The 57495-nt window shown below is 55.8% G+C and carries 50 protein-coding genes and 6 pseudogenes (1 of these 56 cut by a window edge); 25 read left to right on the top strand and 31 right to left on the bottom strand.

Translation table 11 applies throughout. The annotated features are described in order from the left end of the window. Positions 1–2 precede the first annotated feature (2 nt). From AC3ISI_RS07955 to AC3ISI_RS07945, 3 genes are all read right to left on the bottom strand, one after another. The gene (locus AC3ISI_RS07955) at positions 3–311 is read right to left on the bottom strand and encodes a class I SAM-dependent methyltransferase (protein ID WP_489336278.1); all 309 of its coding nucleotides are present in this window, start codon (positions 309–311) and stop codon (positions 3–5) included. 247 nt (positions 312–558) lie between these two features. Next, complete coding sequence (locus AC3ISI_RS07950) at positions 559–993, bottom strand: DoxX family protein (protein WP_489336276.1); 435 nt, start codon at positions 991–993, stop codon at positions 559–561. 103 nt (positions 994–1096) lie between these two features. Next, positions 1097–2518, bottom strand: coding sequence for an MltF family protein (locus tag AC3ISI_RS07945; protein ID WP_489336274.1), 1422 nt, complete (start codon positions 2516–2518; stop codon positions 1097–1099). 235 nt (positions 2519–2753) lie between these two features. Here AC3ISI_RS07945 and AC3ISI_RS07940 point away from each other — a divergent pair, with 235 nt between their 5' ends. Further along, complete coding sequence (locus AC3ISI_RS07940) at positions 2754–3563, top strand: TatD family hydrolase (protein ID WP_489336273.1); 810 nt, start codon at positions 2754–2756, stop codon at positions 3561–3563. A gap of 34 nt (positions 3564–3597) precedes the next feature. Here the strand turns inward: AC3ISI_RS07940 and AC3ISI_RS07935 are convergent, their stop codons facing one another. Then, positions 3598–4593: an IS110 family RNA-guided transposase gene (locus AC3ISI_RS07935; RefSeq protein ID WP_489336549.1), complete on the bottom strand. Its 996-nt coding sequence runs from the start codon at positions 4591–4593 to the stop codon at positions 3598–3600. Positions 4594–5054: 461 nt separating this feature from the next. Between AC3ISI_RS07935 and AC3ISI_RS07930 the strand changes: the two are divergent. The 3 genes and pseudogenes from AC3ISI_RS07930 to AC3ISI_RS07920 form a co-directional block, all read left to right on the top strand. Then, positions 5055–5618: pseudogene (locus tag AC3ISI_RS07930) on the top strand (methyl-accepting chemotaxis protein); the annotation flags it as partial. A gap of 33 nt (positions 5619–5651) precedes the next feature. Further along, a complete protein-coding gene (locus AC3ISI_RS07925) occupies positions 5652–6536 on the top strand; it encodes a methyl-accepting chemotaxis protein (RefSeq protein ID WP_489337661.1) in 885 nt (294 codons plus the stop codon). Positions 6537–6763: 227 nt separating this feature from the next. Beyond that, a complete protein-coding gene (locus AC3ISI_RS07920) occupies positions 6764–7129 on the top strand; it encodes a terminase (RefSeq protein ID WP_489336271.1) in 366 nt (121 codons plus the stop codon). Here AC3ISI_RS07920 and AC3ISI_RS07915 read toward each other — a convergent pair whose 3' ends face one another. From AC3ISI_RS07915 to AC3ISI_RS07905, 3 genes are all read right to left on the bottom strand, one after another. After that, positions 7130–7927: an acyl-CoA thioesterase gene (locus AC3ISI_RS07915; RefSeq protein WP_489336269.1), complete on the bottom strand. Its 798-nt coding sequence runs from the start codon at positions 7925–7927 to the stop codon at positions 7130–7132. Between the two features lie 250 nt (positions 7928–8177). Beyond that, positions 8178–8945, bottom strand: a complete 768-nt coding sequence (locus tag AC3ISI_RS07910; RefSeq protein ID WP_489336267.1) for a CHAD domain-containing protein — start codon at positions 8943–8945, stop codon at positions 8178–8180. A 44-nt stretch (positions 8946–8989) separates the two neighbouring features. After that, positions 8990–9268, bottom strand: coding sequence for a hypothetical protein (locus AC3ISI_RS07905; RefSeq protein WP_489336266.1), 279 nt, complete (start codon positions 9266–9268; stop codon positions 8990–8992). 225 nt (positions 9269–9493) lie between these two features. Here AC3ISI_RS07905 and AC3ISI_RS07900 point away from each other — a divergent pair, with 225 nt between their 5' ends. Beyond that, positions 9494–10534: a patatin-like phospholipase family protein gene (locus tag AC3ISI_RS07900; protein WP_489336265.1), complete on the top strand. Its 1041-nt coding sequence runs from the start codon at positions 9494–9496 to the stop codon at positions 10532–10534. A gap of 146 nt (positions 10535–10680) precedes the next feature. Here the strand turns inward: AC3ISI_RS07900 and AC3ISI_RS07895 are convergent, their stop codons facing one another. From AC3ISI_RS07895 to kdpF, 6 genes are all read right to left on the bottom strand, one after another. Further along, the gene (locus tag AC3ISI_RS07895; protein WP_489336263.1) at positions 10681–11379 is read right to left on the bottom strand and encodes a response regulator; all 699 of its coding nucleotides are present in this window, start codon (positions 11377–11379) and stop codon (positions 10681–10683) included. A 49-nt stretch (positions 11380–11428) separates the two neighbouring features. Then, positions 11429–14080 carry a DUF4118 domain-containing protein gene (locus tag AC3ISI_RS07890; RefSeq protein ID WP_489336262.1) on the bottom strand — a complete coding sequence of 884 codons (2652 nt, stop codon included), beginning with the start codon at positions 14078–14080 and terminating at the stop codon, positions 11429–11431. A 135-nt stretch (positions 14081–14215) separates the two neighbouring features. Then, entirely contained in the window at positions 14216–14761 is a 546-nt protein-coding gene (gene kdpC / locus AC3ISI_RS07885) for a potassium-transporting ATPase subunit KdpC (protein ID WP_489336260.1), read from the bottom strand. A gap of 131 nt (positions 14762–14892) precedes the next feature. Next, positions 14893–16950 carry a potassium-transporting ATPase subunit KdpB gene (gene kdpB, locus AC3ISI_RS07880; RefSeq protein ID WP_489337659.1) on the bottom strand — a complete coding sequence of 686 codons (2058 nt, stop codon included), beginning with the start codon at positions 16948–16950 and terminating at the stop codon, positions 14893–14895. 22 nt (positions 16951–16972) lie between these two features. Continuing rightward, a complete protein-coding gene (gene kdpA, locus AC3ISI_RS07875; RefSeq protein WP_489336259.1) occupies positions 16973–18670 on the bottom strand; it encodes a potassium-transporting ATPase subunit KdpA in 1698 nt (565 codons plus the stop codon). Between the two features lie 8 nt (positions 18671–18678). After that, positions 18679–18768, bottom strand: a complete 90-nt coding sequence (gene kdpF / locus AC3ISI_RS07870; protein WP_007899818.1) for a K(+)-transporting ATPase subunit F — start codon at positions 18766–18768, stop codon at positions 18679–18681. Positions 18769–19249: 481 nt separating this feature from the next. On the opposite strand from kdpF, the gene AC3ISI_RS07865 reads away from it, so the two are divergent. Together AC3ISI_RS07865 and AC3ISI_RS07860 are read left to right on the top strand one after the other, a co-directional pair. Next, positions 19250–19417, top strand: coding sequence for a DUF2897 family protein (locus tag AC3ISI_RS07865; RefSeq protein ID WP_489336258.1), 168 nt, complete (start codon positions 19250–19252; stop codon positions 19415–19417). 225 nt (positions 19418–19642) lie between these two features. Then, a complete protein-coding gene (locus AC3ISI_RS07860) occupies positions 19643–20215 on the top strand; it encodes a TetR/AcrR family transcriptional regulator (RefSeq protein ID WP_489336256.1) in 573 nt (190 codons plus the stop codon). Here the strand turns inward: AC3ISI_RS07860 and fabF are convergent. From fabF to gmd, 10 genes are all read right to left on the bottom strand, one after another. Next, positions 20196–21470 carry a beta-ketoacyl-ACP synthase II gene (fabF, locus tag AC3ISI_RS07855; protein ID WP_489336255.1) on the bottom strand — a complete coding sequence of 425 codons (1275 nt, stop codon included), beginning with the start codon at positions 21468–21470 and terminating at the stop codon, positions 20196–20198. The two genes, AC3ISI_RS07860 and fabF, sit on opposite strands and share 20 nt — an antisense overlap. A 32-nt stretch (positions 21471–21502) precedes the next feature. Next, positions 21503–22297, bottom strand: coding sequence for an SDR family NAD(P)-dependent oxidoreductase (locus AC3ISI_RS07850; protein WP_489336254.1), 795 nt, complete (start codon positions 22295–22297; stop codon positions 21503–21505). Positions 22298–22501: 204 nt separating this feature from the next. Continuing rightward, positions 22502–22837 (bottom strand): ComEA family DNA-binding protein, encoded by a 336-nt coding sequence (locus tag AC3ISI_RS07845; RefSeq protein WP_489336253.1) that lies wholly within the window; start codon positions 22835–22837, stop codon positions 22502–22504. Between the two features lie 112 nt (positions 22838–22949). Beyond that, on the bottom strand, positions 22950–24944 hold the full coding sequence (locus AC3ISI_RS07840) for a polysaccharide biosynthesis protein (RefSeq protein WP_489337656.1): 1995 nt from the start codon (positions 24942–24944) through the stop codon (positions 22950–22952). Between the two features lie 98 nt (positions 24945–25042). Further along, the gene (locus tag AC3ISI_RS07835) at positions 25043–26071 is read right to left on the bottom strand and encodes an MraY family glycosyltransferase (protein ID WP_489336252.1); all 1029 of its coding nucleotides are present in this window, start codon (positions 26069–26071) and stop codon (positions 25043–25045) included. Continuing rightward, the gene (locus AC3ISI_RS07830; RefSeq protein ID WP_489336251.1) at positions 26068–27039 is read right to left on the bottom strand and encodes a UDP-glucose 4-epimerase family protein; all 972 of its coding nucleotides are present in this window, start codon (positions 27037–27039) and stop codon (positions 26068–26070) included. The genes AC3ISI_RS07835 and AC3ISI_RS07830 overlap by 4 nt, the downstream gene beginning before the upstream one ends. A gap of 106 nt (positions 27040–27145) precedes the next feature. Next, the gene (locus AC3ISI_RS07825; RefSeq protein ID WP_489336250.1) at positions 27146–28255 is read right to left on the bottom strand and encodes a glycosyltransferase family 4 protein; all 1110 of its coding nucleotides are present in this window, start codon (positions 28253–28255) and stop codon (positions 27146–27148) included. Further along, a complete protein-coding gene (locus AC3ISI_RS07820; RefSeq protein ID WP_489336249.1) occupies positions 28252–29397 on the bottom strand; it encodes a glycosyltransferase family 4 protein in 1146 nt (381 codons plus the stop codon). The genes AC3ISI_RS07825 and AC3ISI_RS07820 overlap by 4 nt, the downstream gene beginning before the upstream one ends. Next, positions 29398–30294 (bottom strand): GDP-mannose 4,6-dehydratase, encoded by an 897-nt coding sequence (locus AC3ISI_RS07815; protein WP_489336248.1) that lies wholly within the window; start codon positions 30292–30294, stop codon positions 29398–29400. Further along, positions 30294–31325 carry a GDP-mannose 4,6-dehydratase gene (gene gmd / locus AC3ISI_RS07810; protein ID WP_489336246.1) on the bottom strand — a complete coding sequence of 344 codons (1032 nt, stop codon included), beginning with the start codon at positions 31323–31325 and terminating at the stop codon, positions 30294–30296. The genes AC3ISI_RS07815 and gmd overlap by 1 nt, the downstream gene beginning before the upstream one ends. Before the next feature lie 878 nt (positions 31326–32203). On the opposite strand from gmd, the gene AC3ISI_RS07805 reads away from it, so the two are divergent. From AC3ISI_RS07805 to AC3ISI_RS07760, 10 genes are all read left to right on the top strand, one after another. Next, the gene (locus AC3ISI_RS07805) at positions 32204–33214 is read left to right on the top strand and encodes a glycosyltransferase family 2 protein (protein ID WP_489336245.1); all 1011 of its coding nucleotides are present in this window, start codon (positions 32204–32206) and stop codon (positions 33212–33214) included. Then, positions 33211–33852, top strand: coding sequence for a class I SAM-dependent methyltransferase (locus AC3ISI_RS07800; protein ID WP_489336244.1), 642 nt, complete (start codon positions 33211–33213; stop codon positions 33850–33852). Before AC3ISI_RS07805 ends, AC3ISI_RS07800 begins: the two co-directional genes overlap by 4 nt. Then, positions 33819–34715, top strand: coding sequence for a hypothetical protein (locus AC3ISI_RS07795; RefSeq protein WP_489336243.1), 897 nt, complete (start codon positions 33819–33821; stop codon positions 34713–34715). The genes AC3ISI_RS07800 and AC3ISI_RS07795 overlap by 34 nt, the downstream gene beginning before the upstream one ends. 18 nt (positions 34716–34733) lie before the next feature. Continuing rightward, entirely contained in the window at positions 34734–37064 is a 2331-nt protein-coding gene (locus AC3ISI_RS07790) for a hypothetical protein (RefSeq protein ID WP_489336242.1), read from the top strand. Positions 37065–37489: 425 nt separating this feature from the next. Beyond that, entirely contained in the window at positions 37490–37849 is a 360-nt protein-coding gene (gene tnpB, locus AC3ISI_RS07785; protein WP_489332793.1) for an IS66 family insertion sequence element accessory protein TnpB, read from the top strand. A gap of 17 nt (positions 37850–37866) precedes the next feature. Next, positions 37867–39420: an IS66 family transposase gene (tnpC, locus tag AC3ISI_RS07780; protein ID WP_489332794.1), complete on the top strand. Its 1554-nt coding sequence runs from the start codon at positions 37867–37869 to the stop codon at positions 39418–39420. A gap of 520 nt (positions 39421–39940) precedes the next feature. After that, positions 39941–40318, top strand: coding sequence for an IS66-like element accessory protein TnpA (tnpA, locus tag AC3ISI_RS07775; protein WP_489336241.1), 378 nt, complete (start codon positions 39941–39943; stop codon positions 40316–40318). Further along, positions 40315–40659: an IS66 family insertion sequence element accessory protein TnpB gene (tnpB, locus tag AC3ISI_RS07770; RefSeq protein WP_020723502.1), complete on the top strand. Its 345-nt coding sequence runs from the start codon at positions 40315–40317 to the stop codon at positions 40657–40659. Before tnpA ends, tnpB (AC3ISI_RS07770) begins: the two co-directional genes overlap by 4 nt. A gap of 37 nt (positions 40660–40696) precedes the next feature. Continuing rightward, positions 40697–42202 carry an IS66 family transposase gene (gene tnpC, locus AC3ISI_RS07765; RefSeq protein WP_489336240.1) on the top strand — a complete coding sequence of 502 codons (1506 nt, stop codon included), beginning with the start codon at positions 40697–40699 and terminating at the stop codon, positions 42200–42202. A 3-nt stretch (positions 42203–42205) separates the two neighbouring features. Further along, positions 42206–42784, top strand: coding sequence for a plasmid pRiA4b ORF-3 family protein (locus tag AC3ISI_RS07760; protein ID WP_057978970.1), 579 nt, complete (start codon positions 42206–42208; stop codon positions 42782–42784). A 26-nt stretch (positions 42785–42810) separates the two neighbouring features. Here the strand turns inward: AC3ISI_RS07760 and AC3ISI_RS07755 are convergent, their stop codons facing one another. Both AC3ISI_RS07755 and AC3ISI_RS07750 read right to left on the bottom strand, forming a co-directional pair. Next, positions 42811–43023, bottom strand: a complete 213-nt coding sequence (locus AC3ISI_RS07755; protein WP_489336239.1) for a hypothetical protein — start codon at positions 43021–43023, stop codon at positions 42811–42813. Beyond that, entirely contained in the window at positions 43020–43451 is a 432-nt protein-coding gene (locus AC3ISI_RS07750; RefSeq protein ID WP_489336238.1) for a reverse transcriptase domain-containing protein, read from the bottom strand. Before AC3ISI_RS07750 ends, AC3ISI_RS07755 begins: the two co-directional genes overlap by 4 nt. A gap of 48 nt (positions 43452–43499) precedes the next feature. Between AC3ISI_RS07750 and AC3ISI_RS07745 the strand changes: the two are divergent. After that, positions 43500–43622: pseudogene (locus tag AC3ISI_RS07745) on the top strand (transposase domain-containing protein); the annotation flags it as partial. A gap of 329 nt (positions 43623–43951) precedes the next feature. On the opposite strand, the gene AC3ISI_RS07740 reads toward AC3ISI_RS07745, so the two are convergent. Beyond that, a protein-coding gene (locus AC3ISI_RS07740) for an IS3 family transposase (RefSeq protein WP_489336237.1) occupies positions 43952–45171 on the bottom strand; the annotation gives its coding sequence in 2 pieces (ribosomal slippage) (positions 43952–44826 and positions 44826–45171; 1221 coding nt in all). 230 nt (positions 45172–45401) lie between these two features. Between AC3ISI_RS07740 and AC3ISI_RS07735 the strand changes: the two are divergent. Beyond that, positions 45402–45609, top strand: a pseudogene (locus tag AC3ISI_RS07735) (hypothetical protein). A 303-nt stretch (positions 45610–45912) separates the two neighbouring features. Continuing rightward, positions 45913–46755: a class I SAM-dependent methyltransferase gene (locus AC3ISI_RS07730; protein WP_489336236.1), complete on the top strand. Its 843-nt coding sequence runs from the start codon at positions 45913–45915 to the stop codon at positions 46753–46755. Between the two features lie 431 nt (positions 46756–47186). Here AC3ISI_RS07730 and AC3ISI_RS07725 read toward each other — a convergent pair. From AC3ISI_RS07725 to AC3ISI_RS07710, 4 genes and pseudogenes are all read right to left on the bottom strand, one after another. Continuing rightward, positions 47187–47390 (bottom strand): annotated as a pseudogene (locus tag AC3ISI_RS07725) (transposase domain-containing protein); the annotation flags it as partial. Between the two features lie 111 nt (positions 47391–47501). Further along, positions 47502–48512, bottom strand: coding sequence for a tyrosine-type recombinase/integrase (locus tag AC3ISI_RS07720; RefSeq protein ID WP_489336235.1), 1011 nt, complete (start codon positions 48510–48512; stop codon positions 47502–47504). After that, the gene (locus AC3ISI_RS07715) at positions 48509–49456 is read right to left on the bottom strand and encodes a tyrosine-type recombinase/integrase (protein ID WP_489336234.1); all 948 of its coding nucleotides are present in this window, start codon (positions 49454–49456) and stop codon (positions 48509–48511) included. The genes AC3ISI_RS07720 and AC3ISI_RS07715 overlap by 4 nt, the downstream gene beginning before the upstream one ends. Continuing rightward, a complete protein-coding gene (locus tag AC3ISI_RS07710) occupies positions 49453–50706 on the bottom strand; it encodes a site-specific integrase (protein ID WP_489336233.1) in 1254 nt (417 codons plus the stop codon). The genes AC3ISI_RS07715 and AC3ISI_RS07710 overlap by 4 nt, the downstream gene beginning before the upstream one ends. A 179-nt stretch (positions 50707–50885) precedes the next feature. Here AC3ISI_RS07710 and AC3ISI_RS07705 point away from each other — a divergent pair. The 5 genes and pseudogenes from AC3ISI_RS07705 to AC3ISI_RS07685 form a co-directional block, all read left to right on the top strand. Then, positions 50886–51089: pseudogene (locus AC3ISI_RS07705) on the top strand (transposase domain-containing protein); the annotation flags it as partial. A gap of 69 nt (positions 51090–51158) precedes the next feature. After that, positions 51159–51419 (top strand): DUF6429 family protein, encoded by a 261-nt coding sequence (locus tag AC3ISI_RS07700; RefSeq protein ID WP_489336232.1) that lies wholly within the window; start codon positions 51159–51161, stop codon positions 51417–51419. 471 nt (positions 51420–51890) lie between these two features. After that, the gene (gene tnpB, locus AC3ISI_RS07695) at positions 51891–52250 is read left to right on the top strand and encodes an IS66 family insertion sequence element accessory protein TnpB (RefSeq protein WP_236466554.1); all 360 of its coding nucleotides are present in this window, start codon (positions 51891–51893) and stop codon (positions 52248–52250) included. Positions 52251–52267: 17 nt separating this feature from the next. After that, positions 52268–53812, top strand: a complete 1545-nt coding sequence (gene tnpC, locus AC3ISI_RS07690) for an IS66 family transposase (RefSeq protein WP_489336231.1) — start codon at positions 52268–52270, stop codon at positions 53810–53812. A gap of 395 nt (positions 53813–54207) precedes the next feature. After that, a pseudogene (locus AC3ISI_RS07685) lies at positions 54208–54320 on the top strand (transposase domain-containing protein); the annotation flags it as partial. 221 nt (positions 54321–54541) lie between these two features. Here AC3ISI_RS07685 and AC3ISI_RS07680 read toward each other — a convergent pair. Then, a protein-coding gene (locus tag AC3ISI_RS07680) for a glycosyltransferase family 4 protein (protein ID WP_489337654.1) crosses the window boundary here: on the bottom strand, positions 54542–57495 show its 3' portion. The gene runs 1051 nt beyond the window's last position; the window shows 2954 of its 4005 coding nt (coding positions 1052–4005); the start codon falls outside the window, past its right edge — the gene reads right to left on this strand; it ends in the stop codon at positions 54542–54544.

Below are 57495 nucleotides of genomic sequence, written 5' to 3'. Positions count from 1 at the left end.
TTTCAGCGGCGGGTGATCAGGCCTTGTCGGGCAACGCGGGTCAGCTGCCTGATCATTTCCGGCGCGTCTTCAAGGCTGGGGGATTGAATCACTGCCAAGTCAAAACTGTCGGTGGCAAATCGAGCCAGCGATTCGCCGTCTTCGACAAACTGGATGAGGAACGCAGCAGGCCCACCCGTACGACGTGGCCAGCCATCGAGATAACGCAGAAGCGTCGGCTGATGTTGACCGCCAAGCAGGATTTTTGGATTGCGCTGGGTGAGATGTGCCGTGATCGGCGCGGGACGTACTGTAGGGCTAAGTGCGTTCATCGAGTCGTGTCTCTGCCTCAAAAGTCTGCATGGCAGGTGAGAGGCAACACCGAACCAGCGCTTTAGCGGTATTTCGAAGCCTGTTTCAAGCTTCTATCGGCAACTGAATGAGTCACCTGGCGCCCCGCAAGTAGCTGTTTAAATCGGCGCATGGGCAACATCCTAGAGAAGCTGACTGGACAGTGTCAAGAATCACGCACACAAAAAAGACCTGCGCAATGCAGGCCTTTTCGTTGAGCCAGAGCGCTCAGTCGGCTATAGCGCGGTCTATCGACAGCTTGCCGGCACCTTCGATCAAAACCGCGATGCTGCCACCGAGCAGGGCCAAAGCGAATTCATAACCGTTGTTGGCCATGAACAAACCGTTATGGATGTGTACTGTAAAAATGGCGACCAGTGAGAGCAAAGTCAGCCCCAGTGCTGCCGGACGTGTCAGCAGACCGATGATCAAGGCCAGGCCTGCGAAGAACTCGGTACCACCGGCCAGAATCGCCATCAGATGGCCCGGTGCCAAGCCCACGCTTTCCATGTACTGCGCAGTGCCGGCGATCCCATAACCCCCAAACATCCCGAAAAGCTTTTGTGAGCCATGGGCTGCGAAGATGATCCCGACGACGATCCGTACAACAGTCAGGCCAAAACCGGCGCGGGTAAACAGTACCTTGTTGATCAGTGAGCTCATGCTGTGTCATCCATTGCGAGAGTGTGTTCGTTGGGCGCCATGTTAATCGATAAACCAAATGCTATAAGCGCAATAACCGCGACATAACGATCAGTTTAGTTGATCATTTGCGAGAGACAACGTTTTGTCCCTGAGGCTCCAGCGACTCCCTCTCACGATCGAATGCCAAGTAATACTTGTTCACGCTATTAACATAGCTGACAGGGGCCATCCCCACCTGCTCCATGGCTATGCGCTCGACCTGGAAGAACCACTGATTGGGATTCAGGCCGCGCCGCCGGGCTTCGGCGCGCATGCCTTGAACCCGCTCCGGGCCAATGTTGTAGGCCGCCAGCACAAACGCCATGCGTTCACGCTCGTTGAGTTTGGGGCTGGCGAAGAACTTGCGGCGGATCATGGCCAGGTATTTGGCCCCGGCCTGGACATTGGCATCGAGGTCCTGAATGTTGTTGACCCCCACTCGCTGGGCGGCAGACGGGGTGATTTGCATCAGGCCTGTGGGACCGTCGCTGTTGCGGGCAGCGGGCTGCAGTCCCGACTCCTTGAACGCTAGCGCCGCCAGGTTCAACCAGTCCATGCCTTGTGAATCGGCATGCTTTTGCAGCACCGGTCGCAGTTTCTCCAGGCGCTGGCGGTCGGCCTTGGCCAGCGGATAGTGCACTTGATACAGGCGCCGATAAATCCGCAAAAACGCCACGTCCTGGTCCGACGGTTTCTTGTACGTCGTCAGAAAACTATCAATGCTCGCCCGTAACATCGAAGCATCGCGGCGCACAAACCAGAACTCTTCGCCCGGCTCGCTGATCAGAACCTGCTTGTCGAAGCGCAATTTGGGCAGGATCTTGCCCCAGCGCTCGGCTATCGGTTGCTCGACGATAGTGAGATGAAAAATCCCGCCCTGAACCATTTCCAGTACATCTTCGACGGCAAGGCTAGGATCGACCCACTCGATCTTTATCGGTGCCAACTTGTGCAGCGCCAGTTTTGAGTTGATCTGGCTCACCGCATCCCCGGCGGCACTGCCGTTGGGCAACGCCAGAGTTTTGCCCGAGAGTTGTTCAACGCGAGTGTATCGACGCTCACCTTTAATCCCCACCAGCACCAACGGGATATTGCTGGCGATCGGTTCACTGCTGCTGACGGCGTGACCTGGCTGCAAATCGAGCAACTCTCCGGGTGCGACCAAATCCCCCTCCCCGCGCTGCAAGGCGCCGAGCAGTTGATCCTTGGCTTTGGGGATGATTTTGAGAGTGACTTCCTGACCGTCACGGGCATGGCCGTTGAGGTATTGCTCGAAGGCGCGCAAGCGGTGGTATTCGACACCGATGGCCTGACCCTGGACTTCGCCGGAGCTGTTGCGGCTCTGGTTGACCAGCACCCGCAATACCCGGCTGCTGCGAATCTCTCCCAGGTCGCGCACCTTCGCCGCCGGCACGGCTTGCAGCGGCCCGGCCAGACGCGCAACCGCCGGCAACGGCAGCAGCAACGACCAGCACAGCACTAGCAATATCGAGGGACGTGTCATCCACTCTCCGGAAAGAATACTGGGCCGATTTCCAAAAAAATCATGAAACCGAACGTCAGAAACAGAGCGCCATGAGCGCTGGCAAAGTGCGAAAGACTGGCACAATGATGGCACCTTGACCACCCTGCCCTGTCTCGCGGCATCAAGAGACAGCTTTAACTCGTTGTAGTTCTTGGCTTTTCTTATAAATCTACAGCTCTGATATGCTTTCCGGCCTTTGGTCCGAGGTAGCACCATGCAACTCATCGATATCGGCGTCAACCTGACCAACCCCAGTTTTGCCGACAAACACCAGGCCGTACTCGACCGCGCGTATACCGCAGGGGTCTGCCAATTGGTCCTGACCGGTACGAATGTCGAGGGCAGCGAACAGGCTCTTGAACTGTGCCAACAACTGGACGAAACCGCTCAACGGCTGTTTGCCACGGCCGGCATTCACCCGCATGCGGCGACCGACTGGAACGCTGACAGCGCGCAGCGTTTACGCAGTTTGCTCAGGGAGCCAAACGTGGTGGCCGTGGGCGAATGCGGACTGGATTTCAATCGCGACTTCTCGCCGCGCCCACAGCAGGAAAAGGTCCTCGAGGAACACCTGGCAATGGCGGTCGACTTGCAGCTACCGGTGTTCCTGCATGAGCGCGATGCCAGTCAGCGGCTGCTGGAAATCCTGCGAGATTACCGAGATCAATTGCCGGCCGCCGTCGTGCATTGTTTCACCGGCGAAAAGAAAGCCCTGTTCAGCTACCTCGATCTGGATCTGCACATCGGCATTACCGGCTGGATCTGCGACGAGCGCCGGGGCACGCACCTGCATCCGTTGGTGAAGGAAATCAAACGGGGCCGGCTGATGCTGGAAAGCGATGCGCCGTATCTGCTGCCACGCAGTTTGCGGCCCAAGCCGAAAAATGGCCGCAACGAACCGGCGTATTTGACTGAAGTGTTGCGGGAAGTGGCGTTGCATCGCGGCGAAACGGCGGAAGATCTGGCAGATCACACCACTGCCTGCGCACGAGCGTTCTTCGGCTTGCCCACAATCCCCCAGTAACCACATTCCCCCCCTGTAGATACTCTGTTCACGGTCAAGCTTTCGCGAGATGTTTTTCGCTAAAAAGCTTGGCCGTATTAAATTCTTCTCCAGAACGCATGCATGCCCATAACCCGGTCAGGTATTTGCGCATCACCGCTCCAATGGCCTGCATTTTCTTCTTGCCGCGAGCTAGCAGCGCCTCGTAAAAGGCCTTCACATTCTCATCACAGCGAATTGCCGTCATCGCCGGCATGAACATCGCTGCACGCAAATACGCGTTACCGCATTTGGACATTCGACCTGGTCGGTTCACACTGGTGCCTGACTGGGTCAGCCTGACGTCGAGCCCTGCATAACGGCTGACCTGTGCCGACTTGAGCGTCACAGGCAAGGTCGTCAGCTCAGCCAGTGCGGCGATAGCCGAGGCTTCTCCCACGCCGGGAGCAGCCATCATGCAGCGAAACTGCAAACTCAGATCCGGGCATTTGGCGATGGCCTCGCGTGCCGCCTTCTTCAAACGATCAATCCGTGTGTCCAGCGCTGCAATCGCATCTTTCTCATCCTCGATCAGTAGCTCGACACTCGTTTGTGTCGCTTGTAGCGCGTGCAGCTCATTCTTGGCTCTGGTCCGATGACCAATCAGCCGGTTGATATGGCGACCAAGCGCACGCAGCATCAGTTGATCTGCAGTCGGCGGGACCCACAGTCTAGGCGCCATGCGCTCACCGTATTCGGCCAGCAATTGGGCATCAATCTGATCAGTCTTGCTGTTTTGCAGCATCAGCTTGGCAAAGTTGTGGAAGCTTTTGGGATTAATCACCGAGACCGGCAAACCGGCGGCGTGTAGCTCCAGCGCAAGGTCCAGGTAGTAAATGCCGGTGGCCTCCATGATCACGCTCAGCGGTTTGAGGCCCAACATCTTGGTCACGGCAGCCTTACGCCCCTTCGACGTGTGCTGAATCTCCCACTGGCCTGATGTCTTACCGTTCTGTCGCCATCCCATCGCAGACGTACGGGCACCAATGTCTATGCCGACATGAGTATTCATGCTTTTCACTTCCCTGACTTTCGGTAAGATTGCTTCCGGTTCCCCCGACCTCGAACTTCATGCCACCGCAACCTTGTAATGCGAAGTCCGACTTGTCGGCTTCTCGATACTCTTCGTGGTGGGCAATGAGGCGGGGGGGCCTCTCTACAGACAAGGTCAGGAGCAAATCCTGCCTTCAGGAGTGATCGGCCTCCCCCAGAAACGCACTTGCTGTTGTATGAATCCTTGAGCGTAACCTCTCTCGTTGGAATCAGGGTCAACATACAAGGAGTGAAAACGGCTTGCCGGCGATAGCGGTCTGTCTAACGCATCGATGTTGCAGGTACTGACGCGATCGCGAGCAGGCTCACGCCTACAGGGGACTGTGATGGATGTTGACCCATATCAAATTCAGAATTTCTCGATAGCGGCACAATGCTAGCACCTTGCCAATATTGTTTCCGCTATCAGAGAAGACCTCCATGGGTGCCTGGCTTAGCAATATCTCGCTGAAATACAAGTTTTGGGCGGTCAATGCGGTCGCCTTCTTCACGACGCTGTTGCTGGTGCTGTACGCCGTACAGCTCGAACAACAGGCCCGCAGTCACGCTGCGCAAGCGTCCGCCCAAGCGCAGGCGCGATTGCTCGGCGCGTGGCCACCCGGCCAACGACTGCCCAAGGCCGACAACCTGTTGACCTTCAATCGAGGGCAAGCGCCGTTGCTGAACGATCAACCGCTATCGGAACTGGCGGATAGCCACGGCTGGGTCGAGATCAACTCAATGCCGCTGTTCGGCGAAAATCCGTTAATGGGCGCCGAGGTGTTCACACGTCCAGACGGCCAGAACGTCGCGGTGGTCGCCTTTGGTCCAAGCCTGAGCCAGGTATTCAGCGAGCGTTTCGCCAACTACGCGGTGGCGGTATTTATTTTGATGCTGGCAATGCTCGGCGCTTCGCAACTGTTGATACGCTTCTTGCTGAGTCAGCTCAACACCTTGAAGGACGTGATGCTCCACGTCGAAAAAACCGGCGACCTGTCCGCCCGTGTGCCGCTGGCCTGCAAGGACGAGGTCGGGCAAATGGCCAACGCCTTCAACGCAATGCAAGCTGGCTACCAGCGCGTGGTCAACACCGTCGCCAGCACGGCGCGACAACTGGATGTCGGCGCCGCACGCCTGGCTTCGAGCATGAACGAAGTGCGCCAGGGCATGCTCGGCCAGCAAAGCGAAACCGATCAGGCGGCCACGGCAATCAATGAAATGACCGCCACCGTTTACCACATTGCCCAACACGCAGGCGCCACTCGCGACCTCTCGCAAACCGCAGACACGCTGGCGGGCAGTGGGCAACAGGTGGTCAGTCGCGTGCAGAAGTCGATTGCCGGGTTGTCCAGCGGCGTGCAACAGACGGCCGAGATGATTCAGCGCCTGGCCGAGGACAGTCAGAAAATCAACGGGGTGGTCAGCGTGATTCACAGCATTGCCGAGCAAACCAATCTGCTGGCCCTGAATGCGGCCATCGAAGCGGCACGCGCCGGTGAAATGGGCCGAGGCTTTGCGGTCGTCGCCGATGAAGTACGCAATCTGGCCAAACGCGTACAGACCTCCACCGACGAGATCACCCTGATGGTGACCGCCTTGCAGGCCGGGACTCGAGACGCGGTGGACTTCATGCAGGACAGCTCATTCAAGGCCGACGACTGCGTAAAACAGGCTCAAGAGGCCGGTGCCGCGCTGGCAGAGATCACCGGCGCCGTGGCGCAGATGCGTGAAAGCAATACGCAGATTGCAGTGGCGGCCGAGCAGCAAAGCCAAGTGGCGGAAGAAATGAATCGGGCGGTAGTGAGTATTCGCGATGTGACTGAAAATACCGTGCAGCAGACCATCAGTTCAGCAACCACCAGTGATGAACTGGCGGCGCTGGCCGGGGAATTGAGCAAGGCGATCGGGCAGCTCAAGCTCTGAAGGCCCCTTCGCGCGCAAGTCGAATCGTCGCACCGCCGCTCCCACATTTAATCGCATTCACCTGTAAAAACTCGGTCCACCTGTAGGAGCTGGCTAGCCAGCGAAGGCGTCAGCCCGGACAACATCAATCCCGACCTATCAGTCCAATAGCCAGCCTCGATTCGCCGCCCCCACTCACCGCGCCTATTCTTCAATCATACGGTCAACACTGATTGAGGAGTTTCAACATGGGCAAACGTCACCCCAACCTACCCGCCTGGCAATGGCGAGCGTACCCGAACAATCATCAGCACCCGACCAACCTGGTGCTGCACTTGATTGCCGTGCCGCTGTTCATCGTGGCATTTCTGCTGATTGTTTCCGGGGTCTTCAGCCTGAGCCTGGTGAACATCGCCATCGGCGTGGTCGGCCTGCTCGCTGCACTGAGTCTGCAACGTCACGGTCACAGCCTGGAGGTGCAAGCTTCCGAGCCGTTCAGTGATCGCAAAGATGCGGTGTCACGCTTGCTGGTCGAGCAGTTCCTGACATTCCCACGGTTTTTCTTGAGCGGTGGCTGGTGGCGCGCCTGGCGTGAACGCCACCGTCGCCACTGATCAGGCGAAAATCGTCACCGTCTGCCGGCTGATGGCGATCAACTGACCGTCCGCGCTCCACAACTTCGCGGCCGCATGGCCGTAGCCGTCTGCAGCGTGTTCGGTTTCCACCCGGTATTTGCACCAGTCCAGCGTGCTCATCTCCAGCAATGGCTGGACGAATTCGATGGTCCAGGTCAGCGTGCTGCCCATCGCCGGCCTTTTCAGGTACGGCAGCAAGGACGGCGGCCAGGCGTCCACCAGCGCGAGGATATGCGACTCGGTAACGGCCTCTTCCTTCACGTCCCCACGCAATCGCACCCAACCACCCATCTCACGAGAGTTGTTGCCGGTAAACGGCATGCCACCGACGGCCCAACGCATCGCCAGATGCTGCATGAACTCCGGCATCACGCCGGGGATGAATGGCATCTCCTGGCACTCGTCCCAGTGCTTCATCTCGGGTGCCGGCTCGGCCCTCACCGACACCTCCGAGGGCCGTGACGCACCGAAGCTGCCCTGGATCAACGTCACCACTTGCCCCTTCTGCATTGCCCGGCCCAGCACCTGACTGACGGCTTTGCCTTCACGCAACACATCGACTTCAAAGCTGACAGGCACTTCAGGCTCGACCGGTCCGACAAAGGTGATCGCCAGCGAACGCACCGGCCGGTCTGCCGGAACTGTTGCGCGCATGGCTTCGTATTGCAACGCTGCCACCAGGCCACCGAAACTGGCACGCCCCTGCGCCCATCCAGCCGGAATAGACAGCTCCAGCGGTTGCCGGCGGACGGCGTCGAGCAAATCGCAAAAGCGCATGAAAACCTCGGAGACGGGGAAAAGTAGAGGGGGATCTTAACCAGCCTGCGACGTCGACACAGCGATTATTCCGGCCAAAAGCACTGACAGAAGAGCCGCGCCTGGTGTCGTGACATACGAATCTTCATCCAACACAAAATAAATGTAGGAGCGAGCTTGCTCGCGAAGGCGGTGTGTCAGTCGAGATAAATGCTGAATGACACACCGCTTTCGCGAGCAAGCTCGCTCCTACATTTGATCTGTGGTGCTTTCAGGATTTGAAGCAAGTAGCACTGAGCTTGTCGAGGACGCGGTCGGCGTTGCTTTCGGCATCGACCAACGTGGTTTTCCAGACGGCGACACAAGGCAGTAAATCTGGCTCATCAACAGCCCTGGCCAGCCATTGCCAACTGTCGTGCCAATCACCCAAGGCGCTCTGAGCCGCTTTCAATCGGGCCAGGGCGGCCTTCGGCAAACGGTCCAGTTCGGGATAGGCTTCGATGCCGTAGCGCACACGTTTGATCAACAATCGCAAGCGGTGACGGTCGTGGGCCGGATCGTGCAGTGCAACGTCCAGTTTCTTCCACTGTTTTCCCAAGCGTTTTTCTATGCGCTTGCGCAAGCCCTTGAGCAAATCCTGACGTTGGGAGGCACGCAAAAAACGCGGGAAGGCATCGAGGATCATCATCAACTGCGCCAACTCAGGACTGGCCGCCACCGCCGGATACGCCTGCGCCATCTGCGCCATACGCCAATGCGCGGCTTCGGGTTGACCGTGCTCAAGCAAATACGCCGCCAGTACTTCGCGATCACGCAACGGCGTGGTCAGCTCGCCGACCCGGGCCGCCGCCACTTCGACCTGCTCGACGCCGGGCAGGCCGCGCAAGGGTCGCAACAGGCTGCGCAAACGGCGAACCGTGGTGCGCAGTTCGTGCAATGCCTCAGGATCAGTGCGGGCACTCAATCGTGCCTGACAGGCCAACAAGCGGACTTCAAGGCCCAGGACATGAGCCACCAACCGATCAACCAAATCAGACATCGCTTACTCCCTGAATCGAGTGTCCCTGGTGCCTAAATGATGCTTCAACGGCCGGCACGAGACTCACGAATATAGAAGCGCGCTTTCTCGGCCTTGCTGGTGCAGCCTTCGTAAGCTTCGAATTGTTGCTGGGTCTTGGCGCCGGTCAGCAACGACAAGGCCTTGGAGTAGCTGACAGTCCCGGCGAAACCTTCGGCCTTGGCCAAGTCTAGCTCACGCCACGCCGCGTCTATCTGGCTACCGCAGCTATCACGGTAGGCCGTTTTGCCAGCACAACCAGCGAGCGCCAGAGCAATCAAAGGTACGCAAATCCAGGCTTTCATCAATAACACCTCAAGATAGGTCAACAATCGTGCAGGTAAGACGGCCCGGCGGGTGAAAAGTGCCTTGGCCGCACAAAGCAAACTCACTATAGCGTGCGCAAGAATAGCCATCTGCCGCCATGGAGTGTCGAAAAAACGACGCACTCGGCCCATCGAACGACCTTGGCGATTGAAGCACGCCCCTTGATGGGTGCATTGTTGAACCTTGTCAGACGAGGGCGATTCATGAAAAAGCGTATCGCACTGGTACTGGGCTCAGGTGGAGCCCGAGGTTATGCCCATATCGGTGTCATTGAAGAGATCGAACGGCGTGGCTACGACATCGCCTGCATCGCCGGTTGTTCCATGGGGGCGGTGGTCGGCGGGATTTATGCCGCCGGCAAACTCGACGAATATCGCGACTGGATCGAGAGCCTGGATTACCTCGATGTGTTGCGTCTGGTGGACGTCAGTTTTCGGCTTGGCGCCATTCGCGGTGAAAAGGTTTTCGGGCAGATCCGCAAGATCGTCGGCGAGATCAATATTGAAGACCTGCGCATTCCCTACACGGCCGTGGCCACGGACCTGACCAATCAGCAGGAAATCTGGTTCCAGGAAGGCTGTCTGCACCAGGCCATGCGCGCCTCGGCGGCGATTCCCAGCCTCTTCACCCCGGTGATGCAAGGCAACCGGATGCTGGTCGATGGCGGCATCCTCAACCCGTTGCCGATCGTGCCGGTGGTGTCGAGTCACTGCGACCTGATCATCGCGGTCAACCTTAACTCTACCAACCAGCGCCACTATCAAATGCCGGTTATCCAGCGCCCGGCAGCCTTCAAGAGCCGTTTCGACAACTTGATCAATTCACTGGGTTCGAAGATGCCGTTCCGACGCAGTCAGGCGGAAAAATTGCTACTGCTGGAAAAGGAAGCATTGATGGCTGAAGCGGCCGACATCAACCCTTGGATCGAATCTGCCGACCCCGAAGCCCAGCAACCCGCCGCCGCCCCAGAACGCGATGGTGCGCCGAAGTCGGCCACGGGATCATTCATCATCGATAACGTTGGGCCGGCCTCATTGCTGGACCTGATCAACCAGAGTTTCGAGGTGATGCAGACGTCACTCGCGCAGTACAAGATTGCCGGTTACCCGCCGGATATTTTGATTAACGTGCCGAAGCGGGTATGCCGGTTTTTCGAGTTCTACAAGGCACCGGAGTTGATCGCACTGGGGCGGGAAATTGCGCGGGACACCTTGGATCGGTATGAGAATGAGCGAGATTCCTGAGATTTTTTTGGGTGAATCTAAGGGCCCCATCGCGAGCAGGCTCACTCCCACAGGGGATCTTTGGTGATCACATAATTTGTGCATCACCTCAATCCACTGTGGGAGCGGGCTTGCCCGCGAAGGGGCCGGATAATTCAACCTAAAAACTAAAGGCTTACTTCACTCAACAACCGATACCCAACCCCCGCCTCGGTCAAGATAAACCGAGGCTGAGTTGGATCATCCGCCAGTTTCTGACGCAAATGCCCGACCACAATCCGCAGGTAATGACTGTCCTCGGTATGGGTCGGCCCCCAGATATCCTTGAGCAATTGCTGCTGGGTTATGACCCGCCCCGGATGCCGCGCCAATTGCGCCAGCACCGCGTACTCCTTGCGCGTCAGGGCCACTTCGATGCCATCGAGCAGCACTCGCCGATACGCCAGGTCCACGGTCAACGGGCCGAACGTTAGCGCCGCTTGCTGAGCTTCACCCGCTGGCGCCTGGCGCAGCAAGGCACGCACGCGCGCCAAAAATTCCTGAATACCAAAGGGCTTGGTCACGTAGTCGTTGGCGCCGCCATCCAGCGCTTCGACTTTCTGCCCTTCGCTCGCACGCACCGACAGCACCAGCACCGGCACCGTCGACCATTCACGAAACTCGCGCAGCACTTGCTGACCATCCATGTCGGGTAAACCGAGGTCGAGCACCAGCAAATCCGGTTTGTTCAGCGCCGCTTGCGCCAGGCCTTCGTTGCCGGTGCCGGCCTCCAGCACTTTGTAGCCTTGGGAGACCAGGCTGATGCGCAGGAATTTGCGGATTTGCGGCTCATCGTCGATGACCAAAATGGTCGCAGTCTGGCTCATGGTGTCTGATCGCGGCATGAAGATGTGCAAAGGGTATCAGGCTTCATGTTCAGCGCTCACTTTCAAAAGCAGGCTGTTCTTGCAAGGGCAAGTGCAAGGTGATGCAAGTGCCGCGCCCTTCGATGCCATCGCCGACGCTGATCCGCCCGCCATGTGCCCCCACCATGCCCTGACAAATCGCCAACCCCAGCCCGGTGCCCTGTCCGCCCCGATCACCGCGCGCGGCGGTGTAGAACATGTCGAAAATCTTCGCCCGTTCCTCCTCGGGAATGCCTGGTCCTTCATCGCTCACCGAGAAAAACAGCTCGCGGTCATCAGCCCCGGCACGCAATTGCAGCCGCCCATGAGCCGGTGAAAATCGCGCGGCGTTTTCCAGCACGTTGACCAGCGCCTGTTCGATCAGCGCGGCGTGGACAAACAGCAGCGGCAATTGCGGCGGCACGTCGGTACTGACCTGCAACGGCGCCAACACCGCGCGCAGTCGATTGAGCGAACTGCCGACAATGTCGGCCGGCGACACCCAATCACGCGCCAGCTTCAACGCGCCGTGGCCGAGTCGGGTCATGTCCAGCAAGTTCTGGATGTAGCGATCCAGGCGCTCGGCTTCGTCACGTGTACCTTCAAGCAGTTCGCGGCGATCCTCCAGCGGAATGGCCTCGCCGAGGGCCAACAGACTGTCGATGCTGCCGCGCATAGACGTCAGCGGCGTACGCAAATCGTGGGATACCGAGGCCAACAGTGCGCTGCGCAGTTGTTCGGTTTCGCCGTGCAGTCGCGCCGCTTCAAGGTCTTCGGCCAGTTGTGCACGAGCCAGCGCCTGGGCCAGCGGCTGGCTCAACGCGGTCAACAAACGCCGACGCTGGCCGCTTAACGTCTGGCCCTCTTTAGCGCAGACGCCGAGCAATGCCAGAGGCCCGTCTTCCACCGATAACGGCCACCACCACCAACGCCCCAACGGCAACGTGCCGGTGCCAGCACCCGCCGGTTGATCGTGTTGCCAGGCCCAATCGGCGGCCGCGCGTTCGGCTTCCGAAAACTCCAACGGGCCTCCGGTTTCAACTTTCCAGCCACCCTGCCCGTCTTGATTGAGCAGGCACAGCTGCAAGTCACTCCAGCCATTGAGGTGCTGGGCGGCGGCGCTGACCACGGCTTGACGGTCGGTGGCGGCCGTCAGTTTGCGCGACAGGTCGAGCAGTTCGCTGGTCTCTTCTTGAGTGTCACGCAGGGCCTGCAATTGCCTGCGTTGCCGGGCCGCGAGATTGCCGGTGAGTGCCGCCATCAGCAAGAAGAACAGCAAGGTCAGCACGTCTTCTTCGCGCTGGATGGCGAAGGAAAAATTCGGAGGGATGAACAGAAAGTCATAGGTCAGAAATGACAGCGCCGCACAGGCCAGTGCCGGGCCAAGACTGCTGCGCACCGCTACCAGCAACACGGCGGCGAGGAACACCAGCGAGATGTTGGGCAGCGGCAAAATACTCGCCACGCCCCAGGCCAAGGCACTGGCCAACACCGTCGCCACTGCCGCCAGCGCGTAATCGAACCACACCAGCGACTGCGTCGAACGCTGGCGCGGTTGATGCGGCAGGTGATCGCTGTCGAGGACGTTGATTTCCAGCCCACGCGCATCACGCAGCAGGCGTGACGCCAAACCACCGCCGAACAAGCGCCGACGCAAACGCTGCCGGGACTGGCCAACCAGCACCAGGCTGGCACGGCGTTCGGCGGCGTGCTGAATCAGGGTTTTCGCGACTTCGCCAGCGCGCAACAACACCACTTCGCCACCGAGGCGTTCGGCCAATTGTTGGGCACTTTGCAGGCGCAGGCGCGATTGCTCATCACGCACGCTGCCGTTGTCGACATGCACCAGACTCCACGGCAAATGCCGACGCTGGGCGACACGACTGGCGTGACGCACCAGACGCTCGGCCTGCGCATCGCCATCGACACCGACCAACAGACGACCGCGCACCGCTGGCGCCGCTTGACCGAGTTGGCGATACCCCTGGGCCAGGTCATTGTCGACCTGAGCAGCGGCGGTTTGCATCGCCATTTCGCGCAGGGCGGTCAGGTTGGTCTGGGTGAAAAACGCGTCGATGGCCGCTCGCGCCTGCTCCGGCACGTAGACCTTGCCGTCGCGCAAACGCTCAAGCAATTCCCGTGGTGGCAGGTCGATCAGCAGTAGTTCGTAGGCTTCTTGCAGCACCCAGTCCGGCAGGGTTTCACGCACCTGCACACCGGTGATGCCGCGCACTTGATCGTTGAGACTTTCCAGGTGTTGGACGTTGACCGTGGTGAACACGTCGATGCCGGCGGCGAGCAACTCCTGGATGTCTTGCCAACGTTTGGTATGGCGGCTGCCGGGGGCGTTGCTGTGAGCCAGTTCATCGACCAGCACCAGTTTCGGTTTGGCCGCGAGCAGACCATCGAGGTCCATTTCTTCGAGCATCACGCCCCGGTATTCCGAGCGCACCAACGGCTGTTGCGGCAAGCCGCCGAGCAGCGCTTCGGTTTCGGCGCGGCCATGGGTTTCCACCACACCAGCGATGACTTTTACGCCTTGGCGCAATTGGGTGTGAGCGGCTTGCAACATGGCGTAGGTTTTGCCGACACCGGGCGCTGCGCCGAGGAAAACCTTGAGCCGGCCACGGCCATCGCGGGGCAGGTCTGCTAACAGCGCGTCGGCGCGGCCGGAGTCACTCATGTCTGGGAATCTCTTTATTCAGATAGTTATGCGGTGATTGATCTACCGCCATCGCGAGCAGGCTCACTCCTACATTCTGGAATGCATTCCCCTGCGGGGGGAGCGAGCCTGCTCGCGATTGGCTGCACCACCGATCTACAGGTTTTCCAGCGCGATATTCAGCGCCAGCACATTCACCACCGGCGGCCCCACCAATGGCTGCTCGATGTGCGCGTCCAGCAGTTGTTGCAGCGTCGACACCGGCAGATGACGTGCCGCAGCGACTCGCGCCAGTTGATAGGCAATCGCGGCCGGTGGCAAGTGCGGATCGAGGCCACTGCCAGAGGTGGTCACCATGGCCAATGGCACTGGCCCCTGCCCCGGCACCAGCAGTTTGTTGGCATCGTCGATCACCCGGGTTGCCAGCGCCGGATTGCTCGGCGACAGGTTACTCGCGCTGCTCGACACGGTGGCAAATGCACCGGCCGATGGGCGTGGATGGAACCAGTCGTCACCGACGAAATCCTGGGCAATCAGTGACGAGCCACGGACCTTGCCGCTGGCATCGTGTACCAGGCTGCCATTAGCTTGATCCGGGAACGCGACCTGGGCGACACCGGTGACGACCAAGGGGTAGGCGACGCCGGTGATCAGGGTCATCAGGACCAGCAGGCTCAAGGCCGGACGTATCATTGTGGACATTTCAAAATCCTCGAATTCGGATAACACATACAGGGTTCGATCAGGTGCACCGAGGTGCTTTCATCGCGAGCAGGCTCACTCCTACAAAAGCACCGCATCCCCCTGTGGGAGCGAGCTTGCTCGCGATGGCGTCAAACCAGATGCAGCGCCGTCAGCAGCATATCGATCGCCTTGATGCCCACGAACGGCACCACAATTCCGCCCAATCCATAGATCAACAGATTGCGTCGCAGCAACGCCGCCGCACTCGCGGCCTGCACTCGCACGCCGCGTAAGGCCAGTGGAATCAGCACCACGATAATCAAGGCGTTGAACACAATGGCCGACAGAATCGCACTCTGCGGACTGGTCAGGTGCATGACGTTCAGCACGCCCAGTTGCGGGTAGATCGAAGCGAATAGCGCCGGCAAAATCGCGAAGTATTTGGCCACGTCGTTGGCGATGGAAAAGGTCGTCAACGCACCGCGCGTCACCAGCAGTTCTTTACCGATCTGCACCACGTCCAGCAGCTTGGTCGGGTCGCTGTCGAGGTCGACCATGTTGGCCGCTTCGCGCGCCGCTTGTGTTCCGTCGTTCATCGCCATCCCGACGTCCGCCTGGGCCAATGCCGGGGCGTCGTTGGCGCCGTCGCCGCACATGGCGACCAGGCGACCGTCGTTTTGCTCATGACGGATGCGCGCCAGTTTTTTCTCCGGTGTGGCTTCGGCCAGCACGTCATCGACGCCCGCTTCAGCGGCAATCGCGGCGGCGGTCAGCGGGTTGTCGCCGGTCACCATGACCGTGCGAATCCCCAGTTTGCGCAGCTCGGCGAAACGTTCACGGATGCCGGGTTTGACCACGTCCTTGAGGTGAATCACACCGAGCAATTTGCCGTCGGCACAGACTAGCAACGGGGTACCGCCACTCTGGGCAATCTTGTCGATTTCCCGGGACAGCGGCGCGGCCAGGTCGGCACGTTTCAGGCCGACGAAGGCCAGCAACGAATCCACCGCGCCTTTGCGATACACGCGGCCCTGATAGTCGACGCCGGACAGGCGGGTTTCAGCGCTGAACGGTACCGCCGTCAGCAACTCGGTGGCGGGCTCTGGTTGTGGTTGAGTCCCGCGCAGGTACTCGACGATGGACTTACCTTCAGCGGTGTCATCGGCCAGCGAGGCGAACAACGCGCCCTCGGCCAGTTCCTTGGCGGTGACGCCCGGTGCCGGATGCACTGCGGTGCAACGACGGTTACCGAAGGTGATGGTGCCAGTCTTGTCCAGCAGCAGGACATGTACGTCCCCCGCCGCTTCCACGGCACGGCCGGACTTGGCGATCACGTTCAACCGCACCAGGCGGTCCATCCCGGCGATACCGATGGCGGACAGCAAGCCGCCAATGGTGGTCGGAATCAGCGTGACCAATAACGCCACCAGGAACACCAACGGCAGGCTGCCATTGGCGAAGTGGGCGAACGGTTGCAGGGTGACGACCACCAACAGGAAGATCAGGGTCAGGCCAATCAGCAGGATGTCGAGCGCCACTTCGTTCGGGGTTTTCTGACGTTTGGCGCCTTCGACCAGAGCGATCATTCGGTCCAGTGTCGATTCGCCCGGGTTGGCGGTGATCTTCACCAGCAGCCAGTCGGAGACCAGTCGGGTGTTGCCGGTGACGGCGGAGCGGTCGCCGCCGGACTCACGAATCACCGGCGCGGATTCACCGGTAATCGCCGCTTCGTTGACCGCCGCAATGCCTTCAATCACTTCGCCGTCACCGGGGATCATTTCCCCCGCTACGACGCGCACTACATCACCTTTTCGCAGGCTCGTGGCCGGCACCACCTGAAACGTGCCGTTGGCGGTTTTACGACGAGCGCTCAAGCCTTCGCTGCCGGCCTTGAGGCTGTCGGCGCGGGCCTTGCCGCGACCTTCGGCCAAGGCCTCGGCGAAGTTGGCAAACAGCACGGTGAACCACAGCCACAGGGCGATTTGCGCGGCGACAAAGGTCGGCACTGCCACATCGGGAATGAAGCACAGCACAGTGGTCAGGATCGCGGTCAGTTCGACCACCAGCATCACCGGCGCACGCTGCAATTGCCGAGGATCGAGCTTGACGAAAGCTTGCACCAGCGCCGGGCGCCAGAGGGCCGAGATTGCTGTTTTTGGTTGTTCCGGCGCCTTGACGACGGCGGTTTTAGTTACGGGCATATTCATCATCAGATCCTCAGCTCCTTATTCAAAAGGCAGCCATGCTCAAATGTTCAGCAATCGGACCCAGCGCCAGCGTCGGCAAGAAGGTCAAACCACCCACCAGCAAAATGGTCACGGTCAGCAGGGTCACAAACAGCGGGCCATGAGTCGGGAAGCTGTTCTGGCCGATCGGTGCGGTTTTCTTCATCGCCAGGCTGCCGGCCAGGGCCAGTACCGGAAGGATGTAACCGAAGCGACCGATCAACATTCCAAGCCCCAGCATCAGGTTGTGAAACGGCGTATTTGCACCGAAGCCGCCGAATGCCGAACCGTTGTTGGCGCTGGCCGAGGTGTAGGCGTACAGCAACTGACTGAAACCGTGAGCGCCAGGATTACTCACCGCCGCGACCGGACCGGGCAGGCTTGCGGCAATCGCGCCGAGCACCAGCACGCCGACCGGCATCACCAGCAAGGTCACCACCAGCAGTTGCACTTCTTTGGCTTGCAGTTTTTTACCAAGGTATTCCGGGGTGCGGCCGATCATCAGGCCAGCGAGGAACACCGCGATCAACACGTTGAGCAACATGCCGTAGAGCCCGGCACCGACGCCGCCGAAGATCACTTCGCCGACCATCATGTTGACCAGCGCGACCATGCCGGTCAGCGGGTTGAGGCTGTCGTGCATGGCGTTGACCGAGCCGTTGGACGCGGCGGTGGTGGTCACCGACCACAGCACCGTGGCGGTGGTGCCGAAACGCGCTTCCTTGCCTTCCAGCGGTGCGGTCTGTTCAACGGCGACGTTGTTCAGCGCCGGGTTCGGCTGGTATTCAGCCCACAGCGAGGTCGCTCCACCGATCAGGAACAAGGCGAACATGCAGGCAACAATCGCGCGGCTCTGACGCAGGTCTTTGACGTAGTGGCCGAAGGTGAACACCAGCGCGACCGGGATCAGGATGATCGATGCCATCTCGAACAGGTTGCTCCACGCCGTCGGGTTCTCGAACGGGTGCGCCGAATTGACGCCGAAGAATCCACCGCCGTTGGTGCCCAGTTGCTTGATCGCAATCTGACTGGCGGCCGGGCCCAGCGGAATCACCTGATCGACGCCCTGCATGGTCACGGCATTCACGTATTGGGCGAAGGTTTGTGGCACGCCCGCCCAGACCAGATACAGCGCCAGCAGCAAGCACAGCGGCAACAAGCCGTAGAGGGTGGCGCGGGTCATATCGACCCAGAAATTGCCGAGGGTCTTGGTCGACTTGCGACCGATACCGCGACACAGCGCAACCAATACCGCCAGCCCGGTAGCAGCGCTGACAAAATTTTGCACGGTGAGGCCGACCATTTGACTCAAATAGCTCAGGGACGCTTCACCGCTGTACGCCTGCCAGTTGGTGTTAGTCATGAAACTGATGGCGGTGTTAAACGCCAGCGTCCACTCCTGACCCGGCAAGTTTTGCGGGTTGAGCGGCAAGTGATCCTGGAACAACAGGATCGCGAACAACAGCAAGAAGCCCGCAAGGTTGAAGGCGAGCAAGGCCAGGGTGTATTTCTGCCAGCTCTGTTCAGCCTGCGGATCCACACCGGCTACGCGATAACAGCCGCGTTCCACCGGGCCGAGAATCGGTGTCAGCCAAGTGCGCTGACCTTCCATGACCTTGTAGTAAAAGCGCCCGAGGAACGGCGCCGGGACCAATACCAGCGCGAAAAACGCGAGGATCAGCCAATAGTCATAACTGTGCATAGCCGCTCCTAGTTCCGGTCCGCGCGCAACAGCGCAACCAACAGATAAATGAACAGCCCCACTGCCAGCAGCAGTGACACTCCGTCCAGAACGCTCATGGAAGTTCTCCGTGATACGGCGTAGTGCCGCGTGTGGAGTCATTGTCGGCAGGGAGGCTGTAAAGGAACGAGACCGAGGGGGCGGGCGGGGCATAAAGAATGCGTAAAGAGTGGGTTTATGCGCGCGTTACAGCGTGGTTTTGTGGGGATTGGACTGGCCCCATCGCAAGCAGGCTGACTCCCACATTGGTATGCGATTGCCCGGACTACACCGATTCCCTGTGGGAGCGAGCCTGCTCGCGAAGGCGACACAACAGTCAACCCTGCCCTCAACTGGCGCATAAACACGCCGGCATCCAGCGCAGAACATCAGTTGCGCGCCGATGCACCGGCGGACGCATGTTGACCGGGCTATAAACAGCTCAAGTGCGATTGGGATATCAGGCATAGAATGGAACCACTGCGAAAACCCATCGCTCAAAGTGGTATGCATGATCGATTGGCGACCTCCGCCAATCGCCCTGCCCTCAAGGAGAGCCCTATGCCCTGGTATGCCTGGTTAATTCTGGTCGTTGCAATCGGCTCGATTGTTGGTGGTTTGATGATGTTGCGCGACACCGCCAACAAGGTCGAACTGACCGATGAGCAACGTAAACGCGTCGCTGAACGCAATGCGGAAATGGATGCCAAGGAATCGCAGGACCGCTAAACCATAACCCCTGTCATTTTCAGTGAATGACAGGGGTTTTGTGTGTGTCGCGTTGTAGGTAAACACCAGCCCCATACAATCTGGTCAAGAGCAGTCATTATTTGTGACAAGTCTTTGCCGCTTTTATAACGAAGTTGGACGCATCTGCATGCTTTTTAGAGGTAGAAGTACAATCACCATCTTATTTTCATTGGTTAAGATGGCGCATTGTTGCGGAGATTTCAGATGCGTTACTCGCAGGACCATAAAGCCCAGACCCACAAACGCATCATCAAGGAAGCCTCAGCGAGATTCCGCCGGGACGGTATTGGGGAAACTGGCCTGCAACCACTGATGAAAGCATTAGGGTTGACCCACGGCGGTTTTTACTCGCACTTCAAGTCCAAGGACGAACTGGTTGAAAAGGCGCTGCAAGCCGCTGGCGAAGAGGTCGAAGCATTGTGTGCCGAGCTGTTCGCCCAGGATCGCCCACTGGATGCCTTCATCGATGCTTATTTGTCCGAATGGCACCGGACCTCACCTCATGAAGGCTGCCCGTTGCCCACCATGTCTTCGGAACTTGGTTTGCGTGGGCAGCCCAGTCCGACCTCGGACGTAATGCTGATCGCACGGCTCCAACAAATAGAAGGCACCCTGGAAGGCGAAGATGCCGCGGACCAGAGCATCGTCATCATGTCTGCTCTGATCGGGGCATTGCTGTTATCGCGCAGTGTCGAGAATCCCGAGCTAGCCCAGCGGATTCTCGACGTAACACGCGCGTTTCTTAAACAACCCCGGACTAATTCTGCCAGCGCTTAAACAGCACGCTGGCATTGACTCCGCCAAACCCGAAGCCATTGGACAGCGCATACTCGATCGCCATTGGCCGCGCCTGACCGTGGACGATGTCTACGCCTTGTGCCGCGGGGTCCGGATTATCGAAATTCAGGGTGGCCGGCACAATCTGATCGCGAATCGCCAACAGCGTGAAGATCGCCTCAATCCCACCGGCGGCACCGAGCAAATGCCCTGTCGCCGATTTGGTCGACGTCACCGCTATCTTGTTATCTGAACCGAACAACGATTTGATAGCTGCCAACTCGCCGAGGTCGCCCACCGGCGTCGACGTGGCGTGCGCATTGAGATGTTGCACCTGAGCCGCTGAAATACCCGCCTGCGCCAATGCCAGCGACATCGCCCGGCGCGCACCGCTGCCATCTTCCGGTCCCGCGGTCAGGTGAAAGGCGTCGGCACTAGTGCCGTAGCCGACCAACTCGGCTAAAGGTTGAGCCCCTCGCGCCAAGGCATGCTCCAGGGATTCAATCACCAGAAGACCCGCGCCCTCCCCCATCACAAAGCCGTCGCGCCCACTGTCGAACGGCCGAGAAGCCCGCTCAGGAGTTTCGTTGTAACCACTGGACAAGGCACGCGCCGCCGCGAAACCGGCCAGGCTGACCCGATCGATCGCTGCCTCCGCACCGCCACACACGGCAATATCCGCTTCGCCGCAACGAATCAACCGCGCCGCATCACCAATCGCTTGCACCCCGGCCGCACACGCCGTCACCGGAGCGCCCAACGGGCCCTTGAATCCGTGCTGGATCGACACATGACCCGCCGCCAGATTGACCAGGAACGACGGAATGGTGAAGGGCGACAGGCGCCGAGGTCCACGGCTGTCGGTGGTGCGTACCGCATCGGCAATCGCGCCAAACCCACCGACCCCAGAACCGATAATGGTTGCCGTGCGTTCCTGGGCTTGCGGGTCCAGCGCCTGCCAACCGGCCTGCTCCAACGCCTGCCGCGCAGCCTCCATGGCAAACAAAATGAAGCGATCCATCTTCTTCTGCTCTTTGGGTGGCGTTGCTCGCTCCGGGTCAAAACCCGCCTCGGGATCTTCCGCCACGGTAAGCACCGCGCCGCCAACCTTGGCCGGTAGATCGGCAACCACCTCTTCAGGTAAATGACGCAATCCGGAACGCCCGGCCAGCAAACGCTTCCAGACAGCTTCAACACCGCTACCCAGCGGAGACACCAGGCCCATGCCGGTGACAACTACTCGACGATCACTCATGTCGCAATTACCTCAAGCCGATGGAAGGCGCCTCATTTGTAACGTGCGGCGGCCGTACTTTTGGAAAGATTCGGCGCCATTACCAAGCGGGCCTTCACAAAGTCGTCCCACTCGGAAGCGTTTGGCAACGATGGAATGGTGATCAGTTCACCTTGATCCAGACCGGCTAACGCTGCATCAACCATTTCACCTGCTTCCATGACCATTTCCGCCGGAATCTGGCTAGCGTCGATACCTGAGCGCTCCCAGATCTCAGTGCGCGTTACGCCTGGCAACACGGCTTGAACCTTGACGCCAGTGCCATCCAGTTCGGCATTCAAGGACTGCGTCAGGCTTAACACGTAAGCTTTACTGGCGCTGTAAGTCGCATTGAAGCGCTCAGGAAACAACGCCACCACCGACGCTATATTGATAATAGAACCTCGGCCGGCCTTGGCAAAACTGGCGGCTGCCGCCGATGCCAGGCGAGTGACCGTGGTGACGTTCAGTTGAATCAGCTTTTCCAGCTGCTCCATATCGGCATTCGCCAGCAGACCATCCGCTGCGACGCCAGCGTTATTCAGCAACAGGCTGATACTCGAATCGCTGCGAAGACGTTGTTCGATCTTCAGTACATCATTCTTTTGTGTCAGGTCTGCCTTGAGCACTTCCACCTGAATACCGTGCTCGGCGCGCAATTTCGACGCTGCCGCCTCAAGCCGCTGCTCGTCACGAGCAACCAACAACAAATCAAAACCACGCGCTGCCAACCGCTCAGCGTAGATGGCACCGATACCGGAAGAAGCACCGGTGACGAGGGCCGTACCTTGGGATTGGGTGGAAGTCATGACGGTGCTCCTGAGAATAACTTAGAGAGGTAAGCGTCTGAACATCAGCACGCTTCAGCGGATAACACACGAATTATAGGCATAATATAAGACATATATGATAGCCATAATTTTTTATGAACCGATGAAAGGCGTCTAACCACCCCTATCGCCAGACAGCAAAAAGGCCGGTCAATGACCGGCCTCTGGCGTTGAGCTACAAGCTTAGTTCACCTGAAGCTTTTCGCGATTTTTGTCCAGAATCGCTTTACCTATCCCCTTCACTTCCAGCAGCTCGTCTACAGAAGAAAATGGTCCATTACTGTCACGATAAGCAACAATCGCCTTGGCTTTGGCCTCTCCGATACCGGTCAACTCGCGCTGCAGTGTCGGGGCATCGGCTGCATTGAGATCGACTTTGACAGACTGCGTCTTAGGGGAAACCTCCAGTACCAGAGGTGCGCTGCCTGATTCGGGTTTCGCCGCAGGTGCAGCAATTGTGGCAACGGAAGCGGTGGTGAGCAGGGCGAAAACCAAAGAGTAGAAATAGCCAGTACGCATAATTGAAGCTCCATAACATCGTTTTAGAAAGCAGCTTTTCCGAAGCTGCCTTCCAAACTTAGGCGATGTGATGGAGCTGTCAAAAGTGTGTCCGTTACAGAATGTGAAACAATCAAGGCTCGAGGCGGCGTTGCTGATGAATCCAGTCGACGATCTCGCCATCAGGTGTGTAGCCGCTGACGGTTTCGCGCAGGAGTTGGCGCACGCGGGAGTAATCGTCCTGCTCGACGGCGTTGAGTAATTCAGCCAAACGGGGTTTGAGTAAATCCCAGGATAGGTGGTCTTCGTTGGCGCTCATGATCATCGGGTGCTGAGTAGCCGCTACGTTGTCACCGATCAGCAATTCCTCGTAGAGCTTCTCGCCTGGGCGCAGGCCGGTAAATTCTATGGAGATATCACCTTGCGGGTTCCTCTCCGAACGAATGCTCAAACCGGAAAGATGAATCATTTTCTCTGCCAGCTCGACAATTTTTACCGGCTCGCCCATGTCCAGGACGAACACATCACCACCCTGCCCCATGGAGCCAGCCTGGATGACTAATTGCGCGGCTTCGGGGATGGTCATGAAATAGCGAGTGATCTTGGGGTGGGTGACCGTCAACGGGCCGCCTGATTTGATCTGACTGTGGAACAGCGGGATTACGGAGCCGGACGAACCCAGCACATTGCCAAACCGAACCATTGTGAAACGCGTCTTGTTGACTCGGGATACGTTGCCCTTGTCGCCGAACAAGACGGGGGCGATTTCACGGCTCAGGGCTTGAAGGGTCAGCTCGGCCAGGCGCTTGGTGCTGCCCATCACATTGGTGGGGCGAACGGCCTTGTCCGTGGAGATCAGCACAAAGTTGGATACACCAGACTGCAGGGCAGCCTGAGCCGTATTGAGCGTTCCGATGACATTGTTCAGCACGCCCTCAGCAATGTTGTGCTCCACCATTGGCACATGCTTGTAAGCGGCAGCGTGGTAGACCGTGTCCACGCGCCAGGTCTTCATGACATCGAGAAGCTTGTGCGGGTGACGGATGGAACCAAGAATTGGCAACAACTTGATCGATACCGAATTACGAATGCCACGCTGCTCCAATTCCGAGAGAATGCTGTAGAGGTTGAACTCGCTGTGATCGAACAAAATAAGCGTGGTCGGCCCTAACAGGAAAATCTGTCGGCAAAGCTCTGAACCGATCGACCCGCCGGCGCCAGTAACCATTACGGTCTTGCCTTTGATACAGCGTGCGAGAAGTTCTGGTTGCGCTGGTACAGAGTCGCGGCCCAGCAGGTCGGCGATGTCCACTTCCTGGATGTCTTCGACCTTTACCCGGCCGCTTGCGAGATCGGTGAAGTTCGGGACGCTTCGAATGTGAAGTGGGAAGCCTTCCAGCAGATTAAGAATTTCCCGGCGACGTGCACGAGTAGATGACGGCAGGGCCAAGAGGATTTCCTGGGCGCCGGTGACGTCGATCATTTGTTGAATGTGTTTGGGTTTGTAGACCTGGAGGCCGGAGATAGAGCGATCAGCGATACTTGCGTCGTCGTCGATGAAAGCGACTGGACGCATCACCTTGCCCATACGAAGGGCCGCAACCAGTTGATTACCTGCGACTCCGGCGCCGTAGATAGCCACTTTGGTCAAACCGTTGTCTCGATTGGTAAATGGCACATGCTGGGCAGCAGTGAACCAGTCGCCCATGAAGTATTGGCGCATACATAGCCGCAGCCCGCCGATGATGACCAGGCTTAGCCACCAGTAATTGAAAATGATCGAACGAGGTACAACGGCCTCATGGTTACTGTACCAATAGACCACCACGACCAGAATAAGGGACGACAAACTGACGGCCTTGATAATGGCGATCAACGCGTCATTGCCAAAATAGCGCATGACCGCACGGTACATACCAAAGCGGATGAATAGAGGAATGGCTATGACGGGAGCACAGGCAAAGAGCCAAGTATGGACTTTGATGGGGTTGTACATGTCATCGATACCCAAACGGACGATGAATGCCAACCACAGCGCAACCCAGACTAAAACAATGTCTGTAACGACCTGAATCAGTCGTTTTCGGCTTCTGGGAAGCCCTAAAAGACGCTCTCTGGCTTTTTCCATTAACTCTTCAAACACCTCAGAACCTCCCTTTAACTGTTGAATCGCCGCGGTGAAGCTTGCTGGCGTATCGCTTCCACCCTAAACCTCAATACTGTTACTTAGCTCTCGACTGAAGCGCCTTCCTGCTCTCCTGCACGAAACTTGATCGCCAGCACCACCAGTGGAGCATAGGCCAGAATCAAGCCGAGGATACCGTCCAGGCCATAGTGCGTAACTCCCACCGCTATAGGCAACAACCAGAGCACATTGATCACTCCAACAGCCGTAGTAACCGCTAAATGGCTGCCAAACCGACGAGAGGCAAATTGATAGGCGTGACTTCTGTGCGCTTCGTAAATTTTGTCTCCCCTGAGCAAACGGCGAAACAACGTGAACGTGGCATCGACGATAAAAACACCGAGCAGTATTAACCAGCCCCACAGCAAGTTGGCAGAGACCGAGGTGGCCTGTAGCGACAAGCCGCCCAGGATAATGCCGAGAAACCCGCTCCCCGCATCGCCCATGAAAATTCTGGCAGGTGGAAAATTCCAGAACAGAAAACCGGCCACGGCCACCGCAAGTAAAAGCGGCGCCCAGACAAGTTGAGGCGTGCCGCTACTCCAATAGAGGACGCAAGCACCGAGACAAACACAAATCGCCTCGACACTGGCAATGCCATCGATTCCATCCATGAAGTTGTAAAGGTTGAGCAACCACACCAAATAAAATACCGCCAGCACATGCCCTAACCAACCCAGATCGACCAAAACGCCCCCGAATTGGACGGAAGGCAGGCCACCCAGCCAGAACAGCAACCAGGTCGATGCTACAAAATGCCCCAACAGGCGCCACCGGGCTGCAATGTGACCGTGGTCATCCATAAACCCGATCACTGCAATCATAGCGCCGCCACCTGCGATGGCCAAAAATGCCGAAAACTGCATCAATCCTGTAGACAACAGCATTCCCTGAGCCAATGTAAATGCCAGGACAATTGCAACCCCGCCCCCCCGGGGCGTGGGCACCGAATGAGAGCTTCGAGCGTTGGGAATATCAATCAGGCTTCGCGACAGCGCGTAACGACGCAATGCCCAGGTCAGGGAAAAAGATACCGTGACGATGACAGGGATGAACCAGCCAAAACTCATGATTTACGGGAATCCAGAAAATATTGTGCCGTCAGGCCCAAAGCTTTATCGAGGGTGACTGGAGGTGCCCAGCCCAATAGTTGTCGGTTTTTGCTGATATCAACCTGCAGCGAGCCGAAGATACGATTCGACAGTGCGCGCTGGCCCAATAGCGCTGCCACACCGCTCATGAGCCAAACAGGTATTGGCAACAAACGGGCAGGCTTACCCAGAGCCGTCGCCAACTTGCGCAATAATTGTGTGGTCGATACGTCTTCGCCATCACTAACCAAGAACACTTGATTGGCAGCGGCTGGGTGGTCGGAACAGGTCACGATAAAATCCACAATGTTGTCTATGGCAACAAGACTGCGGTGATTGTGGACAGCGCCTAACGGCAAGGGAACGCCACGGTACAGCCAGCGCATCATGCTAAGAAAGTTGGCTTTGACGCCAGGCCCATAGACCAGCACAGGGCGGATGATAACCACTTCCATCCCCGTATCTGCGGCAAGCATTTTCAAGCCTTGCTCTGCCTCAAGCTTCGAAATCCCATAAGGGTCAATCGGAGCTGGCACGTCATCTGCGCTGTACGCAGTGCCCGGAGGAGTCCCCTCACCGTTTACCTTAATCGAGCTGATGTAGATAAAACGCTTCACTCCGGACGCCGCAGCCGCGCGAGCGAGGTTCAATGTTGCCTCGACATTGACCTGACGAAACGCCACCAGCGGATCGGAAGTGACTTCTTTCATGACGTGAACGCGAGCAGCTGCATGGACAATAACTTCGACGTCGGTGAGGGCCTCACTCCAATCGTTTGAACCATTGAGACTCGTCAGAGGTAGCCGGCGCACGCCCGCCGGGAACACCACTGACGCGGCTCGGACCGGCGCCACGACAGAACAATCAGGCAACTGCGCCAATTGTGTAATCAGTGCGTGCCCTAGAAAACCATTGCCACCGGTAACCAGGAATGTTTTAGATCTCATCGGTGCACCTTGGGAATACATAGAACATCTATGTTCTGCCAGTCCGCAGAGACATTTCCGACATAGATGATTTGATGCAAATACTGCAGTCAGACCAGCAAATACTTCAAAGCAGGGACCGATAAATTTCTGCGTAAGCTTTCGCCATCGAATCAGCTGAAAACAATTTTTCGAAACGCCGTGCAGCCGCCTCCCCCATCGAAGCAGCAACCGCTGGTTGATTCCAGAGGTGATTCATTGCCGCCGCCAGTGCGACAGAGTCGCGAGGAGGAACGACCAAACCGGTTTCTCCTGCAATGTTGATGTAGGTCGTGCCGGAGCCTATCTCACAAGAAATCATCGGCTTCCCGTACATCGCACCTTCTAGCAACGAAATACCGAAAGACTCGGATCTCAGGTGCGAAGGAAAAACGAACGCATAGCACAGTGTCAACAGAGCGGCTTTGTCATCGTCAGGCAAACCACCCAGAAAATGCACATTGGATAGACCCAATTGATTCGCCTGAGCTTTGAGCTCTAACTCAAGGTGCCCTCCGCCCAGTATCACTACGGGCAATTGAGTCGTTTTTGCGGCCTCAAGTAGATAATCCAACCCTTTGTAATACCGCAGAGCCCCGACAAACAGGAAAAAACGCTCCCCCAAACGCGCTCGCCAGAATGCTAATTTTTCAGCCGAGGGAACAGGGTAGGTATCTCGGTCCAGGCCATAAGGAACAACGCGGACTTTGTCTTTGAAACGCGTTAATACCGGACTGCTTTTGGCGTAGTTTGGCGACGAAGCGACGATACAGTCAACGCTGGACAAAAAACGATTCATCAAGGGCTGATAAAGCTTGAGAAGTGTCTTTTGCTTGACGATATCAGAGTGATAACTGACGACAGCTGGCTTGTGAATTCGACTGGCAAAATGCACAAGATCCATGTAAGGCCACGGAAAGTGATAGTGAACAATGTCTACCTTCCCCACCAGTTCGGCAAAATCCTTGAACGCCGAGAGCGAGAATCCGGTGGATGCAATATGTAGATCAAGTTTTGAACGATGAGTCAGGTGATGTCCCACATACTCATTGCGAGCCGCACCTCGCTCGCTGAGATAAAGCACTTGGGACTCAAACCCGTACTTTTTTCCACCTTCAGCAATCTGAAAAATGACCTGTTCAATTCCGCCCATTGTCTCTGGGTAGTAGGTCTTAAAGAAGTGCAGAACCTTGATCATTCTCCTTTGACCACCGCCTGATAAACCTCAAGCGTTTGCATTGCACATCGCTCCCACGAAAATCTCGCGGCATGCAATAAGCCTTGCTCGATGGCACTGGAACGCCAGGACTCGTCTTCCAAACCTCGTTGGATGAGATCTGTCAACGTTTCGGTGTCCATGGCTTCGCACATCAGGGCCGCATTACCGGCGACCTCCGGAAGTGAGGAGCTGTTTGAACAAACGACAGGGACGCCAGAACTCATCGCTTCCAGAACCGGCAATCCAAAACCTTCATACAGCGAAGGGAAGGTAAAAAGACGAGCCCCGGCAAACAGCAGGGGTAGGTCCTCACTGGGTACAAAGCCTAGATAAAAGGCCCAGCCCTCGCGCCGGGCGCTTTCGAGCCGTTGGTGAATGCTTTCGTTGCGCCAGCCGTGATAGCCAGTCAACACCAAAGGCCAGCGCTTGCGTACCTCGATAGGCAGTCGGGAATAGGCGTCAAGCAACGTATCGATATTCTTGCGAGGCTCGATCGTCCCAACAAACAGGCTGTAACCATCAACCGTAAGACCGTGACGTAAAAGCGTGTTTCTGAGCTCACCCGCGCTACGAGGATGAAACTCGGCTGAGCTGGCCAGCGGCACTGTATGGATACGCTCAATAGGCCAGGAAAAGTACTCCGCCAGCTCTTTGCGTGTGTACTCAGAATCCGTAATCAGCGCATCTGCTCTTACCAGTGTGGTTTTAAGCTCTTTCTGCAAGTAACGCACAAGTTGCGGCGTATGGCAGTGAGACCAGGTGAACGGTGACAGATCGTGGAAGGTAGCAACACTGCGACCAGCAAAGGGCGGCAGATAATAATTCGGGCTATGGTAAAGAAAATCACCATGGCTTTTTAATGCACGCTTCCTAAGCAGTGGCATAAGAAGTCGGTACGCTTCAACCGCCAGGAAATTTTTCTGGACTGCTCGTTTCAAGCCATAGCCGTTGCCCGACTCATCGGCAGCCGTGGGCAGCGCTGGTAGAAACCGCCGACCGGCAAAAAATTGAAGGTCGGTGATTTTTGGGCTCTGCTGCAGTCGCAGCGCCAATTCGTAGGTGTAGCGACCAATACCGGTCAGCGGAAAGCGGACCGGTTCAACTGAAAGAATTAACTTCATTTATTCAGCAGTCAGCATCCAGCTAAGGGTTTCGCCCAAGGACGGTGTTGTCCAGCCGGGGACCAGCGTCCGCAACCTTGAGTTGTCCCCGCAAAGAGTTTTCACCTCATTGGCTCGTACAAAGGCTGGATTCACTTCGACTTCGATATCATGTCCGGAGAACCCTTTGCACATTTCGATGACTTCGCGAAGCGAATGGGTATTGCCTGAGCTGACATTAATAGTCTGCCCCAGCGGCTTCGCCTCGATTAGCCCTCGATATGCTTTCACCAATGCGCGAACATCGCTGAAATCACGCCAAACATCGAGATTACCCAATTCGATTTTTGGTGCCTTCCGACGAAAATGAGAAACAATTTTCGGCAACAGGAAGTTCTCGGCCTGGCCAACACCGGTGTAGTTGAAAGGACGAGTGATGACGATAGGCAGGCGCTCGTGCCAAAGGTTGGCCATGTACTCCATGGCCAACTTGCTGACGGCATAATCGTTGGCCGGTGCCGGAGTAGTAGTCTCCGACAACAGGCCACCCGAAGCGTTGCCATAGACATTGGCGCTGCTAGCAATCAGCACGCAGTCCAGGGACTTTCCACTGGCCTCAACAGCCTCCAGCAGATTACGTGTTCCTATCAAGTTGACCTGATAGAACGCCTCCGCTGCACCATGCCCGACAAACGCCAATGCCGCGAGATGCACAACAACATCCGGCTGAATTTTTGCCAGCAACGTACGCAAACCTGGGCCATCCGCGAGGTCCACCTGGTGATAGTTGCGTTGATCGGAAGGCTGACTGCCTAACCCGATCACCTCGTAGCCATGAGCCCGAAGTTCGTCCGCCATGTAACGACCGGTGAAGCCTTGAATCCCAGTAATCAGTGCACGTTTGCCAGCAATAACCATCAGAACGAAAATCCTTGTTTATTACGACGCAGATCCGCTTCGACCATCATGCGGCACAACTCTTCCAGCGAAGTCTTCGGCTCCCAACCCAAAACTTCCTTGGCTTTGGCCGGGTTGCCGATCAGCAACTCAACCTCGGTCGGGCGGTAGAATTTCGGATTGATGGTGACCAGCACTTTACCGGTGGCAGCATCAGTACCTTGCTCGGCCTCGGCAGTACCCGACCACGAAATAGTGATATCAACAGCCTTAAACGCCATGGAAACGAAATCGCGGACAGTTTCGGTGCGATTAGTCGCCAACACGAAAGTATCCGGCTCATCGGCCTGCAGCATGCGCCACATCCCTTCCACATATTCCTTGGCAAAACCCCAGTCGCGCTTGGCGTCGAGGTTGCCCAGCTCCATCTTGTCCAACAGACCCAGCTTGATCTTGGCCACGGAGTCGGTGATTTTGCGGGTCACAAACTCACGGCCACGCAGTGGGGATTCGTGGTTGAACAAGATACCGCTGGTGGCAAAAATCCCGTACGACTCACGGTAGTTGATGCTCATCCAGTGAGCATAGAGCTTGGCGACACCGTACGGGCTGCGCGGATAGAAAGGCGTGCTTTCGATCTGCGGGATAGCTTGTACCTTGCCGAACATTTCGGAGGTCGATGCCTGATAGAAACGAACCTTCGGATTAACAATTCGAATAGCTTCAAGCAAGTTTACCGCACCGAGACCGGTGATTTCTGCGGTAGTGAGCGGCTGTTCGAACGACACACCGACAAAGCTCTGCGCAGCGAGGTTGTAGACCTCAGTGGCCTCGGTCGTTTGCAGCAGACGGATGCTGGCCGACAGGTCGGTCAGGTCATACTCAACCAAATGCAGATTAGGGTTGGACTGAATGCCCAACTCCTCGATGCGCCAGAAATTGACAGAGCTGGTACGACGGTAGGTACCGTATACGGTGTACCCCTTCTCCAGCAGCAGTTCCGCCAGGTAGGCGCCGTCTTGACCAGTGATGCCGGTAACGATTGCTTTCATGCGAATCCTCTAAACTCCATTCAAGCCTTTTCGGCTGCGGGTAAAAAACGGTTCCGCACTAAGCCGAACCTAATATTATCGGCCTGATCATACAGAAATTTTGGAGGAGATACGACGTCCGCCTGAATTCGGTGCTCATCAGAAGTTAAGCTTTCTTCTATTTCGCTCGAGCGATTTCCGCTTGAATATATCGCACTTTTTCGGACCGCCAGATCGTCGACATTTGTCAAAAAGCCGTATGGATTTACCAAGGCCGAGTGGACCATCCTGCTGTTTTTCACCAGAAGAAAAACTGACTGTTCGCTACGACGGCCGGTCGTCCAACTTTACAACCTGGCCGAAAGGGTCAAAGCCAATAGCTTGCAGCCCTATACCCACTTGCGCTTCGCGCTCGTAAAATTGTCGCGAGTCAAGCTTCTTTTGTTCAGCCGGGCATCCGACGACTGACGGCACGTCGTACGCGCACCAAAGTACCAACTGGCTGAGCAAGGCGTCACGAACAACGATCACGCTGTAGACAAGGATGGCGGTATCTCCGAAACAGCGATACAGAGACTCAACGCCACCCCATCGATACCCATTTGATACGCGGTTGTCGCTTACCTTCGCCCCGGGGCTGGGCGCTCCAACGCCGACGCGAAAAGTGAGCCTAGCCGAAAGGACGCCACTCCCGACAATTTCATAATCAAAGCTTGTCGCACCGAGAATTGATTGTTGGTGTAGTGACTCGACGTAGGCGGATTGAGGCAACCGTCCACCGACCGGGCTGTATGCGAGCGAGGGAATGCGCAAAAAAAATGCGTAAGACTACGGAAAAAAGGGTGACGCTCCCTCCATCTGAAGATTAAGATGGACCGCTGACGCTCAGAACTTAAGCAATGAAACTAATTATACAAATACCTTGTTTTAACGAAGCGCAAACTCTCTCAATTGCGCTGTCTGCATTACCGCGCACAGTTCAAGGGTTCAACTCAGTTGAATGGCTGATTATCGATGATGGAAGTCAAGATAATACTGTAGAGGTCGCTAAAACACACGGTGTGGATCACATCATTCGACACGCTGGCAACAAGGGATTGGCTAGAGCGTTCATGACCGGACTGGATGCTTGTCTACGCCTGGGAGCTGACGTAATAGTTAATACCGATGCCGACAACCAATATAACGCGGACGACATTCCAGCACTTGTACACCCTATTCTTCAACACCGTGCAGAATTGGTAGTTGGTGCCCGCCCGATATCTACAATCGAGCATTTTTCACCTATCAAAAAACTACTCCAAAAGCTAGGCAGCTGGGTTGTACGCGTAGCAAGCAAAACGGATATTCCAGACGCTCCGAGCGGATTCCGCGCAATGAGTCGTTCCGCTGCGCAACGCTTGATGGTTTTCAACGACTACACGTACACCCTGGAAACGATCATTCAGGCTGGCCAGAAAAACATGGCGATCACATCCGTACCTATTCGGGTCAATGAAGATCTTCGACCATCGCGCCTCGTCAAGAGTATCCCCTCCTACATTAAGCGCAGCATCATCACTATTGTCCGTATCTTCATCATTTATAGACCTTTTAGTTTTTTTGGCTCAATTGGAATCGCCCTTTTTGGAATTGGCTTCCTTATTGGATTACGTTTTGTATGGTTCTACTTCAACGGTGTTGGCGAGGGTCATATACAATCACTAATCCTAGCATCGGTTTTCCTAGGTATCGGCTTCCAAACACTCCTCGTGGCATTTGTTGCAGATTTGCTAGCCGCTAATAGGAAACTTTTAGAGGACATCCGATTTAAGGCCAATGTGACACGCGACGAACACATTGAACAAGCCGAGCCCAGCGGCATGGCCGAAAGCGAAACCCCAACAACAAGTGCGAAGAGTTTATCATGAGCATCAAGATTGCCGGCGGAGCAAAAGAAAATGGCATTGTAATCGGGAATGCTTATGATAAATACGGGGCACGAAACCCAATCGTCAAATGGATGATGAGGGGTTTCGAGTCATCCTTGTCTGATTTCGTAGCAAAGTCTGCGCCTCAATCCATACATGAAATTGGCTGCGGGGAAGGTTACTGGGTATTAGGCTGGAATGAACAAGGGCTGTCGGCAAGAGGATGTGACTTCTCGAAAAACGTTATTGAGCTGGCACGGGAAAATTCCATCGCGCACGGATTTTCGCCTTCTATTTTTGAATCATGCAGCATCTACGATCTAGATACTGATAAGGACAGCGCAGACCTCGTTGTCTGTTGCGAGGTGCTTGAGCATCTTGAAAACCCTGAGGCAGGCTTACAGGCACTACAACGTGTCACCAAACAGCATTTGATCCTGAGTGTCCCCCAGGAACCTCTCTGGCGCACACTCAACCTTGCACGCGGCAAGTACATTACTCGCTTTGGAAATACGCCAGGACACATTCAACATTGGTCGAAACACGGTTTTGTCCAATTGGTATCTCGGTATTTCGAAATTATTGAAACAAAGAGCCCCTTGCCGTGGACGATGCTGCTATGTCGCCCGCTTACTTAAGCATGAAATCCGCCCTGCGCCGCAAGCTGCATTGGCTTGGTAGCGTACTAGCCATGATTGGCGTCGTTTTTGTCGCGATCCGACTGCACACCTATTGGCTCGATCTTGATTTCTCACGAGTCACACTGCCAGTCTGGCTCTCCATCGTGGTATTTGCCGGGCTTTATGGCTCAGCGAACCTGCTGCTTGCGTCGGCCTGGAGGCATTTACTGATACATCTAGGTGCGCCAGTAACAAGACTATGGTCGGTAAAAATCTATGGTATATCTCAACTAGCCAAATATCTCCCCGGTAATATTTTCCACCTCGCCGGAAGGCAGGCGCTCGGAATGGCTGCCGGTCTATCGGCAGGCATACTTGCCAAATCAACCTTATGGGAACTTGGCTTAATTGCTCTTACTGGCACCTTGTTCGGCTGGCTGATATTGCCACTCCTCTTCCCTGCCTACTCTGAAGTTGTAAGTGCCTTACTTCTGCTGGGGTCTGCGTGGCTTGTCGCAAACATATTGAAAAGGGTGGTTGGCCACCAGCCAGCGCTGGCATTTATCTGGCAAATTCTCTTTCTCGTGATTTCAGGCGGGATCTTCGTCGCACTGCTTGGCGTTGTTGCTGGGAGCGAGGCTGTTCCTGTTCAGCTCTGGCTGACCATTGGCGGAGCATACATCGCGGCCTGGCTGGTTGGATTGGTCACGCCTGGAGCCCCTGCTGGTGTCGGGGTGCGTGAAATGATCCTGCTTTTATTGCTAAAGGGCGTCATGCAGGAGGCTGACTTGCTCATGGCAATCCTACTTGGTCGCTTGGTTACAGTCTCAGGGGACTTATTGTTCTTTGTATCCGCATCGTTCATCTCGACAGCTAAATAAATTCAATTGAGAAAAACCATGTCTGACAGTCAAAAATGGACACTTTGGGAGGCGATGCTTGCCTTATTGGCAATTGCTTTTGTGCTTATTATCCATGGGGCAGTCCCATTTTTGATGATACCTACGCTTGGTCAGGCTGTCTGGTCGATGGGGTTCTCGCAGTCCCTTGCAAACGGTTCCATATTTAGTGTCTTTGCACATGACTTTGGTATCCCACAGCCTGCGGCAATTGCATTTGGGCTGGCTGGCGCCTGGCCTGCTAGCCTACTAATTAGGCTAGGACTTCACCCTGCAGATGCCTATTCTGGTATAGCCGCACTATGGTTGGGGCTGGGGTTCTTTTCTGCTTATCAGATAGTCCGTAAATTCGGCGCCAGAAGAACGATGTCTCTGCTAGGTGGGGTGGCCTGGTTGAGCATGCCTATCATCTGGGCACATGCAGAATACAGCATGCTGTCTTGGGGAATTGCGCTGCTGCCATTTTACTTTCTGGCAGCCTTAAAACTATTTCTGGTCGAGTCTGGATCTAACCGAATTCACTTATCAACCATTACTCTTTATTTCGTTGCAGCCAACATTGCAATTTTCATGGATGGATACACATTCATGATGTTTGCAACGGGGGCAAGTATCTTGCTGCTTTATATGATGATCTCTCGACGCGATCTGCGTACGCAACTCTTACGGATCGCTGCCCCCGTCCATGGAGCCAGTTTTGCTTTGGCCTATTTCCTCTACAGCGCCTATATTGGAAAGTCTGGTTTTGAGGCTCAATCCATCGACTTTTTTAGAGGATGGGGGCTGGACTTATCCTATATTATCATCCCTACACAGGGCATACTCTGGCTACCAGATATGCTTGGATTGAGTCTACAACGCACAGATGAGCTTCATTTTGGAGATGCATCTGTTTGGACTACGACCTTTTTCTTTCCTGTACTGTTACTAGGCCTTATTGCCTGGAGGCGGACTAGAGCGCATTTCAAAACCTCTAATGGGGTTTTGCTTATTGCGCTCTTTGGCTTGTATATGGGGCTCGGCCCCTCATTAAATGTGAACACTACAAAACCTGATTTTTTACAACTAAGCGCTCCTCGCCAGCAAAGCAATGTGATGACTGTTGCGTTTTCTAACATTCCAACCGGTAATGCATGGATATCTGAGAACCTGCCAGGTTTCAAAGTTATGCGAGCTTCTTACCGCTGGTCTGCGTTAGGAATTTTTGGATTTTGGCTTCTGACAATGATATGGGCTTCGCGCTCAGAGAAAAAAGATCAGGCTATTTGGTTTTTGGCATTAATAGCTCTTACGCTGATTAACCTGCCAAATTTGCAGAAAAAGTGGCAGATGGGCATCGACGAGCGGAGCATGTTTCAACAGATTGACCACGAACTTGTAGCCACACTTACCCCGTATGTCCATTCAGATGATAAAGTTGCGTTTATTCCCTGGAGCAATGACTTTATAGCCAACTATTTGGCGCCAAAAATCGGGTTCCGCACATTCAATATTGGTGGCGACAAAAACTTGGCCACTGCTCAGGTGAGTTGGCCGCTGGAGTTGAGTAGCCTCGGGGGGAAATTGGACCTAGAAAAAACACGAAGCGCGGTAAAGATGCTTGTCGATGGAACTACTGATGCTGTAATTCTGCCCTACTTTCACATGCTTTGGTCACCGTATTTATGGCCATGTTTAGCAGAAACAACGGCCACACTCAGTAAGGAGCAACAAGAGTTTTTCCGAAGTATTCCTGACTTTCTGTGCCCAATTGATCGAAAGAAAGTACTAAAGCCGTTTGTTGCCGCGCTGAGAGAACTTCCATATGTAGAGGTTGTCGATACTAGCCTTTTTGCTGTGGTCAGATTACGCCCCGAAATTCTGGAGCGCGGAAATGCGCTGAGGAATACGATCCTCGGGAATGTTCAATACCCGATTGCAGTCGATGCAGGATTCAAGGAAAGCCCCTATGTGCTCCGAAAGGGATGGTATGCTCCAGAGTCCAATCATGTCTGGTCCCAAGATGCCGCTGAACTGATACTTCCCATTCCGAAAGATTGTGAAACGATGCACTGTAACGCGGCCCTTAAGTTCGCGGTTTTCGGCGCCAGCCAGCAGAGGCCCGTATCTATCGTATTTGATAGTGGAGAGCGCACTTGGCAATGGAACGAACATATCGTAGCAGCCTCTGAAAATACAATTGAGGTCAAGGTACCCCTCATCGGCGCGAAGGGAGTGCGAAAGGTTTCGATCTCCATCCCTGAGGCAACCTCTCCACAGACACTAACCGGGTCACCCGATTCTCGAATTTTAGGTATTTCTCTTCAGCGAATCGAACTGACAAAACAATAAATTCTGTCAGATGGACTTGGAGGTTTAATCGGTTTGAGGTGCAGGGATGTTGTCGCTGACTGAAAACTGCCCCGGGTGTTCAACTGTTTCTGCTCAATTTTTGAGCAGGGGAACACGGGGTGACCAGCATGGAAATGCTGGGCAAAATTCGGCGCATGTATTTTCGCGACAAGCTGTCGCTGCAGCAGATAGCCAAGCGTACCGGGCTGTCAAGAAACTCCATCCAAATGGGTCAGAGCGCCCGAAGCAATGGTCACGGTAGGAATGGCAGTCACCTGCCACCCCCCGCACAGATCCGTACATGCAGAATTACCGCATACGGCTCCTGCCTTGGGTTTTGAGTATCCGCTCCATGAACTCCACATTCCAAGCTGATAGTTGACGGCTGATGCTGTGCTCCCGATTTCCATCAGGAGCCCATCACCATGATGCGTCCAAATGCCAGCGTCGAAAAAGTGTACCTCTACCCGAAGCCTGTAGATTTTCGAAAGTCCATCGACGGCTTGGCTGCGTTGGTCGAACTGGACATCAAAGTTGCGGTGTTCGACCCCGTGCTTTTCGTCTTTCTAAATCGCCACCGCAACCGCGTCAAAGTGTTGTACTGGGAGCGCAACGGCTTCTGCCTTTGGCTCAAGCGCCTGGAGTCGGAACGTTTCAAAACATCGCCCGATGCCACCGACGAGGCCATCGTGTTAAGCGTCCAGGAGTTGAACTGGTTACTCGACGGTTTTGATCTGTGGCGTAACCGCCCCCATCAGGTTTTGACTCCAAGATTTGTCGCCTAAAGGTTATAATCCGCGGCATGATTTCCATGCCTGACAACCTTCCTGATGACCCCGTGCGTCTCAAACAGATGCTGCTTGAGACGTACGAAGCGCGTGCACGTGATCAGGAAGTCAAAGAGGCTTACCAGACCCATATCGTTGATCTGAAAGAGCAGATCAAGTTGCTGCGTGACCGTATATTTGGCTGTAAGTCCGAACAAACGGTCGAATCCAACACGCCGCAACTGGCGCTGTTCAATGAGCCCGAAAGTGAACCGATGCCCGCCGTCGAGGATGCCGATGAAGAAGTCGTTGCTCCAGCTCCACGCCGTGGTAAACGCAAGCCACTATCTGCTGATCTGCCGCGTATCGAAGTCATCCACGAATTGCCTGAGCACGAACTGACCTGTGCCTGCGGTTGCCGCAAGCATGTGATCAGCGAAGAAACCAGTGAGCAGCTGGATATCGTGCCGATGCAGATTCGGGTGATCAAACACATCCGTAAAGTCTACGGTTGCCGTGGTTGTGAAACCGCTCCGGTCACTGCTGACAAACCCGCCCAGTTGATCGAAAAGAGCATGGCCAGTCCGAGCGTCTTGGCGATGCTGCTAACCACCAAGTATGTCGACGGATTACCGCTGCATCGTTTTGAAACGGTGCTGAGCCGACACGGTATCGATATCCCGCGTCAAACCTTGGCGCGCTGGATCATCCAATGCGGCGAGCACTTGCAACCGTTGCTGAATCTGATGCGTGATCGATTGCTGGAAAGTCCGGTCATCCACTGCGATGAAACCCGCGTCCAGGTACTCAAAGAGCCAGGTCGAGACCCGACCAGTCAATCCTGGATGTGGGTGCAAGCCAGTGGGCCGCCAGATCGAAAAGTCGTGCTGTTCGACTACACCTCCAGCCGTGCGCAGGAAGTACCGTTGCGCCTGCTGGAAAGTTATCGCGGCTACGTGATGACCGACGACTACGCGGGTTACAACGCATTGGCGTTGCAGCCCGGTGTCGAGCGGTTGGCGTGCATGGCCCATGCGCGACGCAAGTTCGTGGACGCGCAAAAAGTGCAGCCCAAGGGCAAGACGGGACGTGCCGATATCGCGCTGACGATGATCAACAAGCTGTATGGCATCGAGCGTGAACTCAAGGACGTCAGCGATGAACAGCGCTTTATGAATCGTCAGGAAAAGAGCCTGCCGATCCTGGCGCAGTTGAAAAGCTGGCTGGATAAAACGCAGTCGCAGGTGACACCGCAAAGTGTTTTGGGCAAGGCCGTTAATTATCTTGCCAGTAACTGGAGCCGACTGGAGCGCTACGTGGAGGCTGGGTTTTTACCCATCGACAACAACCCGGCAGAGCGTGCAATAAAACCATTTGTAATCGGTCGCAAGGCTTGGCTGTTCAGCGACACGCCCAAAGGCGCGACTGCCAGCGCGCAGATCTACAGTCTGGTCGAGACCGCCAAGGTCAACGGCCAAGAGCCCTATACGTGGCTGCGCCACGTACTGGAACGACTGCCGCATGCGCAGTCGGTGGCCGACTACGAAGCACTATTGCCATGGAACTGCTCGCCAGAGATGCCACGGTAAACGAGGCGGTAGTCTGGCGGTAGGTGTAGTTCATGGATCGGATACGGTTTTGACGCCGAAGCGGGTTATGGGATACGGATGCATTGGTAACTCTCGTGGGCAGGGTATGAACAAACGGGCCAGCGAAATCATGCGCTCCCAATTCAACCGGTGACGCTGACTTCGTCGTTTTAGAGCATGCCTCCATGCCCCGATAATTTCACGGCGAAAGGCATCCAGCCGCCGCGTATTACCGGGGACATGGTAATAATTGCAATACCCTCTAAACAACCGATTCAACCACTGACCAATCACTGGGACTGGCTCGTGCCTGCGCTTGTGAAGTTGCGCTCGTATCTCTTTGAGCGTTGCCCTCATGCGCTTACCAATGGTTACACGCCCAACCACAAACATACCGCTCTTGGTTTGATCACAGAAATGGGTGAACCCGAGAAAATCGTAACCGTCCGGCCAGTACCCACTCCTGAGAGCCTCCAAAATTAGCAAAAATAGTGTCCATCATTTTTTAGTGGACACTATCTTGGATATCATTGCCCCAGCCCGTCGACCCGGTCGCCGTCCCAACTTCCCGCCAGAGTTCAAACGCAAAGTTGTCGAAGCCACGTTCCAGTCTGGCGCCTCCGTGTCGTTGATCGCTCGCGAACATAACGTCAATGCCAACCTGGTCTTTCGCTGGCGGCAGCAATATCAAGAGGGCTTGTTCGGCCCGGTCAGCCAGAGTGCAACGCTTTTGCCTGTCCAGGTGATCGAGGCGCCAATAGATTTACCGCAAGTCATTCAGTCACCGCCAGAGTGTCATTCCGTGATCGTTGTTGAGGCGGGAAAAGCCAAGCTGCGCATCACTGGCACGCCTGACCCGCATACCCTGCAAATCATCTTGCAGCAGTTACTGCGATGATTGCTCCTCCCGCTGGAACCCGCATCTGGATCGCTGCCGGCGTCACGGACATGCGCCGTGGCTTCGACGGTTTAGCCGCACTGGTGCAGACTCAGCTTGAAGCCGATCCGTTCTCCGGTCAGATTTTCGCCTTTCGCGGACGGCGCGGTGACCGGATCAAATTGCTATGGTGGGACGGCGACGGGTTGTGCCTGTTTTGCAAACGGCTGGAACAAGGGCGCTTCGTCTGGCCGCAAGCAACCAGCGGCAGCGTGTCGCTGACGGCTGCGCAGTTGTCGATGCTGTTGGAAGGCATTGATTGGCGCAGGCCAATTCGTACAGCGCCCGTCCTCGCGGTCTGACTTGCCACGCTGAAAAAATCCCAAGTAACATTCGGTCATGACTCTCGCGACCGACTCCCTGCCTAACGATCTTCAAGCCTTGAAGGTTCTGGTCTCTGCCCAGCGGGCAGAGATTGAACGTTTGAAAATGATGATCGCCAAGCTGCGTCGTATGCAGTTCGGTCGCAGCTCCGAGCAAATGGACGCGATGATCGATCAGCTCCAACTGAGTCTTGAAGAGTTGCAAGTCAGCCAGACTGAACTGACGCCGCCAACCGAACCGCCACCTCGCCCTGTCTCTCGGCGCAAGCCATTACCTGAACACCTGCCTCGCGAAATTCACGTCCATCAGCCCGAATCACAGTGTTCTGGTTGTGGTGGGAAACTTCGCCACTTGGGGGAGGATGTGTCTGAGGTGCTGGAGTACGTCCCAGCGCGTTTCAAAGTGATCCGCCATGTTCGCCCGAAGCTGGTTTGCCGCTGCGGCGAGCACTTCGCTCAGGTACCGGCGCCGAGTCGCCCGATAGCCCGAGGCCTTGCAGGCCCTGGGCTACTAGCCCACGTGCTGGTCTCCAAGTTTGTTGACCATTTGCCACTGTATCGACAATCCGAGATCTACGCCCGTGAGGGCGTGGATCTGGAGCGCTCAACTCTGGCCGACTGGGTCGGCCAGAGCAGTCAATTGCTCAGGCCGCTGATCAACGCCCTTGAGCGTCATGTCATGAGCGGCCATAAAGTCCATGCCGACGACACGCCGATTGGTGTACTTGCGCCGGGCAACGGCAAAACCAAAACGGCTCGCCTATGGACATACGTGCGGGACGACCGACCTGCCGGTTACACGACGCCGGCGGCTGTATGGTTTGCCTACTCGCCGGATCGCAAGGGGCAACATCCCCGTGCTCATCTCAAGGGTTTCAGCGGGATCTTGCAGGCTGACGGCTACGCCGGTTTTGCTCAGCTGTATGCTACAGGCACCATTCAGGAAGCCGCCTGCTGGGCTCACGCCCGCCGCAAGTTTTACGATGTCTACAAAGACCAGGCTTCACCACTTGCTGGCGAGGCGCTGCAACGGATTGCGGCCCTGTATGCCATCGAAAGCGAGATCCGAGGACAACCGCCAGATCATAGAAAAACGGTTCGGCAAAGTCGGGCGAGTCCACTGCTGGAGCACCTGCACGCGTGGCTTAACCAGACGCTGGCTCAACTGTCGAAAAAATCGACATTGGGCGGTGCAATCCTCTATCCCCTCAACCGGTGGCAGGCTTTAACGCGCTTCTGCGATGACGGCCGAATCGAAATCGACAACAACGCCGCCGAACGGGCGCTGCGCGCCGTCGCCCTGGGCCGCAAAAACTACCTGTTTGCCGGTTCCGATGCCGGCGGAGAACGAGCGGCTGCGATTTACAGCCTCGTGGGTTCGGCCAAGCTCAACGACCTGAACCCGCAAGCCTATTTGACCCACGTGCTGGAGCGCATCGCCGACTACCCGATCAATCGGGTCGACGAACTGCTGCCTTGGCACGTTTCTCTCACACTTACTGAATTCTGCGAGGCTGCCTGATCCATGGCCAAAAATGTTCGCCTGCTAAAACCCGAGCCTGATTTGTTGCTACTGCACATTGAATTGAAATGGATCGAACCTGCCATCTGGCGCCGCGTGGCGGTGCCCGAGAACATTACTTTGAGCAAATTGCACACAGTGATCCAGTTCGCGATGGGCTGGGAAGGCGGGCATCTGCATGAATTTGAAATTGCCGGAGAGAATTACGGCACTCCCGACCCCGATGGATGGGGCCCACCCGTGAACTCCGATGCCCGCAAAACCCTGATCAAAGCGTTGAACGGGAAAAAGACGTTTCGCTACCTCTATGACTTCGGCGATGGCTGGGATCACCGAATCAAAGTTGAAAAGAAATTACCCGCTGTGGCATGTCCTCAGGTGCCGTATTGCATCGACGGCGCCAATGCTTGCCCGCCGGAAGACATCGGCGGTGGGCCAGGTTATGCCGACTTCCTTGAAGTGATGGCTGACCCCAACCACCCAGAGCATGAAGACATGATGGAGTGGCATGGCGGTACCTTCGATCCAACGGTTTTTGAATGGGAGCGCGTCAATCAATGGTTGAAGGAGATTAAGGTCTGAGTTTCAAGGCGGTGTAGCTCGGACGGTTACAGAAAATCGAATGTTTCGGGTTTACCTTCTCCGCGCTTCTTACGATCTTCGACCGCGAACCAGCCAAACCGCAGCAAGCGTGTTTTCTCTGGATGCAAGGTCAGGTTGAACTGCGCAAGTCGAACTTCCAACGCATGGCGAAAACTCCATGCATCTTCATGCTTTTCAAACCCCAGCACACTGTCGTCTGCGTACCGCACGGCAATCATCCCGCCCTGGCTGCACGCCGACGCCATTGCCTGACCCATAAATCCATCACGTAGTGCAGGTAGATATTGGCTAATAGCGGTGAAATGGGCGAACCTTGTGGTGCGCCCTGTTTCGCAGGAATGCGCTTTCCGTTTTCAAGAACACCTGTGCGTAACCATCGGGCTATTAACGCTAACACCCGTCGATCCGCGATTCGGTGTTGCAGGAAACACATCATCCACTCGTGATCGATGGTGTCAAAGAACGCACGAATATCCACGTCCAATACCCAGCGAACACGAGAGTTCTGTATTCCTACCGATAAAGCGTCCAATGCATCGTGTTGCCCTCGACCAGGGCGAAACCCATACGAAAGTCCGAGAAAGTTCTGCTCATAAATCGCATTGAGCACTTGCACGACCGCGGCCTGGACGATCTTGTCTTCCAAGGCATTCACGCCAACGGTCGCTCGCTACCGTCTGCCTTTGGGATATATAAAGCCAACGGCCAAGAACCCTATGCGTGGCTGCGCCACGCATTTGAATGCCTGCCAAAGGCAACCTCGGTTGAAGATTACGAAGCCCTGATGCCTTGGAACTGCTCGCTCACATCGCCTCGCTGTATCCGATCCACGAAGTACATCTACCGTAAGAAGCGCATCACGTTTACCGTGGCATCTCTGGCGAGCAGTTCCACGGCAGCAAAGCTTCCAAGCCCCTACCGAAATAACTTGCGGAGGTCGGTCAAGGACTACGAAGTACTACTACCGTGGAATTGGAGGCAGCATGAGTATCAATATTGATCATCTGAGTGTCGATAAATTAGCGTCGTTGAATCACCACACCATCGAGTGCCCGAAGATGCTGGAGTCATTGGACGCTCACAAATCGATGATGCAGTTCCATCCCGGTTGGACTTGCCCCTACAAAACCGGACACCAACTCCCTGTTAATTTGATGCTGCGGCCAAGCGCCTGAACTCCCTCGGCGAGCGATAGCTCAAGGCACTGTGCGGATGCTGCTCGTTGTAATGCTCGAAGGCAATGGCCAGGTTGCGCAGCGCCGTTTCTCGATCCGGCTTGGGCATGTGCGCCACGTAATCACGCTTGATCGTCTTCACGAAGCTCTCGGCCATGCCATTACTCTGCGGGCTACGCACTGGTGTGGTCACCGGCTGCAAGCCGATCTGTCGAGCAAACAGGCGCGTCTGTTCGGCGGTGTAGGCCGAACCGTTATCGCTGAGCCACTGCACCGGCGTTGCAGGCAGTTGATCACCGAAGCGCTTCTCCACGCTTTCCAACATCAAGTCGCGGATGTCATCGCCGCTGTACCCGGTTGGGCTGGCGACCCAGCCGATGGCTTCGCGATCACAGCAGTCCAGGGCGAAGGTCACGCTCAGTTTGGCGCCGTCCTCGCAACGGAATTCGAAGCCGTCCGAGCACCAACGCGTATCGCTGGTTTGCACCGCAATACGGCCTTCGTGCCGACGCGGCACGCCGGGTTGCTTGATCCGGCGTTCAAGCAGCAGGTTGTGATCACGCATAACCCGGTAAACCCGCTTCACGTTGATCGCAGGCAGCAACTGGGTTTCACGGGCGCGACGCAGTAATCCCCAGACTCGACGGTAGCCATAGCTGGGCAGTTCGCTGACCTGTTGCTGGATTTCGACCACCAACTCAGCATCGTTCACAGGCCTGCTTCGCCGTGTCTTGGGCGATACCGATTGCTTGATTCGAACCGTTAATTGCGAGCGCGCCACACCGAGACATTCGCTGACCAGCTTCACTGGTCGTCCCCCGGCAACAAGGGTGAGTGCGCAATCCATTTTCGCGACCGGGCGATCTCCACGGCCTCTTTGAGGATTTCCGCTTCCATTGTTTTCTTGCCCAGCATCCGTTGCAGTTCACGGATCTGCTTGAGCGCATCGCTCAACTCGGACGCAGGCACCACCGCTTCACCGGCACTGACCGCCGACAGACTGCCGTCCTGATACAGCTTGCGCCACAGGAACAACTGGTTGGCATTGATGCCGTGGCGCCGAGCGACGACCGACACGCTTTGTCCTGGCTCAAGGCTCTCGCGAACCATGGCCAGCTTTTGCTCCGGGCTCCAGCGGCGCCGCCGCTCCTGACCCAAAAGCTCCCCACTCTTATCGTTGCTGTTAGTCATAAACATAACCGTTTGCCTATCCCTTATCGTAAGGGGGAAACGGTGTCCTGTCTTTCATGGGGCTCGTTCACCGGTACAGGGGCTAGCTTCAACTCGCCACACGGCGGACGCCTGTCCGGGACCGTCACGAAGTTCAACCGCAAGACCGTCACGGTGGTAAACGATAACAGCCAACGCGGGAATATCTCCTGCGCTTACTCTCACCAATCAAAGACCACGGAGAATTCGCGATGGCAAATTCCGATTTACTCCCTTCCCTGCTTTTCAAAATCAACGAAAACCAGCTAGCCTTGGAGGCGCAATCATGGAGTTGCGCTTTGGGTTGAGCAGCACGGATCGGACGAGGCCGGTGGCAATTTCCGTGCCCTCCAACAAACAGTTGATGAGAGCGAAGAGCTCATCAAAATGACGTTCGCGGTGATGATGGCGCCGGAGTGACGGACATCCACCAGAGAGCGGAAAGGCGATCAGGTGGATGAAGATCAGATAGCGCGGGAGAGAGAAATGTCGAGGCGTAGCATCAAGGAAAGCTGAGACTCTGCATATATGTCGCGAGCTGAGAGGTATGTTAGCGTTCCTAGTCTGCGATATCTGGCCCGTAAATATAAATTGGTTACAGTGAGAATTATGGCGCAAGACGAGCAGACGGCTGTGCTGGCGATGAAATGTGCAAAAACGCTAAGTCACAATGATTTGGGGTCTTAATGACCCGCTTGTGCCAAAATATATTGAGAGGTGGACATGGAAAAAGTTGAATTTCTTAATGCGATATCTCAGGTACTGCGATTGGTTCCCGATGAAGCCATTGGTCTCCCCGCGTTCTGCGGGCTACAAGAGGATGAGCGGTCTTTTTGTGACGATGTGCTTCGCGAGGTCGAGGACTATATTGGCCTTCCCGCAGCTCAGTCAGACTATTACACCTCGTCCAGAGAAAGGTTTCTGATTGTGGTGGCGCTTGCGCGCCGTCACCTCAAACAAGGGGCGACGATTCTTGACATCGGGAACGCGCCGGGGTTTCTTGCGTTGGCCCTGCATATATCTGGGTTCAATGTGATTGGGGTAAATCTCTCGGATAATTGGTTGGCAACATATCCGAATCCACAAATGGCCGAGCTATTTTCAGTTCGCTCTTGCGACATAGAGCAACGTGAATTGCCTTTTGGTGATGGCGAGGTGGATGCAGTTTTATTTACGGAGGTGTTGGAACATATCGCGATAAAGCATCCAAAAGATATTCTTCCTGAATTTCGGCGCGTCCTAAAAAGCGGTGGCCACGTATTGTTCTCGACACCAAACGTCTGCAACGTTAGCAATGTAATAGCTTTGATGACAGGGTTGAACGTATTCTGGCCGACAAACTTATTTTTTGGGTCTACAGATCGACACAACAGGGAGTTTACTCCACGTGAAGTTTCCGATGTATTCTCGAGTTGTGGATTTAAGGCTGTCGATTTTTTTGGTGAAAATGATCACGCGAATTGGCGCACAGGAACCCAAGAGTATGTTTACAGTTACATGTCCCAGTGCGATATCAGTCATGCAATGCTGAGAAATACAATTTTCGGAGTGTTTGTAAACGAATAGTTTATTATTTCCGGCAGTCACATGTGTAATCGATCAAAAAAGCAAAGTACCAATAAAACCTGGGACATCCTTACGTTGGATGTCCCGCCCCCCTGACTACACTGTCAGCGGTACAAAAATCAGTACAAGCTTCATTCCCTACTTCGGAATTCTGCCGACCTACACCCATTCACTAAACAGCTTGCAGAGTCATTGTTCTCCGAACTCGTTTTTTCAGTTTTATCGTAGGATTGTCAACAAATACGTGTAAGGCGCATGTAATACTTATCACAAACAGAGCTGCTGCGGGGACAGCAAACTCAACCCAACAACCGTACTCAAGCAAGCCCCTCATGATCGAGTAGACAGCCAGGGAGTAAACTACGTACAGCCGATATCAGAAAAAAGTATGCGATCCATAAACCCCACCTACTAAGAAGTGGGCTTTATGTTTACCGTGACATCTCTGGCGAGCAGTTCCACGGCAGCAAGGCTTCGTAGTCTTTTACCGACGAGGCCTGCGGCAAACGCTCCAGTACGTGGCGCAGCCACGCATAGGGCTCCTGGTCGTTGGCTTTGGCAGTTTCAACGACGCTGTAAAGTTAAGCGCTGGCTCTCGCGCCGCTGGGCGTATCACTGAACAACCAGTTCTTGCGCTTATGCCAAGCTTGGCATAAAAGGAATTATCCGCAGTCGGAAATTATGTCGGGTATGCGGCGGCGGTGGCAGCGCGCCTGGTTGCCCACCACTGCCGACTTTGCATAATTTCAGAGACTTTCCAGAAACTTCAGCAGGGTGTGAGTCGGACGATAGCGCGTGCGTTTGGTTTCGGGTGGGCCGATGGTGGCAAGCGCACGCTCCTTCATGGCCAGATCGGCTTCGACATAACCGTGAGTGGTGACCGGGCTTTCGTGGCCCAACCATAGAGCGATGACAGTGATATCCACCCCGGCCTGCAGAAGATGCATGGCTGTCGAATGACGCAGCGTGTGTGGTGATACCTTGCGTTGCTGCAACTGGGGACGAGTCTTTATCGCCCCAGTGACAGCCAGGGCAATCCGCTCAGCCACACTCGAGCGCGTCATCGGCAGTCCGCGTCGGCTGGGTACGAGGGGCTGCTCCGCCCGCAAACCAACGTACTGCAGCCAGTGACGGATTTCGACGGCCGTTTCCTTCCACAGCGGCACGGTTCGCTGCTTACGCCCCTTGCCGTGCAGGCACACCGAGGGCGTGGCTTCCAACGTCACGTCAGCCACGCGGATGCCGATCAACTCGGAGACGCGGGCCCCCGTGTTGTAGAGCAACGCGATCAGGATACGATCGCGCCGGCCACACCATGTATTGGCATCGGGCGCGGCGAGCAGTGCCTGAACCTCGTCGCGAGAGAGGAATCCGAGCAGTGGTTTGTCGAACCGCTTCATCGGGATGGACAAGATTTGCTGGGCCAGCTGCAGAGCTGGCGGGCATTGCAAGGCCACGTAATTGGCAAAGGCTCGCACGGCTGCCAAGCGCGCGTTACGGCTACGCACCGAGTTGTGGCGCTCGGCCTCAAGATGGGCCAGGAAGTCGAGCACCAATGTCGCATCGAAGTCTTTCAGCGTCAGCTTGGCGGGCGGTTTGCCCCTCTCGCTTTCGGCATAACGCAGCAGCAGACGGAACGTGTCACGGTAAGCGGTCACCGTTCTCGGGCTGACGTTCTTTTGTTGAATGAGGCGCTCGGCAAAGAAGCGCTGGAGCAAGGCAGAAAATTCAGCAGAATCGGCCAGCAAGGGGTTCATTGCGATGCTCCCAGTGCATAACGGTGGAAGCGCTCAGCCGCAATCGTCATCAGTTCCGGCACACCGGTGACATACCAGTAGGTGTCACTTACCTTGGCATGCCCCACGTACGTCGATAGCGCCAGTACGGCGTGCTCACCATCGATGCCCTGCTCGTAGAAGCGCAGCATATTGCCCACGATAAAGGTGTGTCTCAGATCGTGCAGACGGTGATGTGCATGGTTCCCGCGCGGCTGCCAGTCAAGTTGCCGGCACAATGTCTGTAGGGCGTACAGCATTGCGCGCCGATTGGCCGGCTGGCCGTCATCTCGCAGAAAGAACCGTTCGCAAGCAGGCCGCGATACGAGTTCGTCACGCCGCAGGGCATATGCGCGTAGCTGCTCGGCAACGCTCGGATGAAGCGGCACCAGACGACGCTGATGGAACTTGGCGTCCTTGATACAGAGTACCCCGCTCGTCAGATCGACGTCGGCACGCGTGAGCGCGAGCGCCTCGGCGATACGCAGCCCACTCGCGGCCAGCAATCCAAATACAGTCCGGCAGGTTACGGCGCGTAGCCCGTTGATCGGAATGAGATCATCGGTAGCCTTGGGGAGGGCGGCCAGCTCTGCAGCCGTACAGATGTGGGGGATTAGCCGCCGGTGAGCAGAACCGAAGAAGTCGCGTGGAGGAATCTCGGTGGCCGGATCGAAACGCAGGCAGAAGCGGGCGAAACCACGCAGAACCTCAATGCGGCGCGCCCATGTGAGTGGGTCTTGACGGCGTGAAGTGCGGGCCCATGCGACGGCAAGCGCCACCGTCAGATGATCCGCCGTGCTGATCTTGTTAGAGAAACGGGCGAATGATCTGAGCTGCGTTTCATCGATCGTCAGCTTGAATCCGAGACCGCGCCGATGCGCCAAATACGCCTCGACGTGTGACATCCAGAAGATAGGCGTCTTCATGAGCGACTCCCGGTCCAGGGCAATGCGACGGCGCGCAAACCCTCTAGGTCGACGCGGGCGTAGGCGCTTGCCGTGTCGATGCTTCGGTGGCGCAGCAAGTCGGCGATTTCCTTGACCGACGCTCCAGCGCGCTGCAGACGGGTTGCCGTGGTACGACGTAGGACATGGGTATTGCAGAACTGATCACGCAAGCCGCAGCGGACAAAGGCGCGATTCATGGCGTTGCGGATGGCTGCCACGCTGAGCGGTATGTCGGCGGGCGCACGGTGGCGCACGAACAAATTGCGGTCGGTTGTCTGCGGTCGTCCGTATCGCAGATAGCGGGCGATCGCTTCTCCGGTGGGCACAGGAAGGGGCAATTGCTGTATGCGTTTGCTCTTACTGGTGTCGAGCGTAAGCGTGCCGTTGCGCCAGTCGACAGACATCAGTGTCAGGTGGGCCACTTCATCGCCACGCAAACCAAGGTCAAGCAGACAGCGTGCAATGGCGTAGTCACGCAGTTCGACTGGATTTGAGCAATCGAACGCCTTGAGAAACGCCTCCAACTGGGCGTCCGAGAGCGCCTTGGGCAAGGTGGTATGCCGCCAGTCCGCGACCCTCGGGAGCGTCGCCGAGAGTGTGTCGGTCGACTCCCCCAGCAAGGCACGGAAACGAAAATAGCTACGCAAGCTGTTGCACACCACCCGCAGCGATGCCGGCCGCAAGCGCGGGATCAATGTAGCCAGAAACGCATCAATCTGGGCGCCGGACAGTGGTGATAGGACAAGCGGTTCGGCTCCGAAGCAGTAAGCGAGAAGTGCCCCGACATCTTTGCACCGACGAGCATTCGTTTGAGGTGCCACGCCGCAGATGTTCTGAAGATATTCGTCAAACCGGCCAAGTTCGGCAGTGATCGGATCATCTCCAGGTGATTTCACTGGACGCTGCTGTGCCAGCAGCTTCAGCAAATACCGAAGTGCCGCCCGGGTATCGGCCACACCGGAATGCAACGACATAGAACAGGTGCAGGCAGGTAAATGCTCGTGTACGAAGCGCTCGGTGAGCGCTGCATCGATGCTCTCCAGACACAGCGTTTCGGCCTCCATCCAATGGCCGAAGTGGGCCAGAGCATGCAGATAGAGGCGGATCGTGGACTTAGCGTAGCGCTGGGTAAGCAGGGCTTCGACGTAAGGGGTGACGGTGGCGCCGAGCGGGCTGTTATTGAATTCTTGGCGGCAAGAAAGTCTCGCCAGGTATTGATCCGCAGGCATGGTGTGCTCCTGTAGAGGGGGAGGTGTTCTACAGGAAACCACCGAAAATTATGGCGTGCCCGAAACGCGCCAGGAAACCCGGAGAGCAGGCGGGCTATGCGATCGCAAAACCGGGCACGGGCGAGCTGAGCATAATTTCCGACTGCGGATAATTGCGCTTATGCCAAGCTTGGCATAAGCGCAAGAACTGGTTGTTCAGCGACATGCCGAAAGGCGCGACGTCCAGCGCTCAACTTTACAGCCTGGTTGAGACCGCCAAAGCCAACGGCCAAGAGCCCTATGCGTGGCTGTGCCACGCACTTGAGCGGCTGCCACTGGCGTCTTCGATTGAGAATTACGAAGCTTTACTGCCCTGGAACTGCTCGCCGGTATCGCGTAGTTAAACGCGCTATCCATCTTGATGGCTGGTGGGGTTTACGGTGAGCTTACAAAATACGAGCGGAGCAACGATCATGGAATACGACGATAAATTGATTGAAGAAGCCGTGCTTGCCCTGTTGGCAACCTTCAGTTTTGATGACGGCAATGCTTGGAAAGGGTTCGACTTCGAGACCATGAACCGATTGCATGAACAGGGTTTCATCGGTAATCCGGTGAACAAGAACAGATCTATTTGGTTGACGGCTGAAGGGCTGGAGCGAGGTCGGCAGATAGCCGACCGGTTGTTTGGGGTAAGAACTCAAGTGGAGCATTTATCCGACTCGGATACCTGACTTCATACCCCGGCCAAACGGTAGGTGGGGTTTATGGATCGCTTACCGCATAGGGCTCTTGGCCGCTGGCTTTAGCCGCCTCGACCAGGGGCAGAGATAGACTTTTTCGACTTTTGCGTCAGGACGCATCATGAGGTGCTGGCTCCGGAAAGGAATCGGGAGCACAGCATCGGGGATCAGGTGGTGACTTTAAATGTGGGGTTTATGGAGCGCTTACGTCGTACCAACGCATGAAATCCCACGCCCAAGCTAGTGCAGAGTCCAGGCAAACCATCCAGCGGCCAATGAGGGCCGTATTTCAGTGTACTTAACAGCGACTCCGAGTAGGGATTTTCGTTGTGACCCGTGTTCGGCTTCTCGAGGGCGTGATGCACAGTTGGTACATCGTAAGGGATCCATGAACCCCACATTCAAAGCCGCCTATTGAAGCCTGATGCTGTGCTCTCGATTTCTTTCCGGAGCCAGCCCGTCATGATGCGACCCGACACCAAAGTCGAAAAAGTGTACCTCTACCCCAAGCCTGTCGACTTCCGTAAATCCATCGACGGTCTGGCCGCCCTGGTCGAGCTGGATATTAAAGTCGCCGTATTCGACCCGGTGCTTTTCGTATTTCTGAATCGCCACCGTAACCGAGTGAAGATCCTCTATTGGGAGCGCAACGGCTTCTGTCTTTGGCTCAAGCGCCTGGAGTCCGAGCGGTTCAAAACGTCGCCTGATGCCACCGACGAAGCCATCGTATTGAGCGTCCAGGAGCTGAACTGGCTGCTCGACGGTTTTGATCTCTGGCGCAACCGTCCGCATCAGGTTCTGACTCCACGTTTCGTGGCTTAACCCGGTATAATCCGGGCATGACTTTCATGCCCGACGACCTTCCAGACGATCCTGTTTTGCTCAAGCAAATGTTGCTTGAGGCGTTCAGTCGTCAAGAGGAAGTGGCTCAGTCCTACCAGACCTACATCGTCGATTTGAAAGAACAGATCAAATTGCTACGCGACCGTCTATTCGGACGTAAATCCGAACAGACAGTTGAGCCCAACACGCCGCAACTGGCTCTTTTCAACGAGCCAGAAAGCGAACCGATATCTCTCATCGTTGATATCGAAGAAGAAGTCGTTACACCGACCCCGCGCCGTGGTAAACGCAAACCATTGTCGGCTGACCTGCCGCGTATCGAAGTCATCCACGAACTGCCTGAACACGAACTGACCTGTGCCTGCGGCTGCCGCAAACACGCCATCGGTGAAGAAACCAGCGAGCAACTGGACATCGTGCCAATGCAGATCCGGGTGATCAAACACATCCGCAAGGTTTACGGCTGCCGCGGTTGTGAAACGGCGCCGGTTACCGCCGACAAACCCGCCCAGCTCATCGAAAAGAGCATGGCCAGCCCGAGTGTGCTGGCCATGCTGTTGACCACCAAGTATGTCGATGGCTTGCCGCTGCATCGTTTCGAGACGGTCTTGAGCCGACACGGTATCGATATCCCACGTCAGACCCTGGCACGTTGGGTTATCCAGTGCGGTGAGCACTTACAGCCGCTGCTGAATTTGATGCGCGACCGCTTACTGGAAAGTCCAGTCATCCACTGCGATGAGACTCGCGTCCAGGTACTCAAAGAACCGGATCGAGATCCGACCAGCCAGTCCTGGATGTGGGTGCAGGCCAGCGGCCCGCCGGATCGAAAAGTCGTGCTGTTCGACTACACCTCCAGCCGTGCGCAGGAAGTGCCGCTACGGCTGCTGGAAAGTTATCACGGCTACGTGATGACCGACGATTACGCAGGTTATAACGCGCTGGCGTTGCAACCGGGCGTGGAACGCCTGGCGTGCATGGCCCATGCGCGGCGCAAGTTTGTTGAGGCGCAAAAAGTGCAGCCCAAGGGCAAGACGGGCCGCGCCGATATCGCGCTGACCATGATTAATAAGTTGTATGGCGTCGAGCGCGAACTCAAGGACGCCTGCGATGAACAGCGTTTTATTGGCCGTCAGGAAAAGAGCTTGCCGATCCTGGGTCAGTTGAAAAGTTGGCTGGAGAAAACGCAGCCACAGGTGACGCCACAAAGTGTGCTGGGCAAGGCCGTGAATTATCTGGCCAGCAACTGGTGCCGGCTGGAACGCTACGTGGAGGCTGGGTTTTTACCGATCGACAACAACCCGGCAGAGCGTGCAATAAAACCGTTTGTGATCGGGCGCAAGGCATGGCTGTTCAGCGATACGCCTAAAGGCGCTACCGCCAGTGCCCAGATCTACAGCTTGGTCGAGACCGCCAAGGTCAACGGCCAGGAACCCTATACGTGGCTGCGCCACGTACTGGAGCGACTGCCACATGCGCAGTCGGTGGCAGACTATGAAGCACTGCTGCCGTGGAATTGCTCGCCAGAGATACCACGTTAAATCTGCCCCCTATTGAGGGAGGATCGAATCGTACGCTCGGGAGACCTCTGGATGTCCTTGGTGTACCGCCAAAACCAACCAACACGTAATAGATTCGTGACGTTTTTAGAGCGTCCGGCCGCCATGAAAACTAGAGCGTCCGCCCCCCGGTACAAAAAACGTCCTACCCCTGGTACAGGATCAAAGTGGCTCAAATGAGCACAGAGAGGGCGAAACTCCGCATTTATGTGGCTTTGTTGGGGCTTTGTTGTGCCACAGAAATAGCCGGACTTTGCATTTTTCTGCCATCTAAACCGGACGTGACTATTTATGTGGCACAACAAAGCCGCAACAAAGCCACAACAAAGCCACAACAAAGCCACAACAAAGCCACAACAATGTCACATGTGCCAAGCCAAGAATCCTATGCGTGGCTGCGCCACGCACTTGAACGCCTGCCACAGGTAATCTCGGTTGAAGATTGCGAAGCCTTGATCCTTGGAGCTGCTCGCTTGCATCGCCTCGCTAAGCGCGACGCCTATTTTGAATGGGTGGGGTTCATGGAGCGCTTACGGTACATCTTGCTCAATAACGTCACCGATATCATCGGTGTTCCGTTGTCCGAGTACAGCACCATCAGTTCGTGTAAACACTGCTCGCCAATCACGCTACAGCATGCCCAAGCAGGCAATTATTCAGTAAAATATAGCGCCCCATTACAGAGCGCTCAGCGCCAAAATCCCAGCCTTATCACACCGACAAAAAACGACCTGAAAAATTCATCCATGAATTTTCCTTGGCGTGCGCAACAGAGTTTCGCTCCAAGGTTGCATAAAGCTCAGCGCTGGACAGGACCTCAAGAATGCCTTCCGAAATATTCTTGACGCTTGGCATAACGGTAAACGCTACGCTGCGCACCTCATCAAATATTTCTGCATTTGAAACGATCAATGGCAATCCAACACACATACAGTCAGCGGCTGTAGCACTACCACCTTCGTTGCTCTGCTCATATGGTAATACCGCTAGGTCGGCCTTCGCCAGCTCCTCCAAGACAACCTCCTTATCAAGAAAGCGGGTGTCTAATCGAACAGCATGAGCGATACCAAGCCGAGCGATTTCCAGCTCGCAAGCTCTGAACTCGCTCTCAGAGTCATCACTCGGATACAAAGCACACTGAATGACTAATTGTGCACCCGGCATTTTCTTGAGAACCTCGGGCATGGCGCGAACTAAGGAAACAACACCCTTATGTTTGCGTAAAAAACCAGTGGTAATAATGACAGGCGGTTGCTTCACCCAATCTCGGCTAGCGATGGACTTCGGCTCTACACCTTCTTTAAACTCCATTGCTAGTGGGACCCTTTCCAGCACTACACCTAGCGCCTTAGCCTGAATGACTTCGGTGGTTCGATGAGAAAACAAGGCGACGCCCAGGCCATTGAGCCTGCGCATCGCCGCAGCAGTCTCATTGGTAAAGTTATGCACGATAACAGTGACGGCAATCCCGTGGAACCTGACTGACTCGACAAAAGAGATCAGCATTTCAGCTGGATAATAACCGGGGTGGTACTGAACGATTAGATGAGTAGCATCCCACTCCAGTAAACGTTCAAGCGCCTTCGGCCCAACATAGCTGCTGTTCCAAGTTACATTATCATAAAACCAAACAATATCGACCGGTATCTTAAAGCCCGATAGCACTGGCTTTTCGTTCGCAGCCTCGCCAGCCAAAATAAAGTTGGCTATACCGCTGCTTTGATAGACGCTGATCAATTTTCGGGTGTATTCACCAATACCGCACTTCAGCCCTACAGTGCTTAAGTGAGCCACGCGCAAATTAATCGCTTGCTCCGGTGAGAGCAGCAGTGCGGCTCCCTGCTTGCGCAGATGTGCACTGCGCAAAGTGCCGCCCAACGCCGGAGAAATAGCCTCCCAAGAGAAACTCTTCTCCACGGTGCGTCGATTTTCCTGCCCTCCCGTAGCCAAAGCGCCACGATCATTAAATATATTTCGTACCAAGGTGCTCACACCTTCACGTTCTGCGATGTACAGCCCACCAGTACTTTCAAATGCAATGCCCCTTGCCCCAATAGGAGTAGTAACAATAGGAAGACCAGCTGACATGAAGTCAAACATCTTGATATTGGTACCCGACCCGGAAAACATTGGGTTGATTGCAAAATCACTGGCATGTAGCCAACGAACCTTGTCTTCCTCTTCAAGAAAGCCAATGGAGCGAACGTTTTTTGGCAATGTTGCCGGCAATCGGCTGCACACTCCCCCCCCAATGGCGAAGATGTAGTCTGGATGATCCTTTGCCAACTCCCCAACAATAAACAGACCCGCTTCAATATTGGGCGCGTAATTGCTGCCGATGAAGAAGGCTACACGATCACTCTTGAGAAGACCAAGCGCCTCTCGCGCTGCCGCCTTCTGCTCAAGCGTCGGCGGCTGGATCACATCGCTGAACACACCGTTGGGCACCAACTTGAGCTTGGTTCTGCTCCAACCAAAGCGGCTGACGAAGCCTTCAATATCCTCCTGCGAACAAGCCAAAACGATATCAGCTCGATCCCCGACAAGTTTTTCCGAACGAACAACCTCATCCAGCACGTTTTTCTCAAATGGGTTACCCAAATCTAATAACTGGGAGCGCAACTCCGACTCTACATTCTGCGAGTCATAAATCACGGTCTTCCCTGCCAACAATTCGTCGCTAACCAATGGTGCAACCCATGGGTGAGAGAAGACTACAACCTCTGCCCATTTAACAGCGTCAAAAACTTCCTGCAGGTACTCAGGAGACAAATGAGCCTGCTGAGGGAACAACATATCAATTACGGTTTTACCACCCGCCTTGCACGCAGATTGCAACGCTGCCGCGTGGTGTTCGGCGCTTAAAGGAACATCAATCTCTTCAAACGTAGGACTGATAGTGTGACGCCGGTATTTTTCGCCAGGCCAGTCATAAGACCCGACGTAGCGTGCGTGTAGTTCTGCTCCCAACGCATGGTAAAGACCTAACAGGCGAAGGCGCCCGCCGCCTACGGCAGGAATAATTGGTTGCATATCAAGCACTGCCACCTTGAGCGGCACTTTGACTCTGACAACAGGAGGCTTTATCTCGGGAAAGCCGGCCTGGAGCAGCCGATTAGACACGATTTTCCAGTTAATACCGGACACACGTTCCCGACCAGCATTGCCCATGCGCGAGGCAAGCGTACGGTCTTGCCAAAGCTTTTCAAATGCCTCGCAAACAGACTGAGGCTGCGGCGCACAGACAAACCCTGAAACTTCGTTCTCAACAAAAACCTGAGGTTCGCCCGAATCGGTGCAAGTAATAACCGGCTTTCCAGAGGCAAATGCTTCCAGCGTAATGTAACCGTAATCCTCGCGAATAGGCAGGAATGGAACAGCCAGAGCGCCAGCGTACAACCGCTTGAGCGCGTCGTCGTCAACACGCCCCAAGAACTCAATCCTTGCATCTCCATTCGCGATCTCACGCAGATGTTGCTCGGCATCACCCGCTCCAGAAATAACTAACTTCATAGGCAACGAAGAGGACTTGATAGCCTTAATAGCCAAGTCCACTCGCTTCCATGCATGAAGACGACCCGGCATAAAGAAATAATCGCCAGAGCCCGCGTTGTAAAGACCTTCTATATCTATGGGCGGATGAATCACCTCAGCATCATAGTTGT

The sequence above is a fragment of the Pseudomonas sp. GL_139_B genome, assembly GCF_057834475.1.
Note: the sequence above shows the minus strand (reverse complement) of the source record. Positions and strands in the feature narration are given on the sequence as shown.

Excerpts from the sequence above, each read along its gene's own strand:
- AC3ISI_RS07955 (WP_489336278.1), bottom strand. The coding sequence starts at position 311 with ATGAACGCACTTAGCCCTACAGTACGTCCCGCGCCGATCACGGCACAT.
- AC3ISI_RS07950 (WP_489336276.1), bottom strand. The coding sequence starts at position 993 with ATGAGCTCACTGATCAACAAGGTACTGTTTACCCGCGCCGGTTTTGGC.
- AC3ISI_RS07945 (WP_489336274.1), bottom strand. The coding sequence starts at position 2,518 with ATGACACGTCCCTCGATATTGCTAGTGCTGTGCTGGTCGTTGCTGCTG.
- AC3ISI_RS07940 (WP_489336273.1), top strand. The coding sequence starts at position 2,754 with ATGCAACTCATCGATATCGGCGTCAACCTGACCAACCCCAGTTTTGCC.
- AC3ISI_RS07935 (WP_489336549.1), bottom strand. The coding sequence starts at position 4,593 with ATGAATACTCATGTCGGCATAGACATTGGTGCCCGTACGTCTGCGATG.
- AC3ISI_RS07925 (WP_489337661.1), top strand. The coding sequence starts at position 5,652 with ATGGCCAACGCCTTCAACGCAATGCAAGCTGGCTACCAGCGCGTGGTC.
- AC3ISI_RS07920 (WP_489336271.1), top strand. The coding sequence starts at position 6,764 with ATGGGCAAACGTCACCCCAACCTACCCGCCTGGCAATGGCGAGCGTAC.
- AC3ISI_RS07915 (WP_489336269.1), bottom strand. The coding sequence starts at position 7,927 with ATGCGCTTTTGCGATTTGCTCGACGCCGTCCGCCGGCAACCGCTGGAG.
- AC3ISI_RS07910 (WP_489336267.1), bottom strand. The coding sequence starts at position 8,945 with ATGTCTGATTTGGTTGATCGGTTGGTGGCTCATGTCCTGGGCCTTGAA.
- AC3ISI_RS07905 (WP_489336266.1), bottom strand. The coding sequence starts at position 9,268 with ATGAAAGCCTGGATTTGCGTACCTTTGATTGCTCTGGCGCTCGCTGGT.
- AC3ISI_RS07900 (WP_489336265.1), top strand. The coding sequence starts at position 9,494 with ATGAAAAAGCGTATCGCACTGGTACTGGGCTCAGGTGGAGCCCGAGGT.
- AC3ISI_RS07895 (WP_489336263.1), bottom strand. The coding sequence starts at position 11,379 with ATGAGCCAGACTGCGACCATTTTGGTCATCGACGATGAGCCGCAAATC.
- AC3ISI_RS07890 (WP_489336262.1), bottom strand. The coding sequence starts at position 14,080 with ATGAGTGACTCCGGCCGCGCCGACGCGCTGTTAGCAGACCTGCCCCGC.
- kdpC (WP_489336260.1), bottom strand. The coding sequence starts at position 14,761 with ATGTCCACAATGATACGTCCGGCCTTGAGCCTGCTGGTCCTGATGACC.
- kdpB (WP_489337659.1), bottom strand. The coding sequence starts at position 16,950 with ATGAATATGCCCGTAACTAAAACCGCCGTCGTCAAGGCGCCGGAACAA.
- kdpA (WP_489336259.1), bottom strand. The coding sequence starts at position 18,670 with ATGCACAGTTATGACTATTGGCTGATCCTCGCGTTTTTCGCGCTGGTA.
- kdpF (WP_007899818.1), bottom strand. The coding sequence starts at position 18,768 with ATGAGCGTTCTGGACGGAGTGTCACTGCTGCTGGCAGTGGGGCTGTTC.
- AC3ISI_RS07865 (WP_489336258.1), top strand. The coding sequence starts at position 19,250 with ATGCCCTGGTATGCCTGGTTAATTCTGGTCGTTGCAATCGGCTCGATT.
- AC3ISI_RS07860 (WP_489336256.1), top strand. The coding sequence starts at position 19,643 with ATGCGTTACTCGCAGGACCATAAAGCCCAGACCCACAAACGCATCATC.
- fabF (WP_489336255.1), bottom strand. The coding sequence starts at position 21,470 with ATGAGTGATCGTCGAGTAGTTGTCACCGGCATGGGCCTGGTGTCTCCG.
- AC3ISI_RS07850 (WP_489336254.1), bottom strand. The coding sequence starts at position 22,297 with ATGACTTCCACCCAATCCCAAGGTACGGCCCTCGTCACCGGTGCTTCT.
- AC3ISI_RS07845 (WP_489336253.1), bottom strand. The coding sequence starts at position 22,837 with ATGCGTACTGGCTATTTCTACTCTTTGGTTTTCGCCCTGCTCACCACC.
- AC3ISI_RS07840 (WP_489337656.1), bottom strand. The coding sequence starts at position 24,944 with ATGGAAAAAGCCAGAGAGCGTCTTTTAGGGCTTCCCAGAAGCCGAAAA.
- AC3ISI_RS07835 (WP_489336252.1), bottom strand. The coding sequence starts at position 26,071 with ATGAGTTTTGGCTGGTTCATCCCTGTCATCGTCACGGTATCTTTTTCC.
- AC3ISI_RS07830 (WP_489336251.1), bottom strand. The coding sequence starts at position 27,039 with ATGAGATCTAAAACATTCCTGGTTACCGGTGGCAATGGTTTTCTAGGG.
- AC3ISI_RS07825 (WP_489336250.1), bottom strand. The coding sequence starts at position 28,255 with ATGATCAAGGTTCTGCACTTCTTTAAGACCTACTACCCAGAGACAATG.
- AC3ISI_RS07820 (WP_489336249.1), bottom strand. The coding sequence starts at position 29,397 with ATGAAGTTAATTCTTTCAGTTGAACCGGTCCGCTTTCCGCTGACCGGT.
- AC3ISI_RS07815 (WP_489336248.1), bottom strand. The coding sequence starts at position 30,294 with ATGGTTATTGCTGGCAAACGTGCACTGATTACTGGGATTCAAGGCTTC.
- gmd (WP_489336246.1), bottom strand. The coding sequence starts at position 31,325 with ATGAAAGCAATCGTTACCGGCATCACTGGTCAAGACGGCGCCTACCTG.
- AC3ISI_RS07805 (WP_489336245.1), top strand. The coding sequence starts at position 32,204 with ATGAAACTAATTATACAAATACCTTGTTTTAACGAAGCGCAAACTCTC.
- AC3ISI_RS07800 (WP_489336244.1), top strand. The coding sequence starts at position 33,211 with ATGAGCATCAAGATTGCCGGCGGAGCAAAAGAAAATGGCATTGTAATC.
- AC3ISI_RS07790 (WP_489336242.1), top strand. The coding sequence starts at position 34,734 with ATGTCTGACAGTCAAAAATGGACACTTTGGGAGGCGATGCTTGCCTTA.
- tnpB (WP_489332793.1), top strand. The coding sequence starts at position 37,490 with ATGATGCGTCCAAATGCCAGCGTCGAAAAAGTGTACCTCTACCCGAAG.
- tnpC (WP_489332794.1), top strand. The coding sequence starts at position 37,867 with ATGATTTCCATGCCTGACAACCTTCCTGATGACCCCGTGCGTCTCAAA.
- tnpB (WP_020723502.1), top strand. The coding sequence starts at position 40,315 with ATGATTGCTCCTCCCGCTGGAACCCGCATCTGGATCGCTGCCGGCGTC.
- tnpC (WP_489336240.1), top strand. The coding sequence starts at position 40,697 with ATGACTCTCGCGACCGACTCCCTGCCTAACGATCTTCAAGCCTTGAAG.
- AC3ISI_RS07760 (WP_057978970.1), top strand. The coding sequence starts at position 42,206 with ATGGCCAAAAATGTTCGCCTGCTAAAACCCGAGCCTGATTTGTTGCTA.
- AC3ISI_RS07755 (WP_489336239.1), bottom strand. The coding sequence starts at position 43,023 with ATGATTGCCGTGCGGTACGCAGACGACAGTGTGCTGGGGTTTGAAAAG.
- AC3ISI_RS07730 (WP_489336236.1), top strand. The coding sequence starts at position 45,913 with ATGGAAAAAGTTGAATTTCTTAATGCGATATCTCAGGTACTGCGATTG.
- AC3ISI_RS07720 (WP_489336235.1), bottom strand. The coding sequence starts at position 48,512 with ATGAACCCCTTGCTGGCCGATTCTGCTGAATTTTCTGCCTTGCTCCAG.
- AC3ISI_RS07715 (WP_489336234.1), bottom strand. The coding sequence starts at position 49,456 with ATGAAGACGCCTATCTTCTGGATGTCACACGTCGAGGCGTATTTGGCG.
- AC3ISI_RS07710 (WP_489336233.1), bottom strand. The coding sequence starts at position 50,706 with ATGCCTGCGGATCAATACCTGGCGAGACTTTCTTGCCGCCAAGAATTC.
- AC3ISI_RS07700 (WP_489336232.1), top strand. The coding sequence starts at position 51,159 with ATGGAATACGACGATAAATTGATTGAAGAAGCCGTGCTTGCCCTGTTG.
- tnpB (WP_236466554.1), top strand. The coding sequence starts at position 51,891 with ATGATGCGACCCGACACCAAAGTCGAAAAAGTGTACCTCTACCCCAAG.
- tnpC (WP_489336231.1), top strand. The coding sequence starts at position 52,268 with ATGACTTTCATGCCCGACGACCTTCCAGACGATCCTGTTTTGCTCAAG.